The organism is Klebsiella grimontii, assembly GCF_900200035.1.
GTDB lineage: Bacteria > Pseudomonadota > Gammaproteobacteria > Enterobacterales > Enterobacteriaceae > Klebsiella > Klebsiella grimontii.
In genome coordinates this window covers 57672-115342 of sequence record NZ_FZTC01000020.1, presented here as the reverse complement: position 1 = coordinate 115342, position 57671 = coordinate 57672, and the positions used below count along the sequence as shown (strand labels likewise).

At 56.9% G+C, this 57671-nt stretch carries 50 protein-coding genes (1 of these 50 only partly in view); 25 read left to right on the top strand and 25 right to left on the bottom strand.

From position 1 onward, the window contains the following. Nucleotides 1-19: 19 nt before the first annotated feature. Nucleotides 20-1135 carry a ribonuclease D gene (gene rnd / locus KOSB73_RS19245; protein ID WP_165775024.1) on the top strand — a complete coding sequence of 372 codons (1116 nt, stop codon included), beginning with the start codon at nt 20-22 and terminating at the stop codon, nt 1133-1135. 68 nt (nt 1136-1203) lie between these two features. On the opposite strand, the gene minE is transcribed toward rnd, so the two are convergent. From minE to minC, 3 genes are read right to left on the bottom strand one after another with little or no spacing between them, the layout of a single operon-like run. Then, nucleotides 1204-1473 carry a cell division topological specificity factor MinE gene (minE, locus tag KOSB73_RS19240; protein ID WP_002910902.1) on the bottom strand — a complete coding sequence of 90 codons (270 nt, stop codon included), beginning with the start codon at nt 1471-1473 and terminating at the stop codon, nt 1204-1206. 3 nt (nt 1474-1476) lie between these two features. Then, nucleotides 1477-2289: a septum site-determining protein MinD gene (gene minD, locus KOSB73_RS19235; protein ID WP_004121970.1), complete on the bottom strand. Its 813-nt coding sequence runs from the start codon at nt 2287-2289 to the stop codon at nt 1477-1479. Between the two features lie 23 nt (nt 2290-2312). Further along, nucleotides 2313-3011 carry a septum site-determining protein MinC gene (gene minC / locus KOSB73_RS19230; protein ID WP_004138520.1) on the bottom strand — a complete coding sequence of 233 codons (699 nt, stop codon included), beginning with the start codon at nt 3009-3011 and terminating at the stop codon, nt 2313-2315. Between the two features lie 126 nt (nt 3012-3137). Between minC and KOSB73_RS19225 the strand changes: the two genes are divergently transcribed. The 3 genes from KOSB73_RS19225 (at nt 3138) to KOSB73_RS19215 (ending at nt 4636) form a co-directional block, all read left to right on the top strand. Next, nucleotides 3138-3419, top strand: a complete 282-nt coding sequence (locus KOSB73_RS19225) for a YcgL domain-containing protein (protein ID WP_004138522.1) — start codon at nt 3138-3140, stop codon at nt 3417-3419. A 16-nt stretch (nt 3420-3435) separates the two neighbouring features. Continuing rightward, a complete protein-coding gene (locus KOSB73_RS19220; protein WP_049131753.1) occupies nt 3436-4095 on the top strand; it encodes a fumarylacetoacetate hydrolase family protein in 660 nt (219 codons plus the stop codon). Between the two features lie 94 nt (nt 4096-4189). Then, a complete protein-coding gene (locus tag KOSB73_RS19215) occupies nt 4190-4636 on the top strand; it encodes a YcgN family cysteine cluster protein (RefSeq protein ID WP_004121966.1) in 447 nt (148 codons plus the stop codon). An 8-nt stretch (nt 4637-4644) separates the two neighbouring features. Here the strand turns inward: KOSB73_RS19215 and KOSB73_RS19210 are convergent, their stop codons facing one another. The 3 genes from KOSB73_RS19210 to nhaB form a co-directional block, all read right to left on the bottom strand. Continuing rightward, a complete protein-coding gene (locus KOSB73_RS19210; RefSeq protein WP_004138523.1) occupies nt 4645-4989 on the bottom strand; it encodes a TehB family protein in 345 nt (114 codons plus the stop codon). A gap of 117 nt (nt 4990-5106) precedes the next feature. Then, nucleotides 5107-5637 carry a disulfide bond formation protein DsbB gene (gene dsbB / locus KOSB73_RS19205; RefSeq protein WP_004103253.1) on the bottom strand — a complete coding sequence of 177 codons (531 nt, stop codon included), beginning with the start codon at nt 5635-5637 and terminating at the stop codon, nt 5107-5109. Between the two features lie 130 nt (nt 5638-5767). Then, the gene (gene nhaB, locus KOSB73_RS19200; RefSeq protein WP_064343402.1) at nt 5768-7321 is read right to left on the bottom strand and encodes a sodium/proton antiporter NhaB; all 1554 of its coding nucleotides are present in this window, start codon (nt 7319-7321) and stop codon (nt 5768-5770) included. A gap of 245 nt (nt 7322-7566) precedes the next feature. Here nhaB and fadR point away from each other — a divergent pair, with 245 nt between their 5' ends. Then, nucleotides 7567-8286, top strand: a complete 720-nt coding sequence (gene fadR / locus KOSB73_RS19195; protein WP_004121962.1) for a fatty acid metabolism transcriptional regulator FadR — start codon at nt 7567-7569, stop codon at nt 8284-8286. A 59-nt stretch (nt 8287-8345) separates the two neighbouring features. On the opposite strand, the gene KOSB73_RS19190 is transcribed toward fadR, so the two are convergent. Continuing rightward, complete coding sequence (locus KOSB73_RS19190; protein WP_004138526.1) at nt 8346-9878, bottom strand: SpoVR family protein; 1533 nt, start codon at nt 9876-9878, stop codon at nt 8346-8348. A 321-nt stretch (nt 9879-10199) separates the two neighbouring features. Here KOSB73_RS19190 and KOSB73_RS19185 point away from each other — a divergent pair, with 321 nt between their 5' ends. Both KOSB73_RS19185 and dadX read left to right on the top strand, forming a co-directional pair. Further along, a complete protein-coding gene (locus KOSB73_RS19185) occupies nt 10200-11498 on the top strand; it encodes a D-amino acid dehydrogenase (protein ID WP_064342859.1) in 1299 nt (432 codons plus the stop codon). Between the two features lie 12 nt (nt 11499-11510). After that, the gene (gene dadX / locus KOSB73_RS19180; protein WP_049086310.1) at nt 11511-12581 is read left to right on the top strand and encodes a catabolic alanine racemase DadX; all 1071 of its coding nucleotides are present in this window, start codon (nt 11511-11513) and stop codon (nt 12579-12581) included. 16 nt (nt 12582-12597) lie between these two features. Here the strand turns inward: dadX and KOSB73_RS19175 are convergent, their stop codons facing one another. Continuing rightward, the gene (locus tag KOSB73_RS19175) at nt 12598-14331 is read right to left on the bottom strand and encodes a potassium/proton antiporter (protein ID WP_049103515.1); all 1734 of its coding nucleotides are present in this window, start codon (nt 14329-14331) and stop codon (nt 12598-12600) included. 92 nt (nt 14332-14423) lie between these two features. After that, nucleotides 14424-15338, bottom strand: a complete 915-nt coding sequence (gene ldcA, locus KOSB73_RS19170) for a muramoyltetrapeptide carboxypeptidase (RefSeq protein WP_049103517.1) — start codon at nt 15336-15338, stop codon at nt 14424-14426. A gap of 95 nt (nt 15339-15433) precedes the next feature. Between ldcA and emtA the strand changes: the two genes are divergently transcribed. Beyond that, nucleotides 15434-16045, top strand: a complete 612-nt coding sequence (emtA, locus tag KOSB73_RS19165) for a membrane-bound lytic murein transglycosylase EmtA (protein ID WP_009651970.1) — start codon at nt 15434-15436, stop codon at nt 16043-16045. A gap of 56 nt (nt 16046-16101) precedes the next feature. On the opposite strand, the gene KOSB73_RS19160 is transcribed toward emtA, so the two are convergent. The 3 genes from KOSB73_RS19160 to KOSB73_RS19150 all read right to left on the bottom strand — a co-directional run bounded on the left by KOSB73_RS19160 (nt 16102) and on the right by KOSB73_RS19150 (nt 19104). Continuing rightward, nucleotides 16102-16323 (bottom strand): hypothetical protein, encoded by a 222-nt coding sequence (locus KOSB73_RS19160; protein WP_004138532.1) that lies wholly within the window; start codon nt 16321-16323, stop codon nt 16102-16104. A gap of 26 nt (nt 16324-16349) precedes the next feature. Continuing rightward, nucleotides 16350-17201 (bottom strand): hypothetical protein, encoded by an 852-nt coding sequence (locus tag KOSB73_RS19155; RefSeq protein ID WP_004138533.1) that lies wholly within the window; start codon nt 17199-17201, stop codon nt 16350-16352. A 154-nt stretch (nt 17202-17355) separates the two neighbouring features. Then, the gene (locus KOSB73_RS19150; RefSeq protein WP_098140847.1) at nt 17356-19104 is read right to left on the bottom strand and encodes an alpha,alpha-trehalase; all 1749 of its coding nucleotides are present in this window, start codon (nt 19102-19104) and stop codon (nt 17356-17358) included. Nucleotides 19105-19620: 516 nt separating this feature from the next. Between KOSB73_RS19150 and KOSB73_RS19145 the strand changes: the two genes are divergently transcribed. From KOSB73_RS19145 to KOSB73_RS19115, 7 genes are all read left to right on the top strand, one after another. Further along, nucleotides 19621-20979, top strand: coding sequence for a glycoside-pentoside-hexuronide (GPH):cation symporter (locus tag KOSB73_RS19145; protein WP_004138536.1), 1359 nt, complete (start codon nt 19621-19623; stop codon nt 20977-20979). Nucleotides 20980-21081: 102 nt separating this feature from the next. Continuing rightward, entirely contained in the window at nt 21082-22473 is a 1392-nt protein-coding gene (locus KOSB73_RS19140) for a carbohydrate porin (protein ID WP_049086339.1), read from the top strand. A gap of 83 nt (nt 22474-22556) precedes the next feature. Then, nucleotides 22557-25337: a beta-glucosidase gene (locus tag KOSB73_RS19135; protein ID WP_098065695.1), complete on the top strand. Its 2781-nt coding sequence runs from the start codon at nt 22557-22559 to the stop codon at nt 25335-25337. Between the two features lie 294 nt (nt 25338-25631). Further along, nucleotides 25632-27071, top strand: coding sequence for a circularly permuted type 2 ATP-grasp protein (locus KOSB73_RS19130; protein ID WP_024357837.1), 1440 nt, complete (start codon nt 25632-25634; stop codon nt 27069-27071). Beyond that, on the top strand, nt 27065-27994 hold the full coding sequence (locus KOSB73_RS19125) for an alpha-E domain-containing protein (protein WP_004121935.1): 930 nt from the start codon (nt 27065-27067) through the stop codon (nt 27992-27994). Before KOSB73_RS19130 ends, KOSB73_RS19125 begins: the two co-directional genes overlap by 7 nt. Beyond that, nucleotides 27991-28806 carry a transglutaminase family protein gene (locus KOSB73_RS19120; RefSeq protein ID WP_004121934.1) on the top strand — a complete coding sequence of 272 codons (816 nt, stop codon included), beginning with the start codon at nt 27991-27993 and terminating at the stop codon, nt 28804-28806. The genes KOSB73_RS19125 and KOSB73_RS19120 overlap by 4 nt, the downstream gene beginning before the upstream one ends. An 18-nt stretch (nt 28807-28824) precedes the next feature. Continuing rightward, nucleotides 28825-29577 carry a proteasome-type protease gene (locus tag KOSB73_RS19115; protein WP_004121932.1) on the top strand — a complete coding sequence of 251 codons (753 nt, stop codon included), beginning with the start codon at nt 28825-28827 and terminating at the stop codon, nt 29575-29577. Here KOSB73_RS19115 and KOSB73_RS19110 read toward each other — a convergent pair. After that, on the bottom strand, nt 29562-30329 hold the full coding sequence (locus KOSB73_RS19110) for an AraC family transcriptional regulator (RefSeq protein WP_049090159.1): 768 nt from the start codon (nt 30327-30329) through the stop codon (nt 29562-29564). The two genes, KOSB73_RS19115 and KOSB73_RS19110, sit on opposite strands and share 16 nt — an antisense overlap. Before the next feature lie 94 nt (nt 30330-30423). Between KOSB73_RS19110 and KOSB73_RS19105 the strand changes: the two genes are divergently transcribed. The 3 genes from KOSB73_RS19105 (at nt 30424) to KOSB73_RS19095 (ending at nt 33443) form a co-directional block, all read left to right on the top strand. After that, the gene (locus KOSB73_RS19105) at nt 30424-31563 is read left to right on the top strand and encodes a multidrug effflux MFS transporter (protein ID WP_049090158.1); all 1140 of its coding nucleotides are present in this window, start codon (nt 30424-30426) and stop codon (nt 31561-31563) included. 103 nt (nt 31564-31666) lie between these two features. Then, the gene (locus KOSB73_RS19100; protein ID WP_024357840.1) at nt 31667-32650 is read left to right on the top strand and encodes a fatty acid desaturase; all 984 of its coding nucleotides are present in this window, start codon (nt 31667-31669) and stop codon (nt 32648-32650) included. Beyond that, nucleotides 32643-33443, top strand: coding sequence for a phosphate/phosphite/phosphonate ABC transporter substrate-binding protein (locus KOSB73_RS19095; protein WP_098140845.1), 801 nt, complete (start codon nt 32643-32645; stop codon nt 33441-33443). Before KOSB73_RS19100 ends, KOSB73_RS19095 begins: the two co-directional genes overlap by 8 nt. A 300-nt stretch (nt 33444-33743) precedes the next feature. On the opposite strand, the gene KOSB73_RS19090 is transcribed toward KOSB73_RS19095, so the two are convergent. The 7 genes from KOSB73_RS19090 to KOSB73_RS19060 all read right to left on the bottom strand — a co-directional run bounded on the left by KOSB73_RS19090 (nt 33744) and on the right by KOSB73_RS19060 (nt 40281). After that, nucleotides 33744-35081 carry an LLM class flavin-dependent oxidoreductase gene (locus KOSB73_RS19090; protein WP_098140882.1) on the bottom strand — a complete coding sequence of 446 codons (1338 nt, stop codon included), beginning with the start codon at nt 35079-35081 and terminating at the stop codon, nt 33744-33746. A gap of 61 nt (nt 35082-35142) precedes the next feature. Beyond that, the gene (locus tag KOSB73_RS19085; protein ID WP_098140843.1) at nt 35143-36042 is read right to left on the bottom strand and encodes an ABC transporter substrate-binding protein; all 900 of its coding nucleotides are present in this window, start codon (nt 36040-36042) and stop codon (nt 35143-35145) included. Nucleotides 36043-36083: 41 nt separating this feature from the next. Beyond that, nucleotides 36084-36752 carry an ABC transporter permease gene (locus KOSB73_RS19080; protein WP_098140841.1) on the bottom strand — a complete coding sequence of 223 codons (669 nt, stop codon included), beginning with the start codon at nt 36750-36752 and terminating at the stop codon, nt 36084-36086. Further along, nucleotides 36752-37381, bottom strand: coding sequence for an ABC transporter permease (locus KOSB73_RS19075; RefSeq protein ID WP_004133630.1), 630 nt, complete (start codon nt 37379-37381; stop codon nt 36752-36754). Before KOSB73_RS19075 ends, KOSB73_RS19080 begins: the two co-directional genes overlap by 1 nt. Beyond that, nucleotides 37374-38462 (bottom strand): ABC transporter ATP-binding protein, encoded by a 1089-nt coding sequence (locus tag KOSB73_RS19070; RefSeq protein ID WP_024357843.1) that lies wholly within the window; start codon nt 38460-38462, stop codon nt 37374-37376. The genes KOSB73_RS19075 and KOSB73_RS19070 overlap by 8 nt, the downstream gene beginning before the upstream one ends. Before the next feature lie 179 nt (nt 38463-38641). Then, the gene (locus tag KOSB73_RS19065; protein WP_004133628.1) at nt 38642-39328 is read right to left on the bottom strand and encodes an RluA family pseudouridine synthase; all 687 of its coding nucleotides are present in this window, start codon (nt 39326-39328) and stop codon (nt 38642-38644) included. A gap of 59 nt (nt 39329-39387) precedes the next feature. Then, nucleotides 39388-40281: a LysR substrate-binding domain-containing protein gene (locus KOSB73_RS19060; protein WP_004133627.1), complete on the bottom strand. Its 894-nt coding sequence runs from the start codon at nt 40279-40281 to the stop codon at nt 39388-39390. Nucleotides 40282-40595: 314 nt separating this feature from the next. Between KOSB73_RS19060 and pckA the strand changes: the two genes are divergently transcribed. Continuing rightward, nucleotides 40596-42236, top strand: a complete 1641-nt coding sequence (gene pckA / locus KOSB73_RS19055) for a phosphoenolpyruvate carboxykinase (ATP) (RefSeq protein ID WP_064410990.1) — start codon at nt 40596-40598, stop codon at nt 42234-42236. A gap of 228 nt (nt 42237-42464) precedes the next feature. Further along, nucleotides 42465-42950: a hypothetical protein gene (locus KOSB73_RS19050; protein WP_024357846.1), complete on the top strand. Its 486-nt coding sequence runs from the start codon at nt 42465-42467 to the stop codon at nt 42948-42950. A 96-nt stretch (nt 42951-43046) separates the two neighbouring features. Here KOSB73_RS19050 and KOSB73_RS19045 read toward each other — a convergent pair whose 3' ends face one another. Next, the gene (locus KOSB73_RS19045) at nt 43047-43574 is read right to left on the bottom strand and encodes a lipocalin family protein (protein ID WP_004133622.1); all 528 of its coding nucleotides are present in this window, start codon (nt 43572-43574) and stop codon (nt 43047-43049) included. A 226-nt stretch (nt 43575-43800) separates the two neighbouring features. On the opposite strand from KOSB73_RS19045, the gene uraH reads away from it, so the two are divergent. Further along, nucleotides 43801-44211: a hydroxyisourate hydrolase gene (gene uraH / locus KOSB73_RS19040; protein ID WP_064410991.1), complete on the top strand. Its 411-nt coding sequence runs from the start codon at nt 43801-43803 to the stop codon at nt 44209-44211. Nucleotides 44212-44280: 69 nt separating this feature from the next. On the opposite strand, the gene KOSB73_RS19035 is transcribed toward uraH, so the two are convergent. Then, complete coding sequence (locus tag KOSB73_RS19035) at nt 44281-44715, bottom strand: PTS mannitol transporter subunit IIA (RefSeq protein ID WP_004133620.1); 435 nt, start codon at nt 44713-44715, stop codon at nt 44281-44283. Then, nucleotides 44712-46151: a sugar porter family MFS transporter gene (locus KOSB73_RS19030; protein ID WP_004133618.1), complete on the bottom strand. Its 1440-nt coding sequence runs from the start codon at nt 46149-46151 to the stop codon at nt 44712-44714. The genes KOSB73_RS19035 and KOSB73_RS19030 overlap by 4 nt, the downstream gene beginning before the upstream one ends. 1008 nt (nt 46152-47159) lie before the next feature. On the opposite strand from KOSB73_RS19030, the gene KOSB73_RS19025 reads away from it, so the two are divergent. The 3 genes from KOSB73_RS19025 (at nt 47160) to KOSB73_RS19015 (ending at nt 51512) form a co-directional block, all read left to right on the top strand. Continuing rightward, on the top strand, nt 47160-50372 hold the full coding sequence (locus tag KOSB73_RS19025) for a molybdopterin cofactor-binding domain-containing protein (protein ID WP_004133617.1): 3213 nt from the start codon (nt 47160-47162) through the stop codon (nt 50370-50372). 12 nt (nt 50373-50384) lie between these two features. Then, nucleotides 50385-50843, top strand: coding sequence for a (2Fe-2S)-binding protein (locus tag KOSB73_RS19020; RefSeq protein ID WP_024357848.1), 459 nt, complete (start codon nt 50385-50387; stop codon nt 50841-50843). A gap of 63 nt (nt 50844-50906) precedes the next feature. Beyond that, on the top strand, nt 50907-51512 hold the full coding sequence (locus KOSB73_RS19015) for a nucleotidyltransferase family protein (RefSeq protein ID WP_004133616.1): 606 nt from the start codon (nt 50907-50909) through the stop codon (nt 51510-51512). Nucleotides 51513-51576: 64 nt separating this feature from the next. Here KOSB73_RS19015 and fdhF read toward each other — a convergent pair whose 3' ends face one another. Together fdhF and KOSB73_RS19005 are read right to left on the bottom strand one after the other, a co-directional pair. Beyond that, the gene (gene fdhF, locus KOSB73_RS19010) at nt 51577-53724 is read right to left on the bottom strand and encodes a formate dehydrogenase subunit alpha (RefSeq protein WP_077253451.1); all 2148 of its coding nucleotides are present in this window, start codon (nt 53722-53724) and stop codon (nt 51577-51579) included. A 136-nt stretch (nt 53725-53860) separates the two neighbouring features. Beyond that, on the bottom strand, nt 53861-55333 hold the full coding sequence (locus KOSB73_RS19005; protein WP_004133613.1) for a nucleobase:cation symporter-2 family protein: 1473 nt from the start codon (nt 55331-55333) through the stop codon (nt 53861-53863). Nucleotides 55334-55843: 510 nt separating this feature from the next. On the opposite strand from KOSB73_RS19005, the gene ygfT reads away from it, so the two are divergent. Then, nucleotides 55844-57671, top strand: the 5' portion of a protein-coding gene (gene ygfT, locus KOSB73_RS19000) for a formate-dependent uric acid utilization protein YgfT (RefSeq protein WP_098140839.1). The gene runs 113 nt beyond the window's last position; only the first 1828 of its 1941 coding nucleotides appear in the window; the start codon lies at nt 55844-55846; its stop codon lies off the right edge, out of view.

The window sequence follows — 57671 nt, the reverse complement described above, 5'->3', positions numbered from 1 at the left end:
GTATGATTTGAACTATCAGATGATCACCACCAACGATGGCCTGCGCGCCGTCTGTGACGCGGCAAGCTCGGTTTCCGCCATTGCGCTGGATACGGAGTTTGTCCGTACTCGCACCTACTACCCGCAGCTCGGTTTGCTCCAGCTGTTCGACGGCAACCAGGTTTCGCTGATCGACCCGCTGGTCATCACCGACTGGCAACCGATGCGCGAACTGCTGCTGAATAAAGACGTGACCAAATTTCTGCACGCCGGTAGCGAGGATCTGGAAGTATTCCTTAATGCCTTTCATCTGATGCCGCAGCCGCTGATCGATACGCAAATTCTGGCCGCCTTTTGCGGTCGCCCGATGTCCTGGGGCTTTGCGTCGATGGTGGAAGAGTTTACCGGCGTGGCGCTGGATAAAAGTGAATCCCGTACCGACTGGCTGGCGCGTCCGCTAACCGAACGCCAGTGCATTTATGCCGCCGCCGATGTCTGGTACCTGCTGCCGATTGCCGGAAAGCTGATGGCTGAAACCGACAGCGCAGGCTGGCTCTCCGCTGCGCTGGATGAGTGTCAGCTGATGCAGCAGCGCCGCCAGGAGGTGCAGGATCCTGCCGAGGCGTGGCGCGATATCGGTAACGCCTGGCAGCTGCGCACTCGCCAGCTGGGCTGCCTGCAGCTGCTGGCGGACTGGCGTTTGCGTAAAGCGCGCGAGCGCGACCTGGCCGTCAACTTTGTCATTCGCGAAGAACATTTGTGGAACGTGGCGCGCTATATGCCCACCAGCCTGGGTGAACTTGATAGCCTGGGACTGTCGGGCAGCGAAATTCGTTTCCACGGCAAGACGCTGATCGGCCTCGTCGAGAAAGCGCAGGCGCTGCCGGAAGAGGCGCTGCCTGAGCCGCTGCAGAATCTGATCGATATGCCGGGCTACCGCAAGCTGTTTAAAGATATTAAAGCGCTTGTGCAGACCGTGAGCGCCGAGAAAGGCGTCAGCGCCGAGCTGCTGGCCTCAAGAAGGCAGATTAACCAGCTGCTGAACTGGCACTGGGGATTAAAAAGCGGCAACGGGCAGCCTGAGCTGGTATCCGGCTGGCGAGGCGCATTGATGGCCGATCGCCTGAATGCGCTATTAAGCGAATACCCGCGCTAACGTTTGGTCTGCAAAGTAACAAAAACCGGCTTCGCATCGCGACGCCGGTTTTTTTTATACCTTCAGGCTCAGGATTTCGACTCTTCAGTTTCCGGCAGGGTCACGTTCAGCTCCAGAATCGAAATATCACCGTCTCTCTGCTCAAGCTGCACGCTGACCATTTCCGGGTCGATTTGCACATATTTGCAAATCACTTCAAGAATGTCTTTACGCAGCTGCGGAAGATAGTGCGGCTCCGCGTCGCCGCGACGGCGCTCCGCGACGATGATTTGCAGGCGCTCTTTCGCAATGTTGGCCGTGTTCTTTTTCCGCGAGAGAAAAAAGTCGAGTAATGCCATAATTTATCCTCCGAACAGGCGTTTGAGGAAACCTTTCTTCTCTTCTTCTACGAAGCGGAAAGGACGTTCTTCTCCGAGCAGACGTTCAACGGTATCGGCATAGGCTTTGCCCGCGTCCGAGGTATCATCCAGAATAACCGGTTCGCCCTGGTTAGACGCGCGCAGCACGGACTGATCTTCCGGAATCACGCCCACCAGATTGATGCGCAGAATTTCCAGCACGTCTTCCATGCTCAGCATGTCGCCTTTGTTGACGCGTCCTGGGTTATAGCGGGTCAGCAGCAGATGCTCTTTAATCGGATCTTCACCTTTTTCCGCACGGCGGGATTTAGAGGCCAGGATGCCGAGGATACGGTCGGAGTCGCGAACGGAGGAGACTTCCGGGTTAGTGGTGATGATGGCTTCATCAGCGAAGTATAACGCCATCAGCGCACCGGTTTCGATGCCTGCAGGGGAGTCACAGACGATAAAATCAAAATCCATCTTTTTCAGTTCTTCGAGAACTTTGTCTACGCCTTCGCGGGTCAGGGCGTCTTTGTCACGCGTCTGGGAGGCCGGGAGGATATAGAGGTTCTCCGTGCGCTTGTCTTTGATAAGCGCCTGGTTCAGCGTGGCATCGCCCTGGATGACGTTGACGAAGTCATAAACGACCCGGCGTTCACAGCCCATGATCAAGTCAAGGTTACGCAGGCCGATATCGAAGTCGATAACGACCGTTTTCTTTCCCTTCTGGGCCAAACCAGTAGCGATGGCCGCGCTGGAGGTGGTCTTGCCAACGCCTCCTTTACCCGAAGTCACAACAATAATGCGTGCCATAGAAATTCCTTGTTAAAAAGGGATTAATTCAACGATTGAATCGTCAAAGCGCTGTCGTCTAAACGTAGACGCGCCGCTTTGCCATAAAATTCGGCCGGAATGTTATCACTCAGCCAGTATTCCCCGGCGATGGAAACCAGTTCCGCCGAGAGGTTGGTACAAAATATTTGGGCGTCTCTGTCGCCGCCAGCGCCGGCAAGCGCACGTCCCCGCATCATGCCATATACATGGATGTTACCATCGGCAATAAGTTCAGCCCCGGCACTCACATGGTTTGTAACAATTAGATCACAGTGTGGCGCATAAATACGCTGACCGGAACGTACCGGCTGATCAATCAAACGCGTTTTTGTGATCTGATTAACAACTGGCGGCGACGCGACGGGTTCTGGCGGGGCCTGACGGGTGGTTTTTTCTTTCCCTTCGGTTAATAACGGGATCCCGGCGCGGTCAATTTCGGTTTTCAGCCGAGGAAGTTTACATCCGCTTACGCCCATAATACGCAGTCCGGTGGCCGCAATAGCTTCATGGAGAGGGCGCCAGTCGACGTCATCTTCAATGCTGCTGATATTCACCACCACGGGGGCATGACGTAAAAAGGCGGGAGCCTGGGCGATTTTGTCTTCTAACGCCTGACGAATAACCTCGGGATTTGCATCGTGCAAATGAACCACAGATAAGGTGAAGCTACTGCCCTTAAGTTCGATTGGCGTATTTGACATCCTGGCCTTACTCAATTTGCTGTTTATCACTCGCTGAAGTGCGGTGATATTCCGAAGACTAAAAGGCATGTTATAGTCACTCATATATAGAGGCAAGTGACCGCAGGTCTAATTCCGAGTAAAACTATGTTTTGTGTGATCTATCGAAGTACTAAACGTGAGCAAACCTATTTATATGTCGAAAAAAAGGACGATTTCTCCCGCGTTCCTGATGAATTAATGTATAGCTTCGGTACGCCTAAACTGGCAATGATTCTGCCGCTTGATGGACGAAAAAAACTCATTCACGCCGATTTGGATAAAGTGAAGCAGGCGCTGGCCGATCAGGGCTATTACCTTCAACTCCCTCCGCCATCTGAAAATTTACTCAAGAAACACCTGGCGGAACAGGGGAATAAATCTGATTAACCCACAGAGGTAAAAAATGTACCAACATCATAACTGGCAGGGTGCGCTACTGGATTATCCGGTAAGCAAAGTGGTTTGCGTGGGCAGCAACTATGCAAAACACATTAAGGAGATGGGCAGTGCGACGCCGGAAGAGCCGGTGCTGTTTATTAAACCTGAGACGGCGCTATGCGACATCCGCCAGCCGTTGGTGCTGCCTGAGGGCCTGGGTTCGGTGCACCATGAAGTTGAGCTGGCGGTGCTGATTGGCGGCACGTTGCGTCAGGCGACCGAAGATCACGTGCTTAAAGCCATCGCCGGCTATGGCGTGGCGCTGGACCTCACTCTGCGCGATCTGCAGGGTAAACTGAAAAAGGCCGGTCAGCCGTGGGAAAAGGCGAAAGGCTTTGATAACGCCTGTCCGATTTCCGGGTTTATTCCCGCCGCCGAATTTCACGGCGACGCGCAGAATACGCCGCTGAGCCTGAAGGTGAACGGCGAAGTGCGCCAGCATGGCACCACGGCCGACATGATCCATAAAATTGTGCCGCTGATCGCCTATATGTCGCGCTTCTTCACCCTGAAAGCCGGTGACGTGGTGCTGACCGGTACCCCGGAAGGCGTGGGGCCGCTCGCCAGCGGCGACGAGCTGGAAGTGGGGTTTAACGGCTTATCGCTGACCACCCGCGTGCTGTAACGACCTCTTGCCGCCATCTCCGGGCGGCAAAACTTGCAACGGCGTGCCAGACTGGTTATAAGGTGCACCCTGAATTGCAATGACGGACATCCCAATGAGCGAACAACCTTTCTGGCAACAAAAAACACTGGATGAAATGAGCGATGCGGAGTGGGAATCACTTTGCGACGGCTGCGGACAGTGCTGCCTGCATAAGCTGATGGATGAGGATACCGACGAAATCTATTTTACCAACGTCGCCTGCCGTCAGCTCAATATCAAAACCTGCCAGTGCCGTAACTATGAGCGCCGCTTCGAATATGAGCCGGACTGCATTAAGCTAACCCGCGACAATCTGCCTACGTTTGAATGGCTGCCGCCGACCTGCGCCTATCGTCTGCTGGCGGAAGGTCAGCCGCTGCCGCACTGGCATCCGCTGTTAACCGGTTCGAAGGCGGCGATGCATGGCGAACGCATCTCGGTTCGCCATATTGCGGTGAAAGAAGCCACCGTGGTTGACTGGCAGGATCATATCCTGAATAAACCAGACTGGGCGCAGTAGGCGCTCAGTTAGCTTTTCTTCGCGTGGAACAGCCCGCTTTCACCGTCGGCGTCGTCCGCAACCCAAAAGTTAATATTGAACTGCGCGTCGTCGCTGAGCTCAATGCGGTGCCAGTACTGCGGCGGGCTGGTCGCGAACTGCCCGGCGTTGATAACAACCTTTGCCTCAGGTTCTGTCGCCTGTTCATCGGCGAAACCATAGTAGGTTACCGTGCCTTCCATCACGCAAAGCTGGCCGAAAACACCCGCAGCGGTGTTGTGGTGCGTCAGTAGAGCGGCAGGGACGTTCTGTTTGGTAAAGAATGGGGTGGAGCGTTTTACCTTCCAGCTAGCGGGAATACGCAAATGAGACATGATGTGCTCCTCAGTTAACATTTATAAGATGCATTTAATATGTATCTTTATGGCAACAACGTCAACGCGCAGGCAAAAAAAAACGCTCCCGGAGGAGCGCATTATCAGCAATGGTTCTTAGCGACCAAACAGATCGCGCTTTTTAGGTTTAAACGGCTGAGCGATAAGCACCAGTACACCGACCACCAGATAGGCGGCGAAGATGCCAACCAGCCACTGCGGCATTTCCAGCGTCAGGAATTCCCACTGGCGTACGGAGCAGTCACCGGTAGCGACAAACACCTGAGGCAGCCATTTATCCAGCGGCAGCCACGTTGGGAAACGAGCGGCGAAATCGCAGGTCTGGAAAGGGGAAGGGTGAAGCTGAATCATGGTGTGTTCCCATGACAGCTGCAGCCCGCGTAGGGCGCTGTAGAGCCAAATCACAATCGCGACATAGCGCAGAGGGGTTTTTGGCGCAATGGCGCCGACGATACCGGCGCCCATCACGCCAAATAGCGCGCAGCGCTCGTAAATACACAGTACGCACGGCTGCAGCAGCATCACGTGCTGGAACCATAACGCCACCAATTCAAGAATAAACGCGGTTAGCGCCATCAGGAGCCAGGCACCGCGTCCCCTTGAGCACTGGTTTAAATATCGCAACATAATCATTTCCCTGGAACATGCTAAATCATGGCAGTGTAAACGAAAACCGTAGCGACGCCAGCAGCTAGTCTGAAAATATTACGTAAACGAATATGGAATGCCCGGCGTTTTGAGCCGGGCATGGATGATTTTATTTCAGCAGCTGCGGCGTCACCAGCCAACCGTGCTCCAGCATCCACTGGGTAGCCGGCATCAGGGTAAACTCGACGCAGGCCAGGCCGACGAGGGTCAGGACGAGGGTATACGGCAGCGCCATCCACACCATCCGGCCATAGGAGAGGCGAATCAGCGGAGCCAGCGCGGAAGTCAGCAGGAACAGAAACGCGGCCTGGCCGTTCGGCGTGGCGACCGATGGCAAGTTGGTGCCGGTATTGATCGCCACCGCCAGCAGCTCGAACTGCGGCAAACTGATGGTTCCCTGCTCCAGAGCGGACTTGACCTCGTTGATATAGACGGTGCCGACGAAGACGTTATCCGAAATCGACGACAGCAGGCCGTTAAACAGGTAAAACAGCGACAGCTGGGCGTGCGGCGAGGCCTGGAGAACGAATTCGATCACCGGCGCAAACAGGTGCTGATCGATAATCACCGCCACAACGGCGAAAAAGACCGTCAGCAGCGCGGTAAACGGCAGCGCTTCGGTAAACGCTTTGCCGATGGCGTGTTCATCGGTGACCCCGGAAAACGTGGTCGCCAGAATGATGACCGACAGGCCAATCAGACCGACTTCCGCAAGGTGCAGCGCCAGGGCGATGATTAGCCAAACGCCGATAATCCCCTGGGCGATAAGACGCAGGCGATCCTGTCGGCTGCGGCTCTGGCGGCTACGATCGTCAAAATCCTGCAGCACTTTACGCACGGTTGGCGGCAGCGGTTCGCCGTAGCCAAACAGGCGGAATTTCTCCAGCAGCAGGCAGGTGAGCAGGCCGCAGACCAGCACCGGCAAGCTTACCGGCAGCATGCGCATGAAGAATTCGCCGAAGTGCCAGCCCGCGGCTTTGGCGATAATCAGGTTCTGCGGTTCGCCAACCATCGTCATCACGCCGCCGAGCGCGGTGCCGACCCCGGCGTGCATCATCAGGCTGCGCAGGAAGCCGCGAAACTGCTCCAGGACATCGCGATAGTGCTGCTCGATATGGCTGTCGTCGAGCACATCGTCATCGTCCGGCCGCGCCGAAGCGACTTTGTGATAAATACCGTAGAAACCCACGGCGACGCTAATCACGACCGCGACAACGGTCAGCGCGTCGAGAAATGCGGAAAGAAAGGCGGAAGCGACGCAAAACGCCAGCGACAGCAGCATCTTGCTGCGGATGCCGAGCAGCAAACGGGTGAAGATGAACAGCAGCAGCTGCTTCATGAAATAGATCCCCGCCACCATAAACATCAGCAGCAGCAGGACTTCAAGGTTAGCGGCAACTTCCGCCCGGATATGCCCGGGCGTGGTCATCCCGATAAACACCGCTTCGATCGCCAGCAGACCGCCCGGCAGCAGCGGATAACATTTGAGCGCCATCGCCAGGGTGAAAATAAATTCGATAACCAGCAGCCACCCGGCAATAAACGGATGAAGATAAAAGACCAGCGGATTAACGATTAAGAAAATGATGAGAGTGAGTTTGTACCAGTCCGGGGACTGACCAAGAAAGTTGCGCCACAGGGCGCGGCCATACGACATTTCCACGACAGACATCCTTTCTCCGCCAAATTCTGAAACATGATTTTATGCGTAACTATACGCAAGATTACCAGTTGCGCAAAATGGGGCGCAACTTTCTTCGCATCACATTCTTTAGCAACAGAAAGTGTGAAATGAAAAGTTGAAAATGAAACGGCGATCCCTTTTTAATTACTTTCTGGCGCTATCTGCCTTTTGGCCGCTCTGGTATGATGAGTCGAATAGCAACGCTGTGTAATGGAAATCTTATTATGGTCATTAAGGCGCAAAGCCCTGCGGGTTTCGCTGAAGAGTACATCATTGAAAGTATCTGGAATAACCGCTTTCCTCCTGGTTCAATTCTTCCCGCTGAACGTGAACTTTCTGAACTGATTGGTGTTACCCGTACAACCTTACGTGAAGTGTTGCAGCGTCTGGCGCGCGATGGCTGGTTAACCATTCAGCACGGTAAGCCTACCAAGGTGAACAACTTCTGGGAAACTTCAGGCCTGAATATTCTCGAAACCCTGGCGCGTCTCGATCATGACAGCGTACCGCAGCTGATTGATAATCTGCTGTCCGTACGTACCAATATTTCGACGATTTTTATCCGTACCGCTTTCCGCCAGCATCCTGACAAGGCGCTGGAAGTTCTGGCGAGCGCGCGTGAAATTGAAGACCACGCCGACGCTTTTGCCGAACTCGATTATAACATTTTCCGCGGTCTGGCCTTTGCTTCAGGTAATCCCATCTACGGCCTGATCCTCAATGGAATGAAAGGTTTATACACCCGGATTGGCCGTCACTATTTTGCCAACCCGGAAGCGCGTAGCCTGGCGCTCGGCTTCTATCACCAGCTGGCGAAGGTATGTGAAGAAAAGCTTCATGAACAGGTTTATGAAATCGTGCGCCGCTACGGGCATGACAGCGGTGAGATTTGGCACCGTATGCAGAAGAATTTGCCGGGTGACCTGGCGATTAATATGCGCTAGACCCCGCCAACGAATAAAAAACGCCCGGTGCTATCACCGGGCGTTTTGCTTTTCACGCGCTATAGCGGATTGGGCCGCGGCGGCGTACGTTCCAGCAGCTCAACGCTACCATCGGCGTTTTGCTGCTCAAGAAGAACGTCAAACCCCCACAGGCGGTGGACGTGCTTAAGCACCTCGCGACGGCCTTTATCCAGCGGCACACGGTTATGCGGAACGTAGCGCAGGGTGAGCGAGCGGTCGCCGCGCAGGTCAACGTTCCATACCTGAATATTCGGCTCGAGGTTGCTCAGGTTGTACTGCGCTGAAAGCTTCGAACGAATCTCACGATATCCTTCTTCATTATGAATAGCGGATATTTCCAGATAGTTATTGTGATCGTCATCGAGCACGGTAAAGAAGCGGAAATCGCGCATGATTTTCGGCGACAGGAACTGGCTGATAAAGCTCTCATCTTTGAAGTCGCGCATCGCGAAGTGCAGCGTTTCGAGCCAGTCTGAACCGGCAATATCCGGGAACCAGTATCTATCCTCTTCCGTCGGCGACTGACAAATACGTTTAATATCCTGGAACATGGCGAAACCCAGCGCGTAGGGGTTAATGCCGCTGTACCACTGGCTGTTATAGGGCGGCTGGAACACCACGTTGGTGTGGCTGTGCAGAAACTCCAGCATAAAGCGCTCGGTCACTTTTCCTTCGTCATAAAGATGATTAAGGATGGTGTAATGCCAGAAGGTCGCCCAGCCTTCGTTCATGACCTGAGTCTGCTTCTGCGGATAAAAATACTGGCTGACCTTGCGCACGATACGCAGGATTTCACGCTGCCAGGGTTCCAGCAGCGGCGCGTTTTTCTCCATAAAATAGAGCAGATTTTCCTGCGGCTCTGAAGGATAGCGGCGCGCCGCTTCAATCGTCTTTTCCTCTTCGCGCTTCGGCAGGGTGCGCCACAGCATATTCACCTGACTCTGGAGATACTCTTCCCGGCTTTTTTGCCGCGCCTTCTCCTCCTGCAGGGAGATTTTCTGCGGACGTTTATAGCGGTCAACGCCGTAGTTCATCAAGGCGTGGCAGGAGTCGAGCAGCTTCTCGACTTCATCTACGCCATAGCGCTCTTCACATTCGGTGATGTATTTCCGCGCGAAGATGAGATAGTCGATGATTGAACTGGCGTCGGTCCAGCTGCGAAAGAGGTAGTTATTTTTGAAAAACGAGTTATGCCCGTAGCAGGCGTGCGCCATGACCAGCGCCTGCATGGTGATGGTGTTCTCTTCCATCAAATAGGCGATACAGGGGTTGGAGTTAATGACGATTTCATAAGCCAGCCCCTGTTGACCGTGCTTATAGGCCTGTTCGGTCTCAATGAATTTTTTACCGAACGACCAGTGCGGATAGTTAATCGGCATCCCGACGCTGGAGTAGGCATCCATCATCTGTTCGGATGTAATGACTTCGATTTGGTGCGGATAGGTGTCAAGACGATACAGCTTCGCCACCCGGTCGACTTCTGCCAGATAGGTCTCCAGCAGCTCAAAAGTCCAGTCGGGTCCATCGCTTAAACGGGTTGTGTCCTTGTTCATGGAATCAATCGTAGCCATTAGCGCGCCCTCGTTGTTGATGGTTCTCTCTGTACGGAAAACCTCTTAACAAGCATAGAACACGGCGTCGCAAACTGCGTCCATCCGCATTTTCTTTTCTTCGCGATTTCACCATTTGAAACGCGATATTCCACGATTTAAACAGAATTTTATTCTGTAGAAAAATGAGGCGCAGCAGGAGATGGTAAACCGACGGGGGCTGCGCTGGCGCAGAACCCTGTGAGATAAGTCACCATAAATAAAGCGTATGTTGAATAATATTTTCATCTGAGTTATCAATTTGTAATCAGATGATTGTTCTTTAACGATTACGGAGCCGCTATGCGCGTCGTCATACTGGGAAGTGGGGTAGTAGGAGTCGCTAGCGCCTGGTACTTAAGCCAGGCAGGACATGAAGTGACGGTTATCGATCGTCAGCCGGGGCCGGCCGAAGAGACCAGCGCCGCTAACGCCGGGCAGATCTCTCCCGGCTATGCCGCGCCGTGGGCGGCGCCGGGCGTACCCTTGAAGGCGATTAAGTGGATGTTCCAGCGCCACGCGCCGCTGGCCATCGGGCTGGATGGCACCCCGTTCCAGCTGAAATGGATGTGGCAGATGCTGCGCAACTGCGACACTCGCCACTATATGGAAAATAAAGGACGCATGGTGCGCCTGGCGGAGTACAGCCGCGACTGCCTGAAGGCGCTGCGCGAGAGTACCGGTATCCAATATGAAGGTCGGCAGGGCGGCACGCTGCAGCTTTTCCGCACCGACAAGCAGTTCGAAAACGCCACCCGCGATATCGCGGTGCTGCAGGAGGCGGGCGTGCCTTACCAACTGCTGGAGGCGAATCGCCTGCTGGAAGTTGAACCGGCGCTGGCTGAAGTGAGCCACAAGCTGACGGGCGGTTTACGTTTACCCAATGATGAAACCGGCGACTGTCAGCTCTTCACCACCCGTCTGGCCCGCATGGCGGAACAGGCGGGCGTGACCTTCCGTTTTAATACCCCCGTCGATGAACTGCTCTATGAAGGGGATCTCATCTCCGGCGTGAAGTGCGGCGCTGAAATCATTAAAGCGGACGCGTACGTGATGGCATTCGGTTCCTATTCGACGGCCATGCTGAAAGGGCTGGTGGACATTCCGGTCTACCCTCTGAAAGGCTATTCGCTGACCATTCCGATCGCGGAAGAGGACGGCGCGCCGGTATCGACTATCCTTGATGAAACGTACAAAATCGCCATCACCCGCTTTGATCGTCGGATTCGCGTTGGCGGAATGGCGGAAATTGTCGGTTTTAATAAAGAACTGCTGCAGCCGCGGCGTGAAACCCTGGAGATGGTGGTGCGCGATCTGTTCCCGCGCGGCGGCCACGTTGAACAGGCGACCTTCTGGACCGGACTGCGTCCAATGACCCCGGACGGTACGCCGGTGGTGGGGCGTACGACGTATAAAAATCTGTGGCTGAATACCGGCCACGGTACGCTGGGATGGACCATGGCCTGCGGTTCAGGGCAGCTGATTAGCGACCTGATCTCCGGACGCACGCCGGCGATCCCGTATGACGATCTTGCCGTCGCCCGCTACGGTCGCGGCTTTACGCCGGCCCGCGCTCAGCATCTGCATGGCGTTCACAATTAACAAGGAGCTTTCATGTCTCGTCCTGTAAAGGCCAGCATTGATATGTCAGCCTTACGCCAGAATCAACAAATTGTTCGCCGCGCGGCGCCCGCTTCGCGCCTGTGGGCGGTGGTCAAAGCCAATGCTTATGGCCACGGCCTGGCGAGAGTCTGGAACGCGCTTAGCGCCGCGGACGGTTTCGCGATGCTCAATCTTGAAGAGGCGATCCTGCTGCGCGAGTTGGGCTGGAAAGGGCCGATACTGATGCTGGAAGGCTTTTTCCACGCCGATGAGCTGGCCCTGTTTGATAAGTACCGTTTGACCACCAGCGTGCACAGTAACTGGCAAATCAAGGCGCTCCAGCAGGCGAAGCTGCACGCGCCGCTCGATATCTACGTCAAGGTGAATAGCGGGATGAATCGGCTGGGTTTTATGCCGGATCGTCTGCACATCGTCTGGCAGCAGCTGCGATCGCTGCATAACGTCAGTGAAATGACGTTAATGTCGCATTTTGCCGAAGCGGAAAACCCGGACGGCATCGTGGAGCCGATGCGGCGTATTGAGCAGGCGGCGGAAGGGCTGGATTGCCCGCGCTCGCTGGCGAATTCGGCGGCCACCCTGTGGCATCCGGAGTCGCATTTTAACTGGGTGAGGCCGGGGATCGTGCTGTACGGCGCTTCGCCTTCCGGCCTGTGGCAGGATGTGGCCAACACCGGACTGAAACCGGTGATGACGTTAAGCAGCGAAATTATTGCCGTGCAGAACCTGAAAGCCGGGGAAGCGGTCGGCTACGGCGCGACCTGGCGTACGGCGGAGGAGCGGCGCATCGGCATCGTTGCCTGCGGCTACGCCGATGGTTACCCGCGTCTGGCGCCGAGCGGTACGCCGGTGCTGGTTGACGGCGTTCGCACCGCGACGGTAGGGCGCATCTCGATGGATATGCTGGCGGTGGATTTGACTCCCTGCCCGCAGGCAGGGATCGGCGCGCCGGTCGAGCTGTGGGGCAAAGAGATTAAAATCGACGATGTCGCATCCGCCTGCGGCACCGTCGGGTATGAGTTAATGTGCGCGCTGGCGCCGCGCGTACCGGTTGTGACGGTGTAACTTGTCGTGGGGCGGGTTACTCCGCCTCATCTCCCGCCATTCGTACGCCCACCCTCAGGACATGATCCTCTTCTTTTTCCGCCACCGTCCACACCATGCCGGCAAATTCCACCTGGTCGCCGACGACCGGCGCGGCGCCCAACAGCTGCTGCACGACATCACCCAGCGACTGCTGGCGATCGCGGAACTCCTCACCGCCATCGATGCCGTAAATCTGCGCGACGTCGGCGAACTTGGCATTGGCGTCGAGGATAAAATCACCAAAGAAGCGCTGATCGAGCGCGACCGGCGGCGACTGGCTGAACAGTTTACCCAGCGCGGGTAAATCGCGCTCGCGGCCGATAACGCAGAGAATATCGCCCTCCAGCAGTCGGGTGCTGCCGGTAGGGTGCAGCAGAACGTTGTCGCGAAACAGCGCGGCAATCCGCGTTTCCGGCGGCATATGCAGGTCGCGCAGCGCCGCGCCGACGCACCATTTTTCGGCGCTAAGCTGGTAAACGAACTGCTCCCACGGGTTTTCCGGGTGAATATCCAGCCCGACGCGGGAGATGGGCGATCCGATCGGCGGCACCACCACTTTGGCTTTCTTCGCCGCCCAGGAGAGCGACGTTCCCTGCAACAGCAGCGACACCAGCACCACGAAGAAGGCCACGTTAAAGAACAACCGCGCATTGTCCAGACCGGCCATCATCGGAAATACGGCGAGAATAATCGGTACCGCGCCGCGCAGGCCAACCCAGCTGATAAATATCCGTTCGCGCAGGTTAAAGCCGCGAAACGGCAGCAGACCGGCAAATACCGACAGCGGACGGGCGATAAAGATCATCCACATCGACAGAATGAGCGCCGGGATAGCGATAGGCCACAGGTCTGACGGCGTGACCAGCAGGCCGAGCACCAGGAACATGGCGATCTGCGCCAGCCACGCCAGGCCGTCGAAGTTTTGCAGAATACCGTGGCGGTTGCGAATCGGCCGGTTGCCGAGCAGGAAACCGCACAGGTAGACCGCGAGGATGCCGCTGCCGTCCAGCGAAGTGGTCGCGGCAAAAATCATGATCCCGCCGCTCAGCGCCAGCAGCGGGTAAAGCCCGGCCGGCAGCACAATGCGATTAATCATCTGCAGCAGCAGATAGCCGCCGCCGAGACCGATAGCGATACCCAGGCCGAATTGCTGCACGATATGCACCGCAAACATCCAGCTCAGGCCGGTCTCATGTTGCTGAATCATCTCGATAAGGGTGATGGTCAGGAACACCGCCATCGGGTCGTTGCTGCCGGATTCAATTTCCAGCGTCGAGCCGACGCGTTCATTCAGTCCTTTACCGCCGAGCAGAGAGAACACCGCCGCGGCATCAGTCGAGCCGACGATAGCGCCGATCAGCATTCCTTCGATCAGGTTGAGATGAAACAGCCAGGCCGCCATCACTCCGGTCAGGGCCGAGGTGATCAGCACCCCTACCGTAGCGAGCGACAGCGCGGGCCACAGCGCCACGCGAAAGGAGCTGGCCTGAGTGCGCATCCCGCCGTCAAGCAGGATAACCGCCAGCGCCAGGTTGCTCACCATATAAGCGAAAGGGTAGTTGTCGAACGGAATGCCGCCGATACCGTCAATCCCCGCCAGCATCCCAATGGCGAGGAAGATAACCAGGATCGGGATGCCGAGGCGTGAGGAAAAGGAACTTAATAAAATACTACAGGTTACTAAAACAGAACCCAGGATAAACAGACTGATGACCGCAGCGGCGTCCAATGTTGACGTACTCCTTACCGGCGTGAAGATAAATTAAAAACTACACCATTTTAACAATCTGACGCCGATCGGGATATGCGTTAGAGGAATTTTTATTCTGCCAGAACCGGGTGGCCGCTGATGCTTAACGTGGTGATGGACGCGTTGTTGACCAGCAATGCTCTGGCGCCAAACGGCAGGGTGACCGTGCGCTGTTCGTGACCAAAATCCAGACCGCTGATGACCGGAATGTTAAGCTGCTGGCGAAGGTAGTCGTATACCATCGGCAGATCGTAACCGGCATCGTAGTCGCTGGCGTTTGCGCCGGTAAAACTGCCGAGGATAATTGCCCGCTGGCGCGCCAGAATACCGCTGTTAAGCAGCTGCAATAGCATTCGTTCAACGCGGAACGGGTGTTCGTTAATATCTTCCACCACCAGAATTCCGTCGCTAATCTGCGGCATCCACGGGGTGCCGATAAGCGAGGTCAGCATCGCCAGGTTGCCGCCCCACAGCGTACCGTCGGCGCGGCAGTCCGGGCCTTCGCCGTGCCATTCGAGGGTAAACGCCGGGTCGCGCAGCGCCTGCCAGAAATGGTGTTCAGTAAATTCGTTCAGCGTTTCCGCGCCGAAGTTTCCCGCCAGCATCGGTCCGCTAAAAGTGATTATGCTACCCTTTGCCAGCAGGCCCATCTGAACGGCGGTGAAATCGCTGTGGCCGCAAATAAGCAGCGGATCCTGCTGCTGGCGGGCGATCAGCGCCTGCCAGTCAATGTGCGGCAGTAGGCGAGTCGCGCCGTAGCCGCCGCGTACCGCCAGCACGATACGGTTTTTGCCGTCGAGGGCGGCGAGCTGGTTGATGTCGCCAAGGCGTTCATTCTCAGTTCCGGCAAACCGCAGCGCCCGGCGGGGAATGACCTGCTGGTGCGCGACCTGATGCCCGGCCTCCTGCAGACGCTGTACGCCGCGGTACGCCGCCTCCTGGTTGATGCAGTAACCGGAAGGGGCGATGAGATAAAACTGAGACATGACAATTCCTTGCTAAGAATGAAAGGGTTATCATGCCGCCTGGAGCGTTTATTGTCATCTCCGTGCGGCAAACTTCAGCCAATAAGGATAGATGTGTGAAATTGAGATGGTGTGTTTTTTTATGTGTATTGTTGGCCGGTTGTAGTTCAAAACACGATTATCGTAACCCGCCGTGGAATCCGGAAGTCCCGGTTAAGCGGGCGATGCAGTGGATGCCAATCAGCGAAAAAGCCGGTGCGGCATGGGGCGTTGACCCGCAGCTGATTACCGCGATCATCGCCATTGAATCCGGCGGCAACCCGACGGTGGTCAGCAAATCCGGCGCGGTTGGCCTGATGCAGCTGAAACCCTCGACCTCCGGTCGCGATGTTTACCGGCGGATGGGCTGGAGCGGAGATCCTTCGGTGAGCGAGCTGAAAAATCCCGAGCGTAATATATCCATGGGGGCCGCTTATTTAAGCATTCTCGAAAACGGTCCGCTGGCGGGAATTAAAGACCCGCAGGTGATGCGCTACGCGGTGGTGGTCTCCTATGCTAACGGCGCAGGCGCGCTGCTGCGGACGTTCTCGTCCAATCGCCAGGATGCGATCGAGGAGATTAACGATATGGACGCCGATGATTTCTTTGAGCATGTAGTGAAGAAACACCCGGCTCCGCAGGCGCCGCGCTATATCTGGAAGCTGCAAAAAGCGCTGGACGCGATGTAGGGCATCATTTTACCCCGCGGACCAGGCGTTGTGCGGGGTAAACTCTTCAGGTATTCCTAATCCTCCGTGCGAAGCGAAGAGATATAGCTTACCGGAGCAATCAAATCTTTATATTCCCGATAGCTTTCCGGGAGAGAATCGACACCGTTTACCGTAAGACAGAGCATGGCCGTGGCGCCATCCATTTTATCGCTATTTAGCGCCAGTGCCCCTCGCAAGAAATCGATGCAGGCATGGGCGCCGTTATACGAGATATCGTTGTTATCCAGTCGAAGCATTTTGCTTATAGCGTCTCACCCGATGGTTAATCAAGCCGTTGCACAGAAAATGGATAATTTATCGATTTGATGATTTCCCGGTATTCGCGATAGCGCTCGGGGAGCAGGCTGGTTTTGCCGATAGCGACGCAATAATCAGCCGTTTCATCGGTTATCTGTTCCTTATCGGCGACAAGAGTATTCTTTAATTTATCAACATAACTACGAAGAATATTAATCGAGATACCTTCCCGGTCCAGCCGGGTAACATTTAAGGTGATGAGTAACATTAACAGCCACCACAGACCGGAAACGACAAACATCGCAAGCCAGCTAAATACGCTGAAATTAAGCAGAGCGTTATTAGCGAATAACGTTTTCCAGCCTAATATGGCGATTAAAAACAATGAAGGAACGGCAACTAATATCATGTTCCACGTTTGTTGCGTAGGGCTTAGCATCAGGCCCGCGCAGCGGGTATCCGTAGACCAGTGATTTTTCTGGGCGACGTAAAGTTCAAGGGGTAAATTCTGGTTGCCGGGTTTTGGTGAAGAAAAGTGGTTAAAGAGGATTTTTTCTACGCACGTCATTTTACACTCCGCGTACTGCTGATTCGCGCGCAGCTCGATACCCTGGGCTGAATGAATGATGGTGACGTAATTTTTCCTTAATAGTCTAAACGTAGCCAACTGAATAATACCGGTCGCTTTATCATGCAGCCAGGCTAAAAATGAGGGGGGGATGGAATAGGGGGGCGGTATCGGCGTGCCTTTCTCAGTAGGGCGAGTCATCGATATAATGATATTGGCCACGATATATATAACCGTGGTGGATAAAACGTGATAGCCCATAAAGGATAATGGATGTAAATCGGAGATAAAACTGACGACTGCATTCACTTTTTATTCCTTGTGCCAGTCATAACAGGCGTTTCCCGGGAGAGGTCTTCCCGAGTGCCAGAGTAGTATTTTTAATTAGCCGACTCAAGATAAGCGTAAAAATATAACCATATGGAGAAAATAGATGCGCGGCGGAGACCCGCCGCGCGAAGGTTTACTGCGCGACTTTTTTATCCCCTGGCGCAATAGAATTATTGGCCGCGGGTTGAGCCGCGTTATCTGTCGCCTTACTGGTATCGTCATTCGCCGCCGGGCGGGTGGCCGGAACCGAATCACAGGGTTTCTCTTTCGGACACACCAGGTCCAGCATCTTCAGGGTGACCCCGTTAGTCCAGCCAAATCCGTCCTGTAACGGATACTCGCCGCCGCCGCCACCGGTTCCCGTCGAGCTGACGTCATATTTTTCCACCAGCTTCTGTTCGCTGTTGTAGGTATGCTGAACATTGCTGAGGAAACGCCAGCTCACCTCCATCGCTATTTTCTGTTGACCATATTTTTGCAGGCCTTCCGCGGCGACCCACTGCAGCGGCGCCCAGCCGTTTGGCGCATCCCACTGCTGGCCGCTATTGACGGTCGTGGTGGTCAGGCCCCCCGGTTTGAGCAGGCGCGCTTCGGTCGCGGCGGCGACTTTAGCGGCGCGCTCGCTGGAGGCGGCGTTGACGTACAGCGGGAACAGCGCCGCGGCGGTCAGCTGATTGCGCACCTTATGACTTTTCAGATCGTAATCGGCGTACCAGCCCTCTTTATCGTTCCACAGGTATTTCTCCAGCGCTTTCTGTCGGGCGTTGGCCAACGCGTCATACTGCGCGGCTTTCGCGCTATCGCCAGCGGCTTTACTGGCGCGGGCGATGGCTTTTTCCATGTGGAACATCAGCGAGTTGAGGTCGACCGGAACAATCGAGGTGGTGCGGATGGTGCCGAGCTGCTGCGGGTTATCCATCCAGCGGGAGCTGAAGTCCCAGCCGGATGCCGCGGCGGAGCGCAGATCGCGGTAGATTTCAGTGGCCGGGCGGTTGGGATTGTTTTTGGCGGTGGTGACATCGTCCAGCCAGGATTCCGGACGCGGCGTGTCGTTATCGTCCCAGTAGCGGTTCAGCAGCGAGCCATCGGCCATACGCACCACGCGCTTACTGGCGCCGCCGGGCTCAAGCGCTTCGGCGCCATCCATCCAGTACTGGTACTCTTTCTCCATCTGCGGCAGCCATTTTTTGAGCGCCTCATCGCCATCGTGCGTGGCCAGCAGTTCGACCATAAACGGGAAGAACGGCGGCTGCGAGCGGCTCAGATAGTAGGTGCGGTTGCCGTTGGGAATATGCCCCCAGGCGTCGATTTCTGCGGCAAAGTTGGTCACCATATCTTCAATTTTATCCCAGTGGCCGCTCTCCGCGAGTCCTAGCATTGTGAAGTAGCTATCCCAGTAATAGACTTCACGAAAGCGTCCGCCGGGCACCACGTAGGGTTTTGGCAGCGGCAACAGTGAATCCCACTTTTCCACCTCGACGGTGCTGCGGGTCAGCACCGGCCATAAACCGTTGATATGCTGGCGCAGCGTTTGTCCTTTTGGCGGAACGTACTGGTCGTTTTCGCGAGGCAGGGTAAAGTTGAGCTCGACGAAGTGCCGCAAATCAAAACTGGTCTGACTTTTCTGCATACGATAATCGGCCAGGATCATCAGCGGGTCGCCGTTCGGGATGGCGTCGGCAAACGTTTTCTGGTCGGAAAAAAGCTTTGCGCTTTGCACATCGTTAAATAGCGGACCGAGCAGAATATCGGGTGATTGCGGGATTGGGAGGGTTTCTTCAGCCTGAGCCGTCAGCGTCGCCAGGGCGACAAACGCGCCCCCGAGCGCGAGACGAAGAGCATAGGGCAGGGTGGCGGGGCGACGGGAAACGGGACTCGTCATAGGTTGTTCTCCTTATCATTGCAGACTATGTGCCACTGCATTCGGCCATCAGAAAACCTTAGACGAATATCCGCCGCTGCGCGTGTCGAAGCTAACATTTTGCAGCAAAACAGAGAAATTACCTGCCTCAGAAGACCCCCGGCCGGCCATCTCCTGAACAGTACAATATTATAATCTTAATTATATAAAACCAGGCTATTTATATTTTTAGTGTGAATGTTTTCGTATAAATTAAAAACGCCGTACGAGCCTCAGGTAAGAAAATTGAAAACTAGCTGCTATTTATATATGCGGGTGCTGTTTTCGCTTATCGCGTATTAAAAAATACGCAAAGGATTAAAAGCTGTGATCTGTCATGCAAAAAGTCTCGGATTAATACGGCTGAAAGCTGACAGGATCACATAAATTAAAAAACATAAATAATTAATAAAAAAACATAATGGCGCCAGCATAGCGGATAAGTAAAAAATGCAGACATTACCGAAACCGGTTTCATTTTGCATAAAGGAGTGGTGTATGTCCGCTGGCGACAAAATTTCAGTCAGAGAAAAAGTAGGCTATAGCCTCGGGGACGCGGCAAGTCACATCGTGTTTGACTCGTCCGTGGCAATCCTCGCTTACTTTTATACCGATATTTATGGCCTGCCGCCCGCCGTGATGGGGACGATGTTTTTGCTGGTTCGTCTGCTGGATGCGATTACCGATCCGATCATGGGGGCGATTGCTGATGCCACCTCTACCCGCTGGGGACGCTTCCGTCCGTGGCTGCTGGCGATCTGCGTGCCCTTTGCGGTGAGCTGCGTGCTGGTGTATTCCATTCCGTCCTTTTCCGACTCGGGGAAAATTGTCTACGCCGTTGCGGCTTATATATTCATGACGTTGATGTATACGGCGATTAATATTCCTTATTGCTCGCTGGGGGCGGCCCTGACCTCCGATCCGCGCGAGAGCCTCTCCCTGCAATCCTGGCGTTTTGCCATCACTCCGATTGGCGGCGCGCTCGGTACCGCGTTTATTTTGCCGCTGGCTGATTTTCTCTATCCTGGCGACCGCGCTACCGGTATTCAGGTCTCCATGGCGTTATTCGGCGTGATTGGCTGCCTGATGTTTGTTATCTGTTTTGCCACCACCAAAGAACGCGTGCAGCCGATCAAAGAAGAGAACCTGAATATCGCTCGCGATGTGAAAATTCTTTTTCGTAACGATCAGTGGCGTATTCTTTCCGTTTACAACTTTATGATGCTGGTTGCCGTGGTTATTCGCGGCGGTGCGGTGGTGTATTACGTGAATAACGTGCTGAATAAAGGCTCGGACGTTATTACGATATTCATGCTCGGCGGCATGTTTGCCTCAATGCTGGGGTCGGTGCTGGCCAAACCATTCGGCACCCGTTTCTGTAAGGTCAGATTTTCGTTCTGGATTAATCTGCTCACCGCTGCGCTGGGCGTCGTATGCTTTATGCTGCCGGTGCAATACTGGATTGCGGTACTCGGCGTGCATATTCTGATTTCCATCATTCAGGGCGGCAACGGCGCGCTGCAGTGGTCGATGATTACCGACGTCAATAACTATGGCGAATGGAAAACCCAGCGGCGTATAACCGGTATGAACGTCGCGGCAAATATCTTTGTCATTAAGCTGGGCGTGGCGGTCGGCGGGGCGATTCTTGGCTGGGTGCTGGCCTATTACCATTACGCCGCTAACACCGCGGTGCAGCCGGCTTCAGCCGTCCAGGGCGTGGTGCTGCTGTTCACGTTAGTTCCTTCCATTTTTTATGTTCTTACCGCTATCTCTATTAAATTTTATGGCTTAACAGAAAATAGAATGAACGGCATCGTCGATGACTTGAACCACGGAACCTTCGCCGAATCCTGATAATTCAACGCTGTATTAAAAGGGCTATGCAGGTTATTTCCCTGAATAGCCCCGGTGAAAACCTGGATGAAACAAATAATAATGTAATTAGGGACGTTAATAATGAAAGTGAAATATATAGCTCTGGTTATTAGTGGCGTATTCTCCTCTGGTCTTTTGGCCGCGACAAATAATCAATCTGCGGATATTGAAAAACGGTTAGCCCAGCTGGAACAGCGTTTAATGAACGCTGAGCAACGGGCGGCCGATGCGGAAGCGAAGATCCAGACGTTAACCCGGCAGCAGGCCGTCGCGGCGAAAAGCGCGCCAACGGTGAAGGTGCAGTCCGCGGAGCCTGTCGCACCGGGTGCTGAGCCGACGAAACTGACGCTCTCCGGCTACGGCGATATCAAGTTTTATGGCGATGTCGAATTCAACATGGACGGCGCCAGCAGCAGCGGCAGCCTGACCTCGGTAAAAACCACGGCGAATAAAGACTGGGCGCCGGGCAATAACGAACGCTGGGATATTAACGGCCGACTGCTGTTAGGTTTTGACGGCATGCGCAAAATGGATAACGGCAATTTCGCCGGTTTTTCCGTCCAGCCGCTGGCGGACCTGAACGGCAAAATGAACCTTGATGATGCGGTGTTCTTCTTTGGTCAGGAAAAAGACTGGAAGGTGAAGGTTGGGCGCTTTGAGGCTTACGATATGTTCCCGCTGAACCAGGATACGTTCGTGGAATACTCCGGCAACACCGCCAACGATCTTTACAGCGACGGCTACGGCTATATCTACATGATGAAGGAAGGGCGCGGCCGTAGCAGCAGCGGCGGCAACTTCCTGGTCAGCAAAACCTTTGATAACTGGTATTTCGAACTCAATACCCTGCTGGAAGACGGCAGCACGCTGTTCCAGGATAAGCAGTATCACGGGACTGACCTGGAAAATGAGAAAAATGTGGCCTATTTGCGCCCGGTCGTCGCGTGGAACAGCGGGCGCTTCTCCACTGCCATCGCGATGGAAAGCAACGTGGTCAATAACGCCTATGGCTATCACGATGCGAAAGGGCACTGGGTCGATCAGTCCAGCCGTACCGGCTATGGCTATACGATGACGTGGAACGGGCAAAAAACCGATCCGCTGGATGGCGTGGTGACCAATCTTAACCTCGCCTGGATGGACGCCGAGGATGAAACCGACTTCACCGCGGGGGTGAACTCCCTGTGGCGCGGCTTCGAGCTTGGCTATATTTACGCGCATAACAAGATCGACCGCTTTAACACTGCTAATTTTGTCGCTAACTGCGACGATAGCTGCTGGATTGCCGATCCGGGCAAATACGATATCCACACGATTCATGCGTCTTACCTGTTCCCGAACGTCATGAATATGAAGAACTTCAATATCTATCTTGGCGCCTACGCCTCGTGGATTGAATCCAACCCGACCAGCGGCGACGGCCAGGAAGACTCCCGCTATGGCGGTCGTCTACGCTTCAAATATTTCTTCTGATCAATGCAGAGCCCGCATCGTGCGGGCTCTGTTCATTATGTGATTAAGCCTCCCGCGGAGGCATGAGTTAACAGGACAACGCCATGTTTGACAGTAAAGCGGGGACCCCGCTGGAAGGGTTTGCCGAATTTGCCGCCGCCGCTGCCGCCGAAGGCGCGGTGCTGCTGAGAAACGATCGCCAAATGCTGCCGCTCGATCCCGGGCAGCCGGTTTCGTTGTTTGGCCGTACGCAGATTGACTACTATTGCAGCGGCACCGGGTCAGGCGGGGCGGTTAACGTGGTGAGCCGGACAACCTTGCTGCAGGCGATGCGCGCGCGAAACGGGGAGAGGCTGAATGAGCAACTGGCCGGGCTCTATGAACGCTGGATTGCGCAGCATCCCTTTGACAACGGCGGAGGAGCCTGGGCCGCCGAGCCCTGGCATCAGCACGAGATGCCGCTTAGCGACCAGCAGATTCGCCAGGCGCGCGCCGTCTCCAGCCTGGCGGTGATTGTGCTTGGCCGTACCGCGGGGGAGGACCAGGACAACGGCGATGTAGAAGGCGGCTATCGGCTAACCGCCGACGAGATAACTCTGCTGCGCCAGGTCTGCCGCGAGTTTGATGACGTGGCGGTGGTGCTGAATACCGCCGGGCTTATCGATCTCTCATGGGCTGACGATCCTCTGCTGCGTAAACGCGTTCGTGCGCTGCTGTACGTCTGGCACGGGGGCGCCGACGGCGCCCGGGCGGCTGCGTCGCTGCTGTACGGCGATGTAACGCCCTCCGGTAAGCTGGTAGGCAGCATCGTCGCCTCTCTGGATGACCATCCGGCATCGCCCTGCTGGGGAGCACAAGCGCAAAACCTTTATCAGGAAGATATTTACGTCGGCTATCGCTACTTCGAAACCTTTTGTCCCCAGCGCCTGCAGTTTCCTTTCGGGTTTGGTCTCTCATACACCCGCTTCACCCTGTCATCGGCGCGGGCGCAGGCCTTCGGCGATCGGATCAAGGCGACCGTTACCGTGACTAACCGCGGCGACCGCTTTGCCGGCAAAGAAGTGGTGCAAATCTACCTCCAGGCACCGCAGGGATCGCTCGGCAAACCGGCCCGGGCGCTGATGGCCTTCGCTAAAACCCACCTGCTGCGGCCGGGTGAAAGCGAAACCTTAACGCTATCGATCCCGCTGGAGCGTTTTGCGTCTTTGGACGATAGCGGGGCGACAGGTCACCCGCATTGCTACGTGATGGAACCCGGTCTTTACCGCGTGCTGATCGGCAACAGCGTACGCGATCTGCAGCCGTTACCGGTTGACGGAGAGGCGGGGTATTCGCAGAAGACGCTGCGGGTCCTGTCCCGTCACCAGCAGGTACTGGCCCCGACGGTGCCTTTTGTCCGTATTAAACCGGTTGCCGACGGCGACGATGGCCGCTATCAGATCGAATGGGAAGACGTGCCGCGCCGGGAGATTAATCTGCGCTCGAGGATTGAGGCGCGCCTGCCGGAGACGATTACCCTCACCGGCAACCAGGGGCTTACTCTCAGCGACGTTGCTGAAGGGCGCGCCACGATGAACGCCTTTATTGCCCAGTTGTCGGTGGAGGAGCTGGCCTGCCTGGCGCGCGGAGAAGGCATGTGCAGCCATAAAGTCACCCCCGGCGTCGCGTCGGCCTTTGGCGGAGTGGCCGATAGCCTGCTGGAAAAAGGGATCCCGCTGGCATCCACCGCCGATGGGCCTTCCGGCATCCGTATGGATAACGGCGCGAAGGCCACACTGCTCCCCAGCGGGACGCTGCTGGCCTCCAGTTGGGATCCGATCCTCGTTGAGCGCTTATACGTGATGGAGGGAAAAGAGCTGCTGCGCAACGGTATTGACCTGCTGCTGGGGCCGGGGATGAACATCCAGCGCCATCCGCTCAACGGGCGTAATTTCGAATACTTTTCCGAAGACCCGCTGCTTACCGGAATGATGGCGGCGGCGGTGGTTCGCGGCATTCGCAGCGGCGGCGGGATAGCGACCCTCAAGCACTTCGCCTGTAATAATCAGGAATTCGCCAGAGCCAGGGCGGACTCGGTGGTGTCGGAGCGCGCGCTGCGCGAAATCTATCTGAAAGGTTTCGAATACGCGGTGAAAACCGGCGGCGCCAGCGCGGTGATGACCGCCTATAACCCGCTCAACGGCTACCATGCCGCATCCAACTACGATCTCACCACCACCGTACTGCGCGAGGAGTGGGGCTTTCGCGGGATCGTCATGACCGACTGGTGGGCTACGATGAACGACCCCATCGATGGCGGCGCGGCGAGCACCCACAACACCGCGGCGATGATCCGCGCGCAGAACGATCTCTATATGGTGGTCAACAATAACGGCGCGGAGATTAACGCGGCCGGGGATAATACCCTTGCGGCGCTGGCGAAAGGTGAACTGACGCTCGGCGAACTGCAGCGTAGCGCGGCAAACATCCTCCATTTTATGCTGCAGACCCAGGTGTTTAAGCGCGGGGAGAAACCGCGGGCGGATATCGTCCGTCTGGCGGCGGAACCGGGCTGCGCCGCGGACTGCGAGGGAGCGATAAAAATCGCCGAGCAATCGCGTCTGCGCTGCGACGAGGAGCTGGTGCTGAGCGTTGAGCAGGCCGCGCGCTACGATGTTCTGGTCAATGTACACGCCAACGGCGCGCCGCTGGCGCAAACCGCCTGCAATCTGCTGCTCAATGACCAGTTCGTGGCGACCATCCAGACCAACGGCACTCTTGGCCGGGAGAGCGTGCAGAAGCTGTGCCGGATCGAGCTGCAGCCGGGGAAATATCGGGTGGGCTTTGATTTTATCAAACCGGGTCTGGTGGTGGACTGGCTGGAGCTAAGGCACGTTAACGACTGACCGCTGCTGATGTTTGGCCAGAGGAGCGCCTTTTACCGAATGGCCCGACGGGTTGGGTACCCTCGGCGATGTGGGACGGGCGCAGGCGGCAAAGCGGAAACGGACGCCCCATATTGGTGCATTTCGGGCGTCCAACAAACCATAAATAAGCAAAGCGTCTGGTTGTTTTTTATTCAATTGGGCGCGGCGGCGCGATAACGTTACCCCCAGCAGCCGCGCTGCGCTACCTGGCATAATTAATGCTTATCTCTTACCGGGATTACCTCAAAGTGAGTACAACCGGAGGAGACGGCCATGATAAAAATAACGCTTCCTGACGGGCATTATTATGATGAGATGCTTACCGCACAGGGAGAGCAGCGTCAGCACTATAACGCCTGGTGGCAATGGTTTCGCAGTACCGATCAATTCTCTATCCGGCAGAAAAAAGCGCAGGCGGAGCTGCTCTTTCACCGTATCGGCATCACCTTTAACGTTTACGGTGAGGATGAGGGCACCGAACGACTGATCCCATTTGACAGCGTGCCGCGCATTATTCCCGCCGGCGAGTGGCAGCGGATTGACCGCGGCATCCGCCAGCGGGTGAAAGCGCTCAACGCTTTCCTTTACGATATTTACCACGATCAAAACATCCTCCGCGCCGGGCTGATCCCGGCCGAGCAGGTGCTGGCGAACGAACAGTATCAGCCCTGTATGCAGGGGATAAATTTACCCAATAACACCTATGCCCATATCACCGGGGTCGATATGGTGCGCAACAGCGACGGCCAGTATTACGTGCTGGAGGATAATCTGCGCACGCCTTCCGGCGTCTCTTATATGCTGGAAAACCGCAAAATGATGATGCGGCTGTATCCTGAAATGTTCGAACAGCACCACATTGCGCCGGTCGAACGCTACCCCAGCTATCTGCTGCAAACGCTGCGTGAAAGCTCGCTGGTGGACGATCCGTGCGTGGTGGTGATGACGCCCGGACGGTTTAACAGCGCCTATTTTGAACACAGCTTTTTGGCCCAGCAGATGGGCGTTGAGCTGGTGGAAAGCGCGGATCTGTTTATTAAAACCGGGGCGGTGTACATGCGTACCACCGAGGGGCCGCGGCGGGTGGACGTCATTTACCGGCGTATCGACGACGCGTATCTTGACCCGCTGGCCTTCCACGCCGACTCGATGCTGGGCGTTCCGGGGCTGCTGTCGGTGTATCGCGCCGGGGGCGTGGTGCTGGCGAACGCCATCGGCACCGGCGTCGCCGACGATAAATCGATCTACCCCTTCGTGCCGGAGATGATCCGCTTCTATCTGGGCGAGCAGCCGATCCTGAGTAATATCCCCACCTGGCAGTGCCGTAAAGCGGAGGATCTCAGCTACGTGCTGAGCAATCTTGAACTGATGGTGGTGAAGGAGGTTCACGGCGCGGGCGGCTACGGCATGCTGGTCGGTCCGCGCTCGACTAAAGAGGAGCGCGAAGCGTTCCGCCAGCGCCTGCTGGCGAATCCGGCCAACTATATCGCCCAGGACACCCTGGCGCTGTCGACCTGCCCAACCTTTATTGACGAGGGGCTAGCGCCGCGCCATATCGATTTACGTCCCTTCGTGCTCTCCGGCCAGGAGATCCGCCTGGTTCCCGGCGGCCTGACCCGGGTGGCGCTAACCGAAGGCTCGCTGGTGGTGAACTCGTCGCAGGGCGGCGGCACCAAGGATACCTGGGTGATGGAGGATGATGAATCATGTTAAGCCGCACAGCGAGTGAACTCTTCTGGATGGCGCGCTACCTTGAGCGCGCGGAAAGCTATGCCCGGGTGCTGGACGTAACCTGGAAGCTGTCGATGATCCCCCGCCATAGCCAGCAGTCGCGGGATCTAGCCTTGCCGCTCAATCTGTCGCTGACCCATGAGCTGTTTCAGGCGCGCCACGCGCGTTTCACCATGAGCAATCTGCTCAATTTTTTCGCCCTCGACGGCAACAACCCGTACAGCATTTTCAGCTGCGTCGAGATGGCGTGGAACAACGCCCACGCGGTGCGCGGCAGCCTGTCGGCGGAGGTGTGGGAAAGCATCAACGCCACGCGCATTGAGCTGCGAAAACTGCGCCAGCAGGGGATCGGCGAGCTGGGCAATGACGCTTTTTTTGAATGGGTCAAAGAGCGGGTGCATCTGTTTCGCGGGGCAATTCTCGGCACGCTGTTGCGCAATGACGCCCTGAGCTTTATCGGCATCGGGACGCTGATCGAACGGGCGTCCGCCACCGCGCAGCTGCTGTTGATTAAGGATCAGCAGTTGACCAGCGATCCCGACCCGGTACGCGAGTACTATCGGCTGGATACGCTGCTCAACGCGGTCAGCGCCCGCGAGGCCTATAACAGCATCTACCGCCAGCCGGTAAGCCGCGAGACGGTAATGGAACTGCTGATCCTGCGCGACGATGTACCGAGATCGCTAAGAGCGAGCATCTCCGACCTCGTCGGGCAGCTGGAGCAGATTGCCAACGATCGCTCGCACCTGCCGCTGCGCCTGGCGCACCAGCTGAACGTCGACCTGCGTTTCAGCACCCGCGACGATCTGGCGCAGGCCGATTTACAGATCACCCTTAATGCACTGCTGGCGCGGATTAACGCGCTTTCTGACAGCATCAGACAAACCTATCTGGAGGCGTTATGAAACTGGTTATCGATCACCTGACCCGCTACGGCTACGATGAAGAAGTGAAGTTTTCGACCCAGTATCTGCGCCTGACGCCGCGCAGCACCGGTCGCCAGAAGATCACCGCCTGGTCATTGACCTTGCCGGACGGTTCCGCCGTCGCCACCACCGACGCGTGGGGCAACGTGCTGCACGTGCTGACGCTGGATAATCCGCATAAAGAGATAACCATTCGCGCCAGCGGGATCGTCGATATTGCGGAAGAGGGGGACGATATCGGCGCGGAGCCGCAGGAGCTGCTGTCGCCGCTGGTTTTCTTGCGCTGTACGCCGCTTACGCGCGCTGACGGCCCGATCCGCGAATTCGCCCAGCGCTGGTATCAGCCCGAGGCGCAGGAAGAGAGCCTGAACCAGTTAATGGGCGAACTACTGCTGAGAATGCCCTATTCGCCGGGCGCCACGCAGGTGCAGGATTCCGCCGCCGATGCCTTTGCGCGCGCGAAGGGCGTTTGCCAGGATCACACCCACGTGTTTCTCGCCTGCTGCCGGGCGCTGGAGATCCCGGCGCGCTACGTCAGCGGCTACGTCTACAGCGATAATGCCGAGCACGTCGCCATGCACGCGTGGGCCGAAGTGTGGCTCAACGAGCGCTGGCAGTCGTTTGATATCACCAATAACACGCGCAGCCTCAATCAACATTTGCGGCTGGCGACCGGGCTGGACTATCTTGATGCGTGCCCGGTTCGCGGCACCCGCCTCGGCGGCGGGGGAGAAATCATGTTAACTAACGCTGAAGTGCGCGAACATTCGCAGCAGGCGCAGCAGCAATAACGGCAGGAACGAAAAACGATGACCTACTGTGTGGCCATGTGTTTGTCAGATGGACTGGTATTTGCCTCAGACTCCCGCACCAACGCGGGAGTAGACCATATTGCAACGTTTAAAAAACTGCACGTTTTCCATCAGGATGGCGAACGGGTCATGGTGCTGCAGTCGGCGGGCAACCTGGCCACCACGCAAAGCGTGATTAGCCTGCTCAGCGGCCGCATTCGTACCCAGCAGGAGCCCAATCTGATGCAGGTGACCTCGTTATACGACGCGGCGATGCTGATCGGTAAAACCTTGCAGGAGGTGATTCAGCGCGACAGCAGCAATCAGCAGAACTGCGGCAATACCAACTTCAACTGCAACCTGCTGCTCGGCGGGCAGATCGCCGGGGAAACGCACCGGCTGTTTCATATCTACCCGGAAGGCAACTTTATCGAAGCCACGCGCGACACGCCCTATTTCCAGATTGGCGAGAGCAAATACGGCAAGCCGATCATCGACCGGGTGTTGACCATCGATACTCCGCTGGAGCAGGCGATGTGCTGCGCGCTGATCTCGATCGACTCCACCCTGCGCAGTAATCTTTCGGTGGGGCTGCCGCTGGACACGCTGCTGTACCGCAGCGGGAGCCTGAGCAGCGCCGAACAGCATCGGATCACCGAAAGCGATCCCTATTTCAATACCATTCGCAAAGCGTGGTCCGAGGGGCTGCAAAGCACCTTTCTCAAGCTGCCGCCGTTTACGCCGGGCGGCCAGAATCAGGCGGAAAAATAACGCCCCGGGGTCATGCCGGTCATGGTGCGGAAAAAGTAGATAAAAGCGCTATCGCTGGCGAAGTCGAGCGCCTGTGCCGTATCGGTGATGCGCTCCCCGGTTGCCAGCATCTCGACCGCTTTCATTAATCGCCACTGTTGTCGCCACTGCTGGTAGGTCATCCCGGTATCGCGGCGGAACAGGCGGCTGATGGTTTTTTCGCTGGCGCCGCAGCGGGCAGCGAGCGCCCCAAGCGCCGGCGGCAGCGCGTCGCCGCAAACCATCGCCAGCCGTTTATCCTGCGGCAGCGCGAGCATCATCGGCTCCCGGGCCGCGAGGCGAATTTCCGCCTGGCACAGGGTGGCAAGATGCCGCGCCGGTTCGGCTTCCCAGTCGGTATCCCAGGGGCTGGCGCTGATGCGTTCTAATAGCTCGCGCAGCAGCGGCACCACGTTGAGTATCGCCGACTGCGTTGGCAACTGAGGGTAACGCTGCGGCTGAAACCAGACGGAACGATAGTCGACAATGTTTTTCATCTCCGCGCGATGGCGGACTTCGGCGGGGATCCAGGCCGCGCGCCCCGGCGGAAGCAGGCACAGCAGGGCGCCATCGTTAAGAGTCAAACGGACGCATCCCTGACGGGTAAACAGAATCTGCGCCATCTTATGCTGGTGGCTACCGGAATCGTGATCCCCTAACGCCGACTGCACGCCAATCAGGTGAGTTTTTAAGGTATCCGGATCGAATGCCGCATCAGCGTCAAGCCAGGCCATAATGTCTGATTTCCGATATTTAAAGTCATTATGTTTATAATGTTCGAAAAACGGCCTGCCTACAATAGCGCCTCTTGTTTATCAGGAGGTGGATATGTTGGGACGTGCCGCGCGGGTGCTGGTGACCGCGCTACTGATGTTTCCGCAAATAGCGGAAACGATTTATAGCCCGGCGCTGACCGATATCAGCGCCCAATTTTCCGTGAGCGCGCCGCAGGCGGCGCAAACCCTCTCCGTCTACTTTATCGGTTTTGCCGTCGGCGTACTGCTGTGGGGCGGATTCAGCGATCGCTACGGTCGGCGTCCGGCTCTGCTGGCCGGACTGGGCGTTTATGCGATGGGATGTCTGATGGCGCTGTGGGCCGCGGATTTTTCGCTGCTGTTGGCGGCGCGGATAGTGACGGCTATTGGCGCGGCAACCGGCTCCGTAGTGACGCAGACGGTCCTGCGGGACTGCTATAGCGGGCGGCAGCTGGCGGGGATTTTTTCGTTTATCGGCCTGGCGCTGGCGGTGAGTCCGGCCGTCGGGGTCTATATCGGCGGCGGACTGACCGCCATCTGGGGGATGCGCGGCGTCTTCAGCGCGCTGGCGCTTCTGGCCGCCTCGCTCCTGCTGGGCTGCCTGCGGCTGATGCCGGAAACGCGTCCGCAAAATCGCGCTGGGGAGCCGTTTCTTTGCGTGCTGCGGCGGATGGCGGGGGATAAATATATTGCGCTGGCGGCAATACTGGTGGCGGCATTTAACGTCAGCCTGTTCAGCTACTACAGCCTGGCCCCCTTTCTGTTCGCCCGATTCGATCTTGATACCCTGACCTTTGGCTACAGCGGCATGGCGCTTGCCGCCGGTTCGCTGCTCGGCGCGCTGCTTAACCGCGTGCTGCTGCGTCAGCATGTCCCGCTGGGGCGGATACTCGCCATCGCCTGCATTCTGCACTTCGTCGGCGGCGTCGCGGTGTACGTGCTGCGGGAATCGATCTGGTTTGTGGCGCCGGTGGCGCTGGTCACCCTTGCCTGGGCCATGGCGATCCCGCTGGTGCTGGGGTCGGCGCTGAGCGCCTACGGCGACTGTCGGGGCACCGCCGGCGCCTTTTTCGGCCTGTTTTATTATGTGCTGATTGGCGCCGGTCTGCTGGCGGCCGGGTGGGGGCAATCGCTGGGAGCGTCGCTGCTGGTTTGCGCAGGCGTGAGCATTTTTGCCGGGTGGCGCTATATCACCGTGTTCGACAGAGGGTAAGGTCATTTTCTGGCAAAGCTAAGTGATTTAACTTCTTTGTTATTTAACGCGTTATCTCACATCTTCGGGGGACAAAAGATAACGCGAAAAGGTAGCGGCAGGAATGGCAAAAAGCAGGTCGGTCTATCTGCATCCGCAGCAGCGTGAGCGGATTCATCAGTTTTCCCGTAGCTGGTTGTGGCGCAGCGAGCTGCCCACCTGGCTGCTGATCGTTGCCGTCTACGGCGGCTGGTTTGCCTCGCTGGCCTGGTGGCGCGAGCTGGGGATTTTCCCCGCCACGCTGCTGCTCATCTGGTTCACCGCCTGGTATATGTCATTGCAGCATGAGCTTATTCACGGTCACCCCACGTCGCGGCCATGGTTTAATCAGCTGCTGGGGACGCTGCCGCTGGCGGTCTGGTATCCCTACGGGCTGTATCGCGACTCGCACCTGGCGCATCATAATCATCAGCTGCTGACGCAGCCCGTTGACGATCCGGAATCCTACTATTTTACGCCGCAGAGCTGGCGACGTTTTGCCCCCTGGCAGCGCAGCCTTATTCATCTGCGCAATACGTTTCTCGGCAGGCTGCTGGTGGCGCCGCTGCTGGATATTGCCCAGACGCTCGCCAGCGCGCTGGCGGCATTTCGTCACCGGCGGGTGAACGTGATAGCGATGTGGCTGGTTCACGGCCTGCTGCTGGCGGCGCTGTTCGCGTGGATGAATCACCTCGGCTTTTCGCCGCTTTATTTCGTGCTGGCTATCAGCTACCCGGCGCTGGCGTTGACCAAAGTGCGCTCTTTCCTTGAACACCGCGCCGCGGACGATCCGCTGGCCCGTTCGGTGATTAACGAAGCGGGGCTGGTCTGGCGGGTGCTGTTTCTCAATCTCAACTACCATTCAGTGCATCACGATTTGCCGGGCGTGCCGTGGTACGGGCTGCGAAAAATCTATCTGTTTAATCAGGCGGACTACCAGCGGCGCAACGCCGGGTTTGTGGTGCGCGGTTACGGTGAATGGCTACGGCATTTTTTTGCCAGATCGGTGGCGGTGAATGCTCATCCCGGGTTCAACCAGCAGGGTAAGGCGGATAAAGACCATGAGTGAAAGGCTGGCGTTTCCGATGTACGCGGTGAATGACGAGGATACTCAGGCGCTCTGGCGGGCGGTGCGGCAGCTGCTGGCGGCCCGTGGCGTGGTGGATGAGGATACGCTATCATATCAGGTACCTGAGGATCTGCTGATCCACTGGCGCCATCCGGCGCTGCTGCTGAGCCAGACCTGCGGTTATCCGCTGATGACGCGGCTGCCGGCAGCGCAAACGGTGGGCTGTTTTCACTATTCGGCGCCGGGGTGCGAAGGGCGGAACTACCGCAGCCTGCTGGTGGTGCGTGAGACGGAGAGCCGGCAGACGCTGGCGGATTTTCGCGGGCGTCGGGTCGCGTGCAATTCGCCGGATTCCCAGTCCGGCTATAACGTGCTGTTAAAAATGGTCGCGCCGCTGTTGCGCGATGGGCGTTTCTTCTCGGCGGTAGCGTTTAGCGGCAGCCATCGTCAGTCGCTGCGTGAACTTCAGCAGGGGACAGCGGATATCGCCGCCATTGATTGCGTGAGCTGGGCGCTGCTGCAGCGCCATCAGCCGGAGGCGCTGGCGGGGCTGGTGGTGATTGCACATAGCCCGCTCGCCCCGGGTCTGCCGCTGATTACGTCGGCGACGACGTCCGCGGCGACGCTGGGGCTGCTGAGAGAGGCATTGCAGCAGTTGGTGAGCGATGAACGCTACCGGCCGCTTTGCGAAGCGCTGTTTATCTGCGGCTACAGCGATATGCGGCGCGCGGACTATCAGCCGCTGCTGGCGTGGCGTGATGAGGCGGCGGCCAGAGGCGTCGTGCGGCTGTAGGCGGCAATTTTCCCGGGCAAGGCGCGTTGAGCGCCGCCCCCGGGAGCAGAGCGCAGAGTGGCTGAATTTCCCGGAGGCGATGCTTGCGCATCTGTCCGGGCTACCGGCCCTCGGACGGCTGCGAACCCGTAGCCCGGGCAAGGCGCGTTGAGCGCCGCCCCCGGGAGCAGAGCGCAGAGTGGTTGAATTTCCCGGAGGCGATGCTTGCGCATCTGTCCGGGCTACCGGCCCTCAGACGGCTGCGAACCCGTAGCCCCGGTAAGGCGCCAGCCGCCACCGGGGAAATAAGCAGAAGCCGCGCTATGACGCCTGCGATTTGCCATCCCGGCGGGCGAAGCGGTTTTCGACGACCGGCAGGCCCAGCTTCTCGCGCAGCGTGCCGGTCGGATAGCGATCCCGCATCGCGCCGCTGCGCTGCAGAATCGGCACCACCTGCTCAACGAAGCGGTCGAAGTCCCCCGGCAGCAGCGGGAACATCAGGTTATAACCGTCGGCGGCGCCGGCGCGCCAGGTTTCCGTCAGCGCGCTGGCGATCTCCTCGGCGCTGCCGATTAGCAGCCAGCTATCGGAGCTTTGCAACAGCAGCTTGCCCAACGCCAGGATCGTCAATCGCGGATCGTAATCACGAATCAGCCTGAGGGCGGTGCGGATCCCATCAAAGGTCTCTTCCTCCGGCAGCGGCGGCAGCGGTTGGTCGACGGGATAAGCGGATAAATCCATGCGCAGATAGGAAGAGAGCAGGTCGATGGCCATCTGGTCGCTCATTAGCTGCTCGTTAAGACGCTGGCGTTCCTCCTTTTCCGCGTTTGAGTGCACCACCACCGGTAACACGCCGGCGATGATTTTGAAATGCGCCGGATCGCGGCCGTGGCTGCGCAAACGCTGGTTCATCTCTTCGCGGTAGGCCAGCCCCTCAGCGATAGATTTGATAAACACAAAATGCATATCTGACCAGGCGGCGGCGAGATTTTTACCCGCCTCAGACGAGCCGGCCTGCACCAGGACCGGATGCCCCTGCGGCGGGCGAGGGACGTTCAGCGGCCCGCGCACGCGGAAGAACTCGCCCGCGAAATCAAGATGATGCACCTTACTGGAATCGGCAAACAGCCCGCTGGCTTTGTCATAGCGCACCGCGCCGTCTTCCCACGAGTCCCACAGCTGAGTGACCACATCAATAAACTCACCGGCGCGCTGGTAGCGGCTGCCGTGCTGCGGCAGGTGGTCAAGGCCGAAGTTGGCCGCTTCCTCCTCCAGCCATGAGGTCACGATATTCCAGCTGGCCCGCCCGTTGCTGAGAAAATCAAGGGAGGCGAAATAGCGGGCGAGATTATAGGGCTCGTTATAAGAGGTGGACGCCGTGCCCATCAGGCCGATATGTTCCGTTACCGCCGCCAGCGCCGAGAGAAGAGTGATGGGCTCAAGCCGGGCGTTGGCGTAATGGGTTAAGCCGCTGGGCACCGTGTCCCAGATAGCGATATGGTCGGCGACAAAAATGGCGTCGAGCGTCGCGGCCTCCGCTTTACGGGCCAGATCGACATAGTACTTGAGGCTGAAAATTTCCTTCTCCGGCGCCTGCGGGTGACGCCAGGAAAAGCGGTAGTCACCCTGGGGATTGAAGAAGAAAAGGTTCAGGATCATAGGATTATTTGGCATTTTCTCGGCTCATTTGGAGGTGATGCCTTCCCTGGCATGGCGGCGATCAGTTGCCGTTGAGGTGCGTTTTGACCCACTGATCGGCCACCGCTGCCGGATCTTTATGCTGCAGATCTACCTGCTGGTTAAGTTCGATCAGCGCGGCGTTGTTCAGCTTGCCGGAGACCTCATTGAGCACTTCGCTGATTTTCGGCGTCAGGCTGGCTTTGCGCACCAGCGGCACCACGTTCTGGCTTGGCTGTTCATGCTTATCATCCTCCAGGACTACCCAATCCTCTTTTGCGAGGTTGCCCTGAGTGGAGACGACCGTGGCGACGTCGATTTTGCCGGAGTTAAGCGCCAGACGGGTCAGCGGCCCGCCCATATCCAGAGATTTCACCGCCTTAAATTCAAGCCCGTAGACGCGCTTAAGGCCCGGCAGGCCCAGGGCGCGCACCGGGAATTCTGGCGGGCCGCCGATAGTCAGCTGATGGGCCACGGGCTGCAGGTCGGAAAGCTTGCTGAGGTGATATTTTTTTGCCGTTTCCGCGCGCACGGCCCAGGCGGTAATGGACGAGGCCGGGGAGGGAGTGAGCAGCGTAAAGTCCGCCGGCAGCGCTTTGGCTAACTCAGCGCTAACGTCGCTCTGGCTGGTGGCCAGCGTTTTGCCGTCATAATAGTTCAGCAGGGCACCGAGATATTCCGGAACAATATCAATTTCGCCGCTCTGCAGCGCCGGAATAATAATCTCGCGATTGCCGAGATTAAGGCGGGTTTTCACCGCAATATCGTTTTTCTTTAGTGCGCTGGCGTAAATATTGGCAAGGATTGAACTTTCGGTGAAATTCGCTCCGCCAATGGTGACGTTCTGCGCCAGGGCGTTAAAACTTAAGCTTAATAATCCCGCGGTGAATACCGAAAGACGCAAGCGGCGACGATGCGCGGAAATGCCAAATAGCTGCTTCATAATACCTCTTTACCTGCAGGTGGTTTTTTGTTGTTGGGGAATTAATTTACTTGCGTGACCGGCGCCGGGACGATGCGCCGGGAGAGTAATGAAAAAAGCAGTTCGCAGCCGATAGCCAGCAGCGATACCACTAGCGAACCGGCAACAACCTGGGGAATATCGCGCTGGCCAAGTCCGTCGATCAGGAAGCGTCCGAGGCCGCCAAGGCCGGCGTAGGCGGCGACGACGGCGGTCGCGATCAGCTGTACCAGCGCGGTCCGCAGGCCGGCGAGTATCAGCGGCGCGGCGAGCGGTATCCGCAGCTGCCACAGGCTCTGGAGCGGCGTCATGCCCAGCGCTTTTGCCGCATCGCACAGCTGACGGTCGGCATGATAAATGCCAACCCAGGCGTTGGTGAGGATCGGCGGAATCGACATCGCCACCAGCGCGGTAAATACCGGAATATCATTAAAGCCAAACACAATAATGCATAAAAGAATTAAACCTAAAGAGGGAATGGCGCGACCAATATTAAACAGATTAATAATCACAAACGCGCCCTTGCGCCAGTAGCCGAGAATAATCCCCAGCGGCAGCGCAATCGCCGAGGCAACGACTATGCTGATCAGCACATAATAAAGATGTTCACGTAGGCGAAGTAATATTCCCGCATCGCCTGTCCAGTGCTGCGGTTGTAATAACCAGTGAAACGTTGCTTGCAGGATATCCATTAGCGGGCCCACGGCGTTAGCCAATAGCCGACGCGGGCAATCAGCGAATCCAACAGCAGAGATAGCACAACGCTGAGCGCCAGGCTGACCGCGATAGGCGTGACAAAGTTCTGGTTAAACCCGGCTAACAGAAGCTGCCCGAGACCGCCCTGGCCAATTAAGGCGGTGACCGTCACCAGTCCGACGAGCGTCACCGAAGCGATGCGTAACCCGGCGAACAGCGAGGGCAGCAGCAGATGCAGCTCTATATCGACAAAACGAAACCAGCGGGTATAGCCCAGCGCGCGCGCCGACTCCAGCACCGTCGCCGGGAGTTTCTCTATTCCGGCGATAACGTTGCGCAGCAGGATCAGCAGCGAGTAGAGCGTCAGGCCAATAATTGAGGTCATCAGCGACAGTCCGGTAAACGGCAGTAAGAGAATAAACAGCGCCAGAGACGGGATAGTGAACAGGATCCCGCACAGGTAGATCAGCGGCTGGGCGGTCGCGGGCCAGCGCAGCGTCAGGCTAATCAATACGCCGGTGAAGAGGGTGCCGAAAAACAGCGAAACGATCACCAGCTGTACATGCTGCCAGAGCAGTTCACCGATCATGATTTTGTTGTCGAGGATCCACAGCCAGTCAATCATAGCGGCGAAGATCCACGTGGCCTTCCAGCACGTTCTGCAGCAGAGCGTGGGAGATGCTGCCCTGATATTCACCGTCGGCATCGACATGAACCACTACGCCGCCGGGGGCATCCAGCAGCGCGCTGTAGGCAAAGCGCAGCGTGTTGATGGCCGCCAGCGGCGCGTCGACCGGCAGCGTCCGGCGCTTAACCGGATCGAACCAGTTTAGCGGACGCCGTTTTTTGTCCAGCACCAGGCGCAGCGGACTGGCGACCGGCGGATGCGGGCTGGCGATGGGGGAGAGGCTCTCATCAATAAGCGGCACGTCATGGCGCGGGAGCTGTCCGACCTGAATTCTCCCCAGCCGTTGCAGATTCGGTTCGGGGCCGATAAAGCGGCGCACAAAGTCGCTGGCCGGATGCGACAAAATATGGTCAGGCGTAGCGAACTGCGCCAGCTCGCCGCCCTCCTGGAAGATAGCGATTCTATCGCCAAGGCGGATAGCTTCATTGATATCATGGGTCACCAGGACGATCGTTTTGCGCAGGCGCTGTTGCAGCAACAGCAGCTCGTCCTGCAGGCGCTCGCGAACGACCGGGTCGATAGCGGCAAAAGGTTCGTCCATCAGGAGAACAGGCGGATCGGCGGCCAGCGCTCTGGCGATCGCCACGCGCCCCTGCTGGCCGCCGGAAAGCTGGTGCGGATAGCGGGGCAGGACGTTGCGGTCGAGAGACATCAAATCCACTAATTCGTCGATGCGCGCCTGGATATGCTTTTTGCTCCAGCCGAGAAGGCGCGGAACCGTGGCTATATTTTGCGCGACCGTACGATGTGGAAAGAGGGCGGCGCTTTGCATGACAAAGCCAATTTGGCGGCGCACCTGAATAATATCGGCAGCGGCAAGCTTAACGCCCTGAACGTATACGTCGCCGGCATCAGGAACATCCAGCTGATTAATCATCCGCAGTATGGTTGTTTTTCCGCATCCGCTGGGGCCAACGAAAGTGCACAGTTCGCCGCTATTAATCACCAGACTAAGGCCGCGAATAGCCGCATGCGCGCTGCCGGGGTAGGTCTTGCGAATATTATCGAGTTTAATCATAAAGCCGTTGCGCCCTGAATGTTCTTTCATGAAAAGCATGAATAGAGCACAAGCTACAGAGGCGGTGATTAACGAGCAAATATGATATTTGCATTTGCAATGCCGCGATTCGAATTAAAGCGTCGACGTCAATCAGCGTGCGGGAGAGATTCGGTACAGGGGCTGGCGAGTGGGGCGAGTTAAAACCCGCAGGGACTTATCGCATCGATCCGCTCTCCGCTAACCGGATGCATGAAATGCAGTTCGCTGGCGTGCAGCATCAGGCGCGGCGCCTGTTCTGTTCCCGGAAGTAGCAGACCGCCGTACAGGTCGCAGCCCAGAATAGGGTGACCAAGCTGCTGGCAGTGAATACGCAGCTGGTGGGTGCGGCCGGTTTCCGGCGTCAGCTGGACCCGCGTCACCGGCACGCTATCTTGATAACGCAGGCGCTCAACCACCCGATAGCCGGAACGGGCTGGCTTGCCGCGGCGCGGGCAAATCGTCATCAGCGGAAACAGCGCCGGATCTTTGGCTATCGGGGCGTCAATGGTACCTTCATCGTCCGCCAGATGCCCGCACAGCAGCGCGCTGTAGACTTTGCTCACCGCACGCTGGCTGAACTGCTGGCAGAGGGCGGCGTTGATGACCTTGTTGCGCGCAATCACCATCAGCCCGGAGGTGCCGAAATCAAGACGATGCGCCAGAGCGCAGCCGGGAAACTGCTGTACCAGCCGATAATGTACCGAGTCGAGATTGCGCGGATTTTTCCCTGACAGACTGAGCAAGCCTGCGGGTTTATCGATCAGCAGCAGATGCTCATCCTGATAGAGTATGTCGATTTCAGCGTGGCACGGCGGGGCGATAAAGGTATCGATAATCGTAGACATCAGGCTGCGCGAATAAGGAGTGGATGCGGATGATAGCGAATTTTCCGCCGCCAGGCGAATTATGCGCTCACGGCGCTCGTCGACTTAATATGCTGCCAGAAACGCTCGGCGGACTGATTGAGCCGCGCGCCGGAGCGATAGATGTAGGCGCCGATGGGCAGCGACAGGCTCGCATCCATAATCGCCAGGCGGCCTTCTTCAAGCTCGCGCTTGATCGAGTACTGCGGCAGCCAACCCACCCCGTCGCCGTTGAGGATCATGCGTTTTAATAGCTCGCTCATGGAGGATACGAAGGTTAACGAGAAGGTAATCTCCGGCTTGCGGTCGATAACCTGGTTCACCTGGCGACCCATATAGCTGTCGTTGGCGTATTTCATCAGCGGCAGCACCCCGCGGTGCAAATTAAAAAGCGGCCTGCCGTGTTTATCGCAGGGGGAGACGAGATGCAGCGCCGAGTCGAATATTTTGTGATTGATAAACGGATAGTTCATCAGCTCTTCATTATAAAACGACAGGATAAAATCACTCTTGCCTTCTTTCAGATTGAACACGGCGTCGTTGACGTTAATCGATTCAACATGAAAAGTTTTATTCTTTCTGTCGGTATAACCGGCGATAATTTCGGGGAGCAATAAAACGGAAAGCGAAGGCGCCGCGTCGATTCTTATTTTCTGAGTCGTGTTGTTCAGCCCTTTAATTCGGCTGATCTGGAAGTCCATATCGTCGAGCATATTACGCGCATAGCCGATAAAAATCTTTCCGCGGTTGGTGAGCTGGAGCGGGTTCGCCGAGCGGTCGAAGATGCTGAAGCCCAGCGAAGCCTCAAGCGCCTGAATCCGGCGGCTGAACGAGGATTGTGAGATATTCCGGCTTTTTGCCGCCAGCGTAAAGCTTCTGGACTCCTCAAGGGCAATCACATCGTAAAGCCATTTTACTTCCAGATTTGCCAGCACAGACTCTTTCCCCACCCCTGCAATAATAGCTATGCAATTTTAGCATAACGCATAGAAACTATGCAATTAACATAATTATCTACAGGTGTTAACATTTTTTGCAGAGTTAGCTTATGACTTATTCGTGTAAGCGATATGTCTAAAGTACAGGCGAAACCCTACACGAGCACGATTTTAAATCGCCGGCTCTGGTCTGCTCATCCTGTTTATTTAATTACCCGATGGTTTTTTATTAAAATAAATCCATCCGTTTCACTGACAGGTTGAAATAGCCTAATAGCATCTTATCCAGCCAATAGTTTGTCAGGAGTGCCATGTCACGTATTGAATCAGTAAAAGACGCTCTTCTTTCGCTCGGTATTCAGGAGAGCAGCGAGCTGTTTTATAACCCCGATTACGACTTGCTGATTGCGCATGAAACCAGCCCGGAATTAACCGGCGCGGCGCGCGGCGTCATGACCGAGTCCGGGGCGGTTGCCGTGGATACCGGGATCTTTACCGGGCGCTCGCCGCGCGACAAATATATCGTCAGGGACGAGCTGACGCGTGACACCGTCTGGTGGGCCGATTCCGGCCTGGGCCGCAACGATAATAAGCCGCTGAGCAGCGAAATCTGGGCTGACCTGAAGGCGCTGGTCGCCGGGCAGCTGAGCGGCAAGAAACTGTATGTTGTTGATGCCTGGTGCGGCGCCAGCCCGGCGACGCGCCTCGGCGTCCGCTTTGTCACCGAGGTGGCCTGGCAGGCGCACTTTGTGAAAAACATGTTTATTGCGCCGAGCGCCGAGGAACTGGCGGAATTTACGCCGGACTTCGTTGTCCTCAACGGCGCGGGCTGCACCAACGATAAATGGCAAGAGCAGGGGCTTAACTCCGAGAACTTTGTCGCGTTTAACCTCAGCGAAAAAATTCAGCTGATCGGCGGCACCTGGTACGGCGGCGAGATGAAGAAAGGCCTCTTCTCGGTGATGAACTATCTGCTCCCGCAGCAGGGAATTGCCTCGATGCACTGCTCGGCGAACCGCGGCGAAGCGGGCGACGTGGCGCTGTTCTTCGGCCTTTCCGGCACCGGTAAGACCACGCTTTCCACCGATCCGCTGCGTCAGCTGATCGGCGATGACGAGCACGGCTGGGATGATGACGGCGTGTTCAACTTCGAAGGCGGCTGCTATGCCAAGACCATTAATCTTGACCCGCAGGCCGAGCCGGAAATCTATCGCGCGATTCGCCGTAACGCGCTGCTGGAAAACGTGGTGGTCAGAGCCGATGGCAGCGTGGATTACGCCGACGGCCGTAAGACTGAAAATACCCGCGTCTCTTATCCGTTATCGCATATTGAAAACATCGTGAAACCGGTGTCGCGCGCGGGCCATCCGTCGAAGGTGATTTTCCTCGCCGCCGATGCGTTTGGCGTGCTGCCGCCGGTATCACGCCTGACGACCGAGCAGATGCAGTATCACTTCCTGTCCGGTTTCACCTCGAAGCTGGCCGGCACCGAGCGCGGCATTACTCAACCGACGCCGACGTTTTCCGCCTGCTACGGCGCGGCGTTCCTGCTGCTGCACCCGACGCAGTACGCCAGCGTTCTGGCGGCCAAAATGGCGGAGGCCGGCGCCGAGGCCTGGCTGGTTAATACCGGCTGGAACGGCGAAGGCAAGCGCCTTTCGCTGCGCGATACGCGCAATATCATCAGCGCGATTTTAAACGGTACCACCGGCGAGCTGCGTGAAGAAACCGTGCCGGTGTTCGGTCTCGCTATCCCGCAAAGCGTGCCCGGCGTCGACAGCGCGCTGCTTGACCCGCGTAGCGGCTGGCCTTCTGCCGACAAATGGCAGGAGAAGGCCGAGAGCCTGGCGCAGCTGTTTATGGATAACTTTAAGCAATACAGCGATACCGACGCCGGGGCCCGGCTGGCGCTAGCCGGCCCGACGCTGGCCAAATCCGCCGTCACGGCATAAGCTATTTTTTCAGCGACAAGCCCGGGCACCCGCCCGGGTTTTTTTATATCCGCAGCGTTCCTGGGCCAGGAACTTGACTCTGCCTGGTTAGCGATTATAAATAAAGGGATGCGGGGTTAAGTATTGGGGCTAAATAACTTCATGGCACAATTGTCATGAGAATTATCCTGGTAACCCTGCTGCAATGCTCTTCCCGCTACGGGGATATGGATAAATAAAGGAATGACTATGAAACTCTGGAGTAAAACGCTGATCGCTTCTGCCGTATGCTTATTTCTTGCCGGCTGTGATGATTCATCAAAAGTGGATGCCAATCTGGATAAAGCTAAAGACAATGCGCAACAAATTAAAGAGGCGGCGTCCGATAAAGCCGAGGCAATTAAGGATCAAGCCGATAAACACATCGACGCGATAAAAAAACAGGCGGCGGACGAGGCCAACAGCCTCAGCAGCCAGGCCTCCAGCATCAAGGCGGAAGCGGATAAAAAAGCGGAAGCTATTGCCCAGCAGGCGCAAGCTCAGGCCGATGCCGTTAAGCAGGATGCCCGACAGAAAAGCGATCAAATTGTCCAGGAAGCGGGAAAAATTAAAGACAACGCGATTGTTGACGCGAATAACCTTGCCAGCGATGCCGCGAATAAAACCAAAGAGATTAAAGAGAGTATCGCTCCCGCGAAAAGCGCTGACGATGCGGCTGCGGCTCCCCAGCAATAACTCTGTCATTATCACCCCCTTTTACGACATTATCTTCAGACCTCATGTTGGCTGAAGATAATGTTGGTAAAAGAGGCCCGCGAACTATCCCCGGCGCTATCGATGATTCACCCAGACGAGCTTTTCGACCGGGAAACCGAGCTCCCGCGCAATGCCGAGATACTCCTGCCTCACGGATTCCGGGATGGTCGGCGTGCGCGACAGGATCCATAAATAGCCGCGATCGGGGCCGCTGACCAGCGCATATTGATACTGGCTATCCAGCGCAATCACGTTGTAGCCGCCGTAAAACGGGCCAAAAAAGGAGACTTTCAGCGCGGCGGTGGTCGGCGCGCCGGTGAAATACGCTTTACCTTCGCTCTCGCTCCATTTCTGTTTCCGCGGATCGTAACCGCGGTTGAGAACGCTGATACCGCCGTCTTTCCGTTGACCGTAGGTCGCGGTAACCCGCTCCAGACCGCGTTCAAAGCGGTTTTCGAGCCGGGCCACCTCATACCATTTCCCCAGATAACGGCTTGCGTCAAAGTTATTTATCGGCTGGACGCCCTTGGGCGGCGTAGGGGATTTACAGGCGACGAGCGTTAATGCGATAGCAACACCCGTCAGAACAGGCCAAATCTTCATGTGAAGTCCTTTTGTGAACGCGGAGAAAATAAGTATAGCGCAAGCGAGCGGGCCTTTATTCACGCCCCAGGGATGCACATTATATTCAGATAATTCTATAACTTCGAATGTGCTCGCTATTTTCCTCGTCCTGCTTTCGTTAAGGCGATTATCACAAAAAGTTGAATATATTTTAGCGGCCCAGGTGCTAACGTTTGAACGTTATTATTCACAACGGGAAAAGATCGTGAAAAAATTATCCAGTTTGATTCTGTTATCTACAATCTCTGTCGCTCCAGCCGCGTTTAGCGCCCCCGTCGGGACGCTCAGCGTGCATATCCTCAATCAGCAGACGGGGCTGCCTTCGTCGGGTGTGACCGTTACCCTTGAAAAACAGCAGGCGGATAAATGGACGGCGCTCGCGAGCGGCGTCACGGATAACGATGGGCGTATTAAATCGCTGTATCCAGCAGAAGGGGATATGCAGCCGGGGGTTTATAAAGTGACCTTTAAAACCGGCGATGATTTCAGCAAACAGAAGCTGGCGACGTTTTTCCCGGAGATCCCGGTACTGTTTACCGTGACGCGTACCAATGAAAAGCTGCATATTCCGCTGCTGCTCAGCCAGTACGGCTACTCCACCTACAAAGGCAGCTAGGCGCGACGTCTATCCTGAATAAGCAAAAAGCCTGCGCGTAAGCAGGCTTTTATCAGGCGATGGCCGTGCTTAGTGATTCTGCTGGAGGATCCTTAAAAAATCCTCTTTATTGGCAATCAACGACAGCGCTCTGGCGATGACTTCGTCGCTAAAGATCGACGCCACCTCTCTCAGCACATCAATATGCTCACTCTCTTTGGCGATCACGCCAATGGCAATAAACATGACGTTATTTCTGTCCCAGATCACGCCGTCAGGGAACTGATAAATCTCCACCCCCGTTTTGACAATGATGCTGGTGGCTGATTTAGGCAGATGCGGCAGCGTAATGCCGTTACCCAAAAAGGTGGAGACCTGGCGCTCTCTTTCGGCAAGAAACGCCACGCAATCTTCGCTGACGTACCCTCTGGACCTGAAGTCCGCGCCAATCATGGCCAGCACTTCCGCTTTATTTTTCGCCCGGCACGACAGATGGAGATTATCCTGCGTAATAGTATCGATCATAATCCGCTTTCCTTGGTGGCCGTATTGAATCCTGCAGTAGATTTATTTGCCGACAGCTCCTCTTCCAGCTGCTCCAGCGATTTATTCGATGTTTCTGGCAGCGCCGTTATCACAAAGACAATCGCCAGGTAGTTGATCGCGGCAAAAATCAGGAATACCGGACCTAAACCGAGCTTGGCCTGCAATAATGGGAACAGATAGCTGACGATGGCGTTCATCACCCACATGAAAAATACCGATATGCCCATCGACAGTCCGCGAAACTTCAGCGGGAAAAGCTCCGCCAGCACCACCCAGGTGATAAAGCCCATGGTTCCCTGCATAACGCCAACGAACATCGCGCCGAGCAGCCAGATTGCCGTTGCTTTGATGTCACCGACCAGCGTGTAGTCTACGCCGGCAATGATAAGGTGCAGGGTGGCCATCAGCGCGAAACCATAAATAATGATGGTTTTACGTTTAAAACGGTCAACGAGGAATAGCACGCCAAAGAGCATGCCGCCGACGGAGAACACGCCATTGAGTACGTTGCAGATGAGGGAGGTTCTTTCTGAGAAGCCGGCGCTGCTGAGGATCTCAGTACCATAGTACATGATGACGTTGACCCCGGTGGTTTGCTGCAGCGCCGCCCAAATCACGCCGACCAGCAGGAGTTTGAAAATCCACGGCGTCTGAAGAATGGTGATAAAGGCGTTCTGGGAATGCAGCTTTTTGTCCGCCTCGGCCTTAATCAAGGTGGTGATATCGTTGAACTCTTTGGTTGCACGTTCAAGCGGGCGGATTTGTTTTAATATTTCCAGCGCTTCTTCATGACGGTTTTTACTGATTAGCCAGCGCGGGCTTTCCGGCGACCGCAGCATACCGATAAACAGGCAGATGGCGGGGATCGTCTGCACCATCAGCATATAGCGCCAGACGTCCGGTAGATGGCCCCAGAGAATGCCAATAATGGCGTTGATAGCAAAGGCGGCGAGCTGCCCGATAACAATGGCGACTTCGTTTAAGCCGGTCAGCTTACCGCGCATTTCGGTGGGCGCCACTTCAGAAATAAAGGTGGGCGCGGTGACCGAGGCTCCGCCGACGGCATAGCCGAGGATGAAACGTGAAATAAGCAGTACGGTAATGTCCGGCGCCAGCGCGGACATTAAGGCGCCGATGAAAAAGATGAAGGATAAAAAGAGCAGGTACTTTCTTCTGCCAAAGAAATCCGCGAATTTTCCGCCGAAAACGCTACCTAGCGCGGCGCCGATCAGCAACACGCTCATGACCAGACCTTCTGTGGTCGGGGTCAAGGCCATATATTGTTTCAGTGAGGAAAATGCGCCATTAATAACGCCGGTGTCATAACCGAATAACAGGCCACCGAATGTCGCTACTAAGGTTATTTGGTGTAGTCGCTTTCTCTGCTGTAGGTTCAGATTCATAATAAGAGACATTTTTATACCTTTTGTTTTGATTAACGGCACGAGATAAAAATGTGTCATCCCATCCCAACCACGCTCTGTCTTTTCGCTTTATGAAGCCTGGCTGACATAAAATGGTTTTTTGCCCTGAGTGCTCCTATCCAGCGCGATTGCAGCGCGCTAAATAAAACCGGTCAAAGAGGTTTCTTTTTGATGAATGATGAATCATCGGTATACGCGGGGTTTTGTCCTCCGGGATGGGTGAGGTTCAACATGTCCCGGGCAGCGTTGTGGTATGAACGGATGGTATGGCAAGGGCCAACATAAACGGTTCTGATAACTCCTGATCTCACTTCCTTCATTGCATCCTCCGGGGTTTGGATTTCTGCTGCACCATCAAGGTGGTCAGGGTGCGTTTAGTGAGAGGGTATTATTACCGCTGTAACTGAAACAAAAGTGCAAACAGATCACATTTTGAAAGTTTTATTTCGCTTTGTCGTTGTGGCTTATCTGTAACATCTATGTGTCTATAAAGGTTGTTTTTATAATTAACTGATATATAAAGTAATTTTTATGATTGATTACCCCCTTTCACGGCGACATCAGGGAAGTGAATTGTTAAAATTATGATATATATCACATTTGTTAACACACCTGGTTATGGAATTTAAATTTCATTATTGAGTTTATTTTATTTTTTATTCGAAATTTTAAGGGCGCAGCGGTAAGGGAAAAGTTGAACGGATCGCGCCGTCAGCGCGCTTTTTGACGCCGGTTGATGGAGGGTAATGATACTTATGGTCAATACCTGGCGGCGGGCCCTCTCTGAGAAATACCATTGAGAAGCGCCAATTATCATTGTGATACGCACGCTCTCTTTTTGATAATCCTCCCGACGATATCATCCGCTTTTTCTGGTTTAACCTGCCGCTATTTTTAGAGGCGCCTCACATAACTCAGCCTGAAATAACCCTTTATTTATAGGTGGCATAGCCATTGCTTTATTCCGTTATCTTTCTTTGTGAGTGGAGACTGAAAAATATGGATACATTGCTGGTTGGCAGTGAGGTGCCCCGCGTCGATGGGCTCGCCAAGGTGACGGGTAAAGCGGTCTACGGCGATGACATTATTATGAACAATATGCTGTATGGCGTCTGTCGCTACGTGGATATACCTGCCGGGCGCATCGACGCGCTCGACCTGTCGGAGGCGGAAAAAGTGCCCGGCGTCGTGCGTATTGCCACCTGGAACGATATTCCCGGCCAGCGCAAGCTGGGGGCGATCGTTCCCGATCATCCGCCGATTATCGACAAGGAGATCGCCTATCGCGGCGACGTGGTTGCCGTGGTGGCGGCGGAAACCTACGAGGCAGCCTGCATCGCGGTCGATAAAATCAAAATCACCTACACCCCGTGGGAGCCAATTACCTCCCCGGAAGAGGCGATGAAGCCCGGGGCGCGCCTTATTCACAGCGAACTCGATAGCAACATCATTAACCGCCACCATACGGCGAAGGGCGATATCGACGCCGGATTCGCCGCCTCCAGCCATATTTTCGAACGCGAGTATGAGGTGGGTTTCCAGGAGCACGGCTATATTGAGCCGGAATCGATTACCGCCTATCTGGATAATAATGAACAGATCATGACCATCGAGGGGTCGATTCAAAACGCTCACCGCACCCGGGCGGTGATTGCCAAATATCTTGACCTGCCCCAGGCGAAGGTGAACATTAAGCGCTCCGTGCTGGGCGGCTCTTTCGGCGGCAAGGATGACATTATTGATAACGTCTCCTGCCGGGCGGCGCTGCTGGTGCACCTGACCGGGCGGCCGGTAAAGATCTCCTATAACCGCGAACAGTCGATGCGCGAAAGCTACAAGCGCCACCCCTATAAGATGAAATACCGCATTGGCGTGGACGACGATGCGCGTATTCAGGCGATTAAAATCGACATTATCGCCGATGGCGGCAGCTACTGCGGCCAGACGGTGTTTGTCACCTGGCGCAGTTCCGTGCAGGCGGCGGGCCCCTACAATATTCCTAACGTGCGCGTCGATCTGGTGGGCGTTTACACCAACAACAACTACACCTCGGCCTACCGCGGCTACGGCGCGCCGCAGGTCATTTTCGCCAACGAATCGCTGATGGATGACGTGGCGGGCGAACTGGGCCTGTCGCCCGTCGAATTCCGTCTGCGCAACATACTTAAGCAGGGCGACACCAGCATGGCCGGGCAGGTCTTCAGCGAGCATACCGTCTCCGCGCAGGAGGTGCTGGAGAAAACGCTGCTCAAGGCGGAATACGAGGCCAAACGCGAGCACTACAAAAAGCTTAACGCGGAAGGCGGACCGATCCGCTACGGGATTGGCTTCGCGCTGAGCCATCGCGGCTGCTCTCTGGGGGCCGAGGGTCTGGATGCGTCCTCGGCGCTGATTCAGGTGAATGCCGACGCCAGCGTCAACATCTCCACCTCGGTATCGGAGAACGGACAGGGGCTGCAGACCACCATGTCGCTGCTGGCGGCGGAAGCCTTTGGGATTGGGCTCGAGCGGGTGATGTTCAGCGAACCGGCCACGGCGATGATCGCCGACGGCGGCTCAACGGTCGCTTCGCGCGGTACCCTGATGGGCGGACAGGCGATTCTGAGCGCGGCGAACAAAATTAAACAACGCATGGCGGAGGCCGTCAGGGAAACGCTGAAAGCGCAGAGCATCGACGATATCGCCTGGCAAAACGGCAAGGTGTTTAACCGCCGCCGCCCGGAGCTGAGCCTCAGCTTCCAGCAGGTGTGCGATATGACCCGGGCGACCGGGGCCAACCTCTCCGCCTACGGCTGGCACGTGGCGCCGAATATTCACTGGGATGAAGAGAAGGGCTGCGGCAGCCCCTATTTCACCTGGGTGTACGGCTGCCAGCTGGCCGACGTGGCGGTGGATATGCGCACCGGCAAAATCACCGTCAATAACGTCGTCGCCACCCACGATGTCGGTAAAGTCATTAACCCGGTTGGTTTTAGCGGCCAGGTTTACGGCGGCGTGCTGCAGGGGATGATCGGTTACGGCATGCTGGAGGATTTCAACACCGAGCACGGGGTGGTGAAATCGGAAAACTTTGATACCTATCTGCTGCCGACCATCAAGGATATGCCGCACATCGATATCATTGCGGTGGAAAACTACGATAAAGCGGGGCCGATGGGGGCGAAAGTTATCGGCGAACCGGTACTGGAGCTCGGCGCTGCGGCCCTCAACAATGCGGTGAGCTTCGCCATCGGGCGGCCTAACCGGACCCTGCCGCTGACCCTCGAGCAGGTTCGCCTGGGTTACAACCTCAAAAAGCCGGAGCGCCAGAGCGAGCAGATGCTGGAGTCCGGCGATAAGAAACAGGTTCATCGCCTCAATACCCTGTCGCTGAGCGTCCCGCAAACCCTGAAGCAGGCCCTGACGCTGATGGCCGGGAAGGGGGCGATGCCCATCGCCGGCGGTACCGATGTGCTGGTGCAGGCCCGGATGCTGTCCGGCGAGGTGCCGCTTGTCAATATCGCCGGGCTGGCGGAGCTGAAGGAGATCTTTGATGTGGAGGGCGGCGTCTCGATTGGCTCCGGCGTCTGCTTTACCGATCTGGTTAAGCATCCGTTGATTCAGCAGCGCTATCCGCTGCTGGTTACCGCCTGTAAAACCGTCGGCTCCCTGCAGCTGCGCAATCGGGCGACTATCGGCGGCAACATCGTCAACGCCGCTCCTTGCGCGGATTCTATGCCGCCGCTGATTATTTACGAGGCGGAGGTGGAGCTGCGCAGCGCGCGTGGGACGCGCCGGATGCCGGTCAGCGAATTTGTCATCGGCGGCTATCGCACCCTTCTTGAGCCCGATGAGCTGGTTATCCGCTTTATCCTGCCGGCGCCGACCCAGCAGCCGCTGATCAATCGCTATCTGCAGCTTGGCCGGCGCAATGCGTTGAACATTACGCGCCAGAGCTTGACCGGGCAGTTCATGGTCGATAAGGGCGTGGTTCGCCTGTGCCGTCTGGTGGATGGCGCGCTGCTGGCCAAACCGCAGCGGCTGCTTGAGGTTGAGCAGGCGCTCATCGGCCGGACGCTGGACGCCGCCACCATTGACTACGCGGCCGGCGTGCTTCACGCCAGGGTAGAGAAAGCCATCGGGGGACGCTGGTCAGCGCCTTATAAGGTCCCGGTATTTATCGATATGTTCCGGCAGATGCTGCAGGAAGTCATGACAGAGCAGAAAAAATAAGGAGCCATGAACATGAACCATATTGAGCTAAAAGTGAATGGCATCCGCATTGCCCGCGATGTGAAAGACAATGTCCGCCTGATCGATTTTCTCCGTGAGGAGCTGAAGCTAACCGGCACCAAAGAGGGCTGCTCGGTGGGGGAGTGCGGCGCCTGCACCGTGATTATGGACGGCAAATCTGTCTGCTCCTGCCTGCTGCTGGCCGCCCAGTGCAACGGGGCGGAGGTCACCACCGTCGAAGCGCTGCACCACGATCCGGTCGGTAAAAAACTGCAGAACGCCTTTATTCGTCACGGCGGCGTTCAGTGCGGCTTCTGCACGCCCGGCGTGTTGATGAGCGCCAAGGCGCTGCTGGATACCAACCCGAACCCCAGCGACGATGAGCTGAAAGAGGCGCTGGAGGGCAATATCTGCCGCTGTACGGGATATCAGCCGATCATCACCTCGATTAAAGCGGTGCTGAAATCCTGATCGCCGCAAGCGCCGCCGTCGCCAGTCGACGGCGGCGCTTGCGGCTGCAGGAGGAGGATGACAATGAGCAAAAAAGTCGATAAGCAGTGCATTATGCTGGCCGCCGGGCTCTCAAGCCGGATGGGCAAGTGGAAAATGATGCTGCCGTGGGGCAAAGGAACGATTCTGGATAGCGCCCTGGCCAGCGCCCTGGCGTTCTGCGATCGGGTGGTGCTGGTGACGGGGTTTCGCGGTGATGAATTGGCCGCGTGCTATCAGGATCATCCGGGCGTTGAGGTAGTCTTTAACCCGCAATATCAGGACGGCATGTTCTCTTCTGTGCAGTGCGGGGTCAGCCATATTCGCGACTCCCGGTTCTTTCTGGCGCTGGGTGATATGCCGGAGGTGACGCCGGGCGTCTACCGCCGGCTGTGGGACAACCCCGACGCCGAGAGCTGTCTTATTCCCGCCTACGAGCGCGGTAAAGGCCACCCGGTTCTTCTGCCGCAGCGGGCAATCTCGCTGATTCATCGCGCCCCGCAAGGGGCCACCCTACGAGACGTTATCGGTCAGATGGCGGTGCGCGTTATTCCCGTGGCGAGTCAGGGGATTCACTGGGACGTTGATACTCCGCAGCAGTATCTTGAGGTCGCCCGTCGCTGCCGTAAGGATCAGGCCGCTGTCGGTTAGCGTTGGCGAAGGGAATGAGAAGAGACACTATCGCCCCGGGGTGCGCACCGCGGGGCGATATTTTTTACCCTGCGGCGCTGTCGCGCAGACGGGTTTTCAGCTGGTTGTATTGATCAATAACGTACCGTTCGGCGGCTTGCCGATCGGCAATGCGCTCAACGTTAACCGCGCAGTACTTATACTCCGGGGTTTTAGTTATCGGGCTGAGATTCTCGGTGACCAGCTCGTTGCAGGCGCCGATCCACCACTGGTAGGTCATATAGACCGCCCCTTTATTCGGCCTGTCGCTGACCTTCGCCCGGGAAATCACCTTGCCTTTGCGCGAGTTAACCCACACCAGTTCTTCGTCCTCAATGCCGAGCCGTTTGGCGTCGGCGGTGTTGATCTGGATGTATCCCGGTTCGTCCGCCAGTTTGGCCAGCGCCGCGCAGTTGCCGGTCATCGAGCGGCAGGAGTAGTGGCCCACTTCGCGCACCGTGGAGAGCACCAGCGGATACTCGTCGCTCAGCTTATCGATCGGCGCCTGCCATTCACAGGTGAAGAACTGCGCCAGCCCGTTCGGCGTTGAGAAGCGCTCCGCAAACAGATACGAAGTGCCCTGGTCCGCCTCCGACTCGTCGCGGCACGGCCACTGCACGTAGCCCAGCTCTCCCATCTTCTCGTAGGTCGCGCCGAAAAAGTTGGGACACAGCTGGCGGAGCTCATCCCAGATCTGCTGCGTGTTGTCGTACTTCATCGGATAACCCATGCGGGTGGCGATCTCGCCGATGATCTGCCAGTCGGTCTTCAGATCCCACTTCGGCTCTACCGCCTTGAAAAAACGCTGGAAGCCGCGGTCCGCAGCGGTATAGACGCCCTCATGCTCGCCCCACGATGTCGAGGGCAGAATCACATCGGCCGCCGCGGCGGTTTTGGTCATGAAAATATCCTGGACGATAACCAGCTCCAAATCCTCGAAGGCCTGACGTACGGCGGAAAGCTCGGCGTCGGTCTGCAGCGGATCTTCCCCCATGATATACGCCGCCCGCACTTCACCGCGCGCCACGCGGTGCGGCAGCTCGCTGATGCGGTAGCCGGGGTTCTCCGGCAGGCTCTCGACGCCCCAGGCGTTGGCGAACTTCTCCCGGTTTTCCGGGAATTTCACATACTGATAGCCCGGAAAGGTGTCGGGCAGCGCGCCCATGTCGCAGGCCCCCTGGACGTTGTTCTGGCCGCGTACCGGGTTAACGCCGACGTGCGGTTTCCCCAGGTTGCCGGTGAGGATCGCCAGGCTAGTCAGGGAGCGCACCGTTTCGACGCCCTGCCAGAACTGGGTCACCCCCATTCCCCATAGAATCATGGCGTTTCCGGCGGTGGCGTACAGCCGCGCGCATTCGCGAATCTGCCTGGCGCTGATGCCGGTGATGGCTTCCACCGATTCCGGCGTATAGCTTTCGACGATGTTGCGATACGCGTCGAAGCCTTCGGAACGCCCGGCGACGAAGGATTTATCGTACAGATCCTCTTCGATAATGACGTGACCGATGGCGTTGAGCAGCGCAATATTGGAGCCGTTTTTCAGGGCAAGGTGCAGATCGGCAATGCGCGCGGTTTCGATTTTACGCGGATCGCAGACGATAATTTTCGCCCCGTTGCGTTTGGCGTTGAGGATATGATTCGCCACGATAGGGTGCGAATCCGCCGGGTTATAGCCGAAAATAAACACCAGATCGGTATTATCGATCTCGGTGATGGCATTACTCATCGCGCCGTTGCCGACCGACTGGTGCAGACCTGCAACCGAAGGGCCGTGTCAGACGCGAGCGCAGCAGTCGACGTTATTGGTACCAATAACGGCGCGCGCGAATTTTTGCATGATGTAGTTGGTTTCATTGCCGGTGGCGCGCGAAGATCCGGTGGTCTGAATCGCGTCCGGCCCATACTTCTCTTTAATGGCGCTCAGACGGGTGGCGACGTAATCGAGCGCCTCATGCCAGGAGACGGATTCTAGCCTGCCGCCGCGCTGGCGGCGGATCATCGGGGTTTTCAGGCGCGGCGTGAGGATCTGGGTATCGTTAATAAAATCCCAGCCGTAGTAGCCCTTCAGGCACAGGGTGCCCTGATTGTTTTTTCCCATCGCGGCGTCGGCGCGGGTAATGTTTCCCTCCTCTACCGTGAGCTGCATTTTGCAGCCGGAGGCGCAGTAGGGGCAGACGGTCGTTATTCTCTTCATAGCAAGGGTCCTTAACCTTAGAACAGCAGGGCAAAACTAAAGCGGCCGTTCAGGCCCTGGGCGATCCCCTGCTGCACGACGGGGATCGCCAGCAGCAGCAGGGTTAGCAATGCGAACAGGAGTCTGGTGAGCATCATTACCCCTCCTGGGCTTCTTCCGGCTGTCTCTCCTTTTGAACTTTGCGCAGCAGGAGCCACATTCTGACGGTTCTGACGGCCATGTTGCGCGCCGCCGAGCTTGGCGGGGCCGGATCGGGGACCGGCGTTTCGTGGTTAACGCGCAAAGGTACGCTGCCGTTGAGGGTGAGGTTGGCGACGATAGCCGTCAGGGTACCGATCGTAATCCCGCTGTGCAGAAACAGCTGAACCATCGGCGGAAACTGGGTGAATAAGTTGGGCACCAGCACCGGCATCATGCCGAGGCCGAGCGTTAATGCCACCACCATACCGTTATTATTGTTGCGGTAGTTGACCTGCCCCAGGGTACGGATACCGGACACCGCCACCATACCGAACATGACGATGCCCGCGCCGCCGAGGATCGGTTTCGGTATCAGCACCACCAGCGCCGCCATCCTTGAGAACACGCCCATCAGAATCAGAATGATGCCGGAGACCGACACCACAAAACGGCTGCGCACCCCGGTTAAACCGATCAGGCCGACGTTCTGCGCGAACGCGGCGTAGGGAAACAGATTGAAGAAGCCGCAAATAGTGGTCGCGATACCGCAGGTGTTAAGGCCGTTGCGCAGCATCTTCGCGTCCACCTTTTTCCCGACGATATCCCCGGTCGCCATCATCGAGGACATGGTTTCCACCATTACCACCACCATCACCATCGACAGCAGGGCGACGGGAATAATGTGAAACTCAGGTTTGGCGAAGGGCATCAGGGTCGGTAGATGGAGCCAGGGGGTGGCGTGGACGAGGCTAAAGTCGAGAGGCTTAAAGCAGCTCCAGAGTACGGTGCCGATGATAAGACCGATCAGCACCGACGTGTTTTTCACGACGCCGGAGGCAAAGGTGTAAATATTGAGAATAATCACCAGCGTAATCGCCGCCATCAGCAGCGAGAAGGGGGCGCCAAAGCCGCTCATTTCGCTGCTGCCGCCGCCAATCCATCCGCCTGCGACCGGCATAATTGACATGCCGATAAGCGTGACGATGCTGCCCATCACCACCTTGGGAAAGAAGCGGATGAGCTTACTAATCCACGGCGCGCAGCAGAGGATGAATATACCGGACACGATCACCGCCCCGGAAATACCGCCGATCCCGTACTCCTTACCGATCAGCACCATCGGGATTAGCGCCGCGAAGGTGCAGCCCTGGATAAGCGGCAGCCGACAGCCGAGCCACTTACCGACCCCCAGCGACTGCACGATGGTGGCCGCGCCGCAGATAAACAGGTCGGCGCTGATGAGTAAAATAATGTGTTCCGGCGGGAGCCCTACCGCGTTGCCCACCACCAGCGGAACCGCGACGGCGCCGGCGTACATCACCAGCACGTGCTGTAGCCCATAAAGAATCATTTGCGTAACGGGTAAAACTTCATCGACCGGCGCGGTCGAGCTCCCGTTTCGTGAGGCGGAATTGGCGATATCTTTCATGAAGTTGTTATCTCCTGTACGACTTCACTCTGTATAAGCGAGGACAAAGTTGAAGTTACGATTCGAAGGCCGCTGCCTCCCTGAGCCGATACGTTCATCAGCGTGTTGCGCGCACAATGAGGGATATGCGTAAGCTGTGCCAAAAATAAGCGCTGAGGGAATTGATGGGGAATTGTGTGAAATAACTCACGCGAAAAGGGCGGAATATCTTCCAGTCTGAAATTTCCTGCAAGACGCCCCGCGATAAATAAACGCGCGCTATCACATTGAGATAGGCAGAATCTCATTTTGGTATCGCGATCGATACGGTGAATTATCAACATGATTAAACCCGGGTGAAGGAAAACATCATCGCTCCGCGGCAGGGGATATTTATCGAGTCGCTAAGCGGGAATAAAGCCGTTTTTTTGAGGCTGCTCGCAAAAATGAGCGGCATATTAATCGCTTTTAAAAAAGCGTCTGATTATTGCATTGCTCCCCGGTGAGTCCTGGAATAATAAAGGGAAGCAAATGAATAAATTTATCGTTGCCGATTCTGCAAACTGTATTGGCTGCCACGCCTGTGAAGTGGCCTGCGTCACCTCTCATCGCCAGGACAGCTGGCCCCAGCAGCGCAGCGACTTTCTTCCGCGCATCCGCGTGTTCTTCAACCGCAAGGCCAGCAGCGCGACGACCTGCCGCCACTGCAACGACGCCCCCTGCGTCGGCTCGTGCCCGACTCAGGCGCTGAGCGTGGCTAACGACAGCGTTCAGTTTACCGAGGCGCTGTGCATCGGCTGTAAAAACTGCGTCATCGCCTGTCCTTTTGGCGCCATTGAGATGGTGGCCAACGATGACGACGCGCCGCAGCTGGCGCAGAAGTGCGATCTTTGCCGTCAGCACCCGTCCGGCCAGCAGGCCTGCGTAGCCAGCTGTCCAACCCAGGCGCTGCGCCTGATGGATGAAGCCGCCGTTAACCAGCTGCGCACCGCGCGGCAGATCCGCTCCGCGCTGGAAAGACCGCTGGAGGGCGTTCGCGGTGCGAGACGTAATGCGATACTCAATAAACCTCCGCGCGTTGGGGCGAAAAAAGTGCCCGCCGATGACCGCCTGCGGCATTTCGGCGAAATCTATCAGCCGCTGAGCGAGCGCGATGCGGAATATGAGAGCGAACGCTGCCTCTACTGCGCACAGAAGGCGTGGTGCAACTGGATCTGTCCGCTGCATAACCACATTCCCGATTTCATCCGCCTGGTGAACGAAGGCAAGATTATCGAGGCGGCGGAACTGTGCCATCAAAGCAGTTCCCTGCCGGAGATTTGCGGCCGCGTCTGTCCGCAGGACAGGCTGTGCGAAGGGGCCTGCACCTTAAAGAACGAGGGCGGCTCGGTCGCCATTGGCAATCTTGAGCGCTATATCACCGATACCGCGCTGGCGATGGGCTGGCGACCGACCATCGACAACGTGGCCCCGCGCCCGGAGCGGGTGGCGGTGATTGGCGCCGGGCCCGCCGGACTGGGCTGCGCCGATATTCTGGTGCGCGCGGGCGTGCACGTTGACGTCTTCGATCGCCATCCGGAAATCGGCGGCCTGCTGACCTTCGGTATTCCGCCGTTCAAGCTGGATAAAAACGTGCTTGAGAGGCGGCGCGACGTTTTTAGCGCCATGGGCGTCAATTTTCATCTCAACCAGGAGGTGGGACGCGACGTGGCTTTTGCCGATCTGCTGAAAAACTATGACGCCGTTTTCCTCGGCGTGGGCACCTACGGTCTGATGGCCGCCGGTCTGGAGGGAGAGAACGCCCCCGGCGTGATTCAGGCGCTGCCGTTTCTGATTGCCAGCACCCGCGAGGTGATGGGGCTCGAAGAGAGCGCCGAGTATCCGCTGACCGACATCAAGGGGAAACGCGTGGTGGTGCTTGGCGGAGGCGATACGGCGATGGACTGCCTGCGCACCGCCGTTCGTCGCGGGGCCGAGAGCGTAACCTGCGCCTACCGTCGCGATGAGCTAAGCATGCCCGGGTCGAAAAAAGAGGTGGTGAACGCGCGGGAAGAGGGGGTGAAATTTGAGTTTAACGTGCAGCCGCAGCGCATTCAGCTCAACCGTAAGGGGCAGGTCTGCGCGGTGGAGATGATCCGCACGAAGATGGGCGATCCGGGCCCGGACGGCCGCCGCCGGCCGCAGCCGATCCCGGACTCCGGGTTTGAACTTAAAGCCGATGTGCTCATTATGGCGTTTGGCTTTCAGGCTCACGAGATGCCGTGGCTGCGCGGCCACGGCATTAAGCTGGACCGCTGGGGGCAGATAGTCACCGGCGGCAAAGGGCGCGGAACGACGCAAACCAGCCATGACAAAATCT

Bases quoted from the DNA above. Each gene is read 5' to 3' on its own strand.
- KOSB73_RS19090 (WP_098140882.1), bottom strand. From the start codon at position 35,081: ATGATCCTGAACCTTTTCTTCTTCAATCCCCAGGGTGACTACCGCTTT.
- KOSB73_RS19185 (WP_064342859.1), top strand. From the start codon at position 10,200: ATGCGCGTCGTCATACTGGGAAGTGGGGTAGTAGGAGTCGCTAGCGCC.
- KOSB73_RS19015 (WP_004133616.1), top strand. From the start codon at position 50,907: ATGAGCAAAAAAGTCGATAAGCAGTGCATTATGCTGGCCGCCGGGCTC.
- minE (WP_002910902.1), bottom strand. From the start codon at position 1,473: ATGGCATTACTCGACTTTTTTCTCTCGCGGAAAAAGAACACGGCCAAC.
- KOSB73_RS19225 (WP_004138522.1), top strand. From the start codon at position 3,138: ATGTTTTGTGTGATCTATCGAAGTACTAAACGTGAGCAAACCTATTTA.
- rnd (WP_165775024.1), top strand. From the start codon at position 20: ATGATCACCACCAACGATGGCCTGCGCGCCGTCTGTGACGCGGCAAGC.
- KOSB73_RS19125 (WP_004121935.1), top strand. From the start codon at position 27,065: ATGTTAAGCCGCACAGCGAGTGAACTCTTCTGGATGGCGCGCTACCTT.
- KOSB73_RS19020 (WP_024357848.1), top strand. From the start codon at position 50,385: ATGAACCATATTGAGCTAAAAGTGAATGGCATCCGCATTGCCCGCGAT.
- dsbB (WP_004103253.1), bottom strand. From the start codon at position 5,637: ATGTTGCGATATTTAAACCAGTGCTCAAGGGGACGCGGTGCCTGGCTC.
- KOSB73_RS19075 (WP_004133630.1), bottom strand. From the start codon at position 37,381: ATGATTGACTGGCTGTGGATCCTCGACAACAAAATCATGATCGGTGAA.
- fadR (WP_004121962.1), top strand. From the start codon at position 7,567: ATGGTCATTAAGGCGCAAAGCCCTGCGGGTTTCGCTGAAGAGTACATC.
- minD (WP_004121970.1), bottom strand. From the start codon at position 2,289: ATGGCACGCATTATTGTTGTGACTTCGGGTAAAGGAGGCGTTGGCAAG.
- KOSB73_RS19130 (WP_024357837.1), top strand. From the start codon at position 25,632: ATGATAAAAATAACGCTTCCTGACGGGCATTATTATGATGAGATGCTT.
- KOSB73_RS19025 (WP_004133617.1), top strand. From the start codon at position 47,160: ATGGATACATTGCTGGTTGGCAGTGAGGTGCCCCGCGTCGATGGGCTC.
- KOSB73_RS19045 (WP_004133622.1), bottom strand. From the start codon at position 43,574: ATGAAGATTTGGCCTGTTCTGACGGGTGTTGCTATCGCATTAACGCTC.
- KOSB73_RS19120 (WP_004121934.1), top strand. From the start codon at position 27,991: ATGAAACTGGTTATCGATCACCTGACCCGCTACGGCTACGATGAAGAA.
- KOSB73_RS19135 (WP_098065695.1), top strand. From the start codon at position 22,557: ATGTTTGACAGTAAAGCGGGGACCCCGCTGGAAGGGTTTGCCGAATTT.
- KOSB73_RS19030 (WP_004133618.1), bottom strand. From the start codon at position 46,151: ATGTCTCTTATTATGAATCTGAACCTACAGCAGAGAAAGCGACTACAC.
- KOSB73_RS19190 (WP_004138526.1), bottom strand. From the start codon at position 9,878: ATGGCTACGATTGATTCCATGAACAAGGACACAACCCGTTTAAGCGAT.
- KOSB73_RS19080 (WP_098140841.1), bottom strand. From the start codon at position 36,752: ATGGATATCCTGCAAGCAACGTTTCACTGGTTATTACAACCGCAGCAC.
- dadX (WP_049086310.1), top strand. From the start codon at position 11,511: ATGTCTCGTCCTGTAAAGGCCAGCATTGATATGTCAGCCTTACGCCAG.
- KOSB73_RS19070 (WP_024357843.1), bottom strand. From the start codon at position 38,462: ATGATTAAACTCGATAATATTCGCAAGACCTACCCCGGCAGCGCGCAT.
- pckA (WP_064410990.1), top strand. From the start codon at position 40,596: ATGTCACGTATTGAATCAGTAAAAGACGCTCTTCTTTCGCTCGGTATT.
- KOSB73_RS19210 (WP_004138523.1), bottom strand. From the start codon at position 4,989: ATGTCTCATTTGCGTATTCCCGCTAGCTGGAAGGTAAAACGCTCCACC.
- KOSB73_RS19215 (WP_004121966.1), top strand. From the start codon at position 4,190: ATGAGCGAACAACCTTTCTGGCAACAAAAAACACTGGATGAAATGAGC.
- KOSB73_RS19005 (WP_004133613.1), bottom strand. From the start codon at position 55,333: ATGAAAGATATCGCCAATTCCGCCTCACGAAACGGGAGCTCGACCGCG.
- KOSB73_RS19065 (WP_004133628.1), bottom strand. From the start codon at position 39,328: ATGTCTACGATTATCGATACCTTTATCGCCCCGCCGTGCCACGCTGAA.
- KOSB73_RS19100 (WP_024357840.1), top strand. From the start codon at position 31,667: ATGGCAAAAAGCAGGTCGGTCTATCTGCATCCGCAGCAGCGTGAGCGG.
- KOSB73_RS19115 (WP_004121932.1), top strand. From the start codon at position 28,825: ATGACCTACTGTGTGGCCATGTGTTTGTCAGATGGACTGGTATTTGCC.
- KOSB73_RS19095 (WP_098140845.1), top strand. From the start codon at position 32,643: ATGAGTGAAAGGCTGGCGTTTCCGATGTACGCGGTGAATGACGAGGAT.
- ldcA (WP_049103517.1), bottom strand. From the start codon at position 15,338: ATGTCTCAGTTTTATCTCATCGCCCCTTCCGGTTACTGCATCAACCAG.
- KOSB73_RS19085 (WP_098140843.1), bottom strand. From the start codon at position 36,042: ATGAAGCAGCTATTTGGCATTTCCGCGCATCGTCGCCGCTTGCGTCTT.
- KOSB73_RS19150 (WP_098140847.1), bottom strand. From the start codon at position 19,104: ATGACGAGTCCCGTTTCCCGTCGCCCCGCCACCCTGCCCTATGCTCTT.
- KOSB73_RS19035 (WP_004133620.1), bottom strand. From the start codon at position 44,715: ATGATCGATACTATTACGCAGGATAATCTCCATCTGTCGTGCCGGGCG.
- KOSB73_RS19110 (WP_049090159.1), bottom strand. From the start codon at position 30,329: ATGGCCTGGCTTGACGCTGATGCGGCATTCGATCCGGATACCTTAAAA.
- KOSB73_RS19140 (WP_049086339.1), top strand. From the start codon at position 21,082: ATGAAAGTGAAATATATAGCTCTGGTTATTAGTGGCGTATTCTCCTCT.
- KOSB73_RS19220 (WP_049131753.1), top strand. From the start codon at position 3,436: ATGTACCAACATCATAACTGGCAGGGTGCGCTACTGGATTATCCGGTA.
- KOSB73_RS19160 (WP_004138532.1), bottom strand. From the start codon at position 16,323: ATGCTTCGACTGGATAACAACGATATCTCGTATAACGGCGCCCATGCC.
- minC (WP_004138520.1), bottom strand. From the start codon at position 3,011: ATGTCAAATACGCCAATCGAACTTAAGGGCAGTAGCTTCACCTTATCT.
- KOSB73_RS19105 (WP_049090158.1), top strand. From the start codon at position 30,424: ATGTTGGGACGTGCCGCGCGGGTGCTGGTGACCGCGCTACTGATGTTT.
- KOSB73_RS19145 (WP_004138536.1), top strand. From the start codon at position 19,621: ATGTCCGCTGGCGACAAAATTTCAGTCAGAGAAAAAGTAGGCTATAGC.
- KOSB73_RS19050 (WP_024357846.1), top strand. From the start codon at position 42,465: ATGAAACTCTGGAGTAAAACGCTGATCGCTTCTGCCGTATGCTTATTT.